The following is a 56,975-nucleotide window of genomic DNA, read 5'->3' on the forward strand; positions in this document are numbered from 1 at the left end:
TCCCCAACCCGCCCCACTCCCAATCTTGCGGGCCCGCGCGGCGGTGGTACCACCGCCGCGCTTCGTGCTCTGCCCACGCTTCTGGGCGCCTGACGGACGGGGGCGTCCACCGGCCGCCGAACGGGCCGTGCTCGGCCGTTTGGCTGCCGACTTCTGCGCCCGCGCCGGGGAAGACGTGCGGGTCGCCATATCGTTCAGGCTACCCCGATCACCCCTCGAGTCCCACGTGTCACACGCCGATCACGCTGCCCCATCCGTAGCGTCACGACACGTGCGTACGCCGCCGCAGCCGCCCCAGGTGCCACAGCACGACGTACCAGGCGAGCGCGGCCAGGCCGCCGGACACGAGCCCGGACAGCACGAGCCGTACGGCGGTCTCCCCGGCGAACTCGCCGTCCACCCGGCCGAGCTCGACGATCGCGCCGGTGACGCCGAAGACCATCAAGGCGGCCAGCACGAGGTAGCGCACCCAATCAGGCACCCCCGGCTCGACAGCGGACGGTGCTGTACGGCGGTACCAGCGGTAGAGCCAGACGGCGAGGACGAGACAGCCACCGACGGTGCTGACGTACTGGAGGATGCGGTTCACGTCCCACGCTCCCGTCAGCTGAGCCCGGAAGAAGCCTGGGAATTCTCGGACGAAGTACCCGTCATAGTGCGTGAACGAGTCCCAGAGCACATGGGTCAGCGCACCCAGGACGGCGGAGACGACCATCCACACCAGATGGGGTCGGGCCGCACCAGGCAGGCGTGCGGCGAGCGCAGTCGGAGCCAGAGCCACCAGGGGTCGCTTGAGCACCACGTTGAAGACAAGAAGCAGCACGAGCGCCAGCAGCGGGTCCAGCCAGAGCGCCGACGTGAACTTGTGGGTGAGGGTCAGCGTGAAGTTGCCGTTGATCTGCGTGGCGATCCGGTAGATCGGCCCGACGTACAGCAGGTCGGGAGCCACCGCGCCGGCCACGAGAGCCGACGCCACCAACGGACGCCGGCACAGCGGAAGGACGGCCGCGGGGTGGGCAAGAGTGAACGGCACGGCGGCAGCCTAGGTGCGTGGCAGGTCGTGTTACGCGCCCGTGGTCCCGTCGAGTTGCTCCCGCAAGAGGTCTGCGTGGCCGCAGTGCCGGCTGTACTCGCCGATGAGGTGGATGTAGATCATCCGCAGCGTCGAATCGATGCCCTTGAACGTGAACCGCTCGTCCAGCGAGTGGCCGGCCGCCGCGTCGTCGGAGAGCTTCCACTCGGCGATCAGGCCTTCGTACGCCGCCTGCGCGTCGGCCGCCTCGATCCGCTCGAAGTCGGCGTCCTTGCCGAGCTCCAGCGGGAACACCGGCTCGGCGGGGACCTCGGCGAAGTGGATGCGGAACCAGATCCGCTCGACCTTGGTGAGGTGCCGGATCAGGCCGAGCAGCGACAGGTTGGAGGGCGGCGACGGCCGTTCGGCCAACTGCTCCGCGGTCAGCCCCGCGCACTTGAACAGCAACGTGCTGCGATAGAACTGCAGATAGCCTTGCAGCAGTTCGCGTTCCGGTGCGGTCAGCGAGCCGTCCGGCCGCTCGACCACAGGCGCTCTCCAGGTCATCGACTTCCTTACGTCATCCCACGATGTGTTCACTCATCTCATCACATGAGATAGTCACTGGCGGCAGCCGTATCCCGTTCGTTACCGTTCTCGGCAGGTCATGAGTGCCAGCGACAAGCCCCGGCTAGCTGGCCGGCAACCCTCCTCCGCGGTGGGGTGCCCCGGGTGAAGACCAGGCCGTGCGGATACCCCGTTCGGCAAGTGCGGACTTCCCTGGGAGCATCGTCATGTCGATCCTGTCCATCCTCGAGCCGGCCAGTACGACGACTTCGCGGCCGACCGTCACGCGTCAGGTCACCGGAAACATCCCCGCCACCGTCGGTTCGGACCTGCTGGTCCCGCTCGCCGACGGCCGGGTCACCGACTACGCGAACTTCGACCACGGCGCGAGCGCCCCGTGTCTGGAGTCCGTCCGGGCCAGTGTCGAGGCGGCCCTGCCGTCGTACGCGTCGGTGCACCGCGGCAACGGCTACGCCTCGCGGATCACCACCCAGTGGTACGAGCGGGCCCGCGCCGAGGTGCACGGCTTCGTCGGCGCCCGCGCGGACGACCAGGTGATCTTCACCCGGCAGACGACCGACGCCCTGAACCTGCTCGCCCACGCGGTGCCGGCCGACGCGACCGTGATCGTCTTCGAGTCCGAGCACCACGCCGCGCTGCTGCCGTGGCCCGCCGAGCGGACCGTCCGCCTCGGGGCCCCGTCCAGCCCGACCGAGGCCGTGACCCGGGTCGCCGACGCGCTCCGTCAGGCGCCCGAAGGTCCTCGCCTCGTCATGGTCACCGGAGCGTCCAACGTCACCGGCGAGATCTTCCCGATCGCCGACATCGCCAAGGTGGCCAAGGCCCACGGCGCGCGGGTCTGCCTCGACGCCGCACAGCTCGCTCCGCACCGCGCGGTCGACATCGCCGCTCTGGATGTCGACTGGGTCGCCCTGTCCGGTCACAAGCTCTACGCGCCGTACGGCGCCGGCGCACTGATCGGCCGCTCCGACTGGCTCGACGCCGCCGACCCGTACCTGTACGGCGGTGGCGCGACCCACGCCGTCACGGGCGACACCGTGGTGTGGACGACCGGACCGGCCCGCCACGAGGGCGGCTCCCCCAACGTCATCGGCGCCATCGCCCTGGCCAGCGCGTGCGCCGCGATCAGCAAGCACCGCGACGCCATCGAGCAGCACGAGCGCAGCCTGCTGGCCCGGCTGCGCACCGGACTCGCCCAGATCGACGGCGTCACGACGTACTCGATCTTCGGCGAGGAGGCCGACCGCGTCGGCACGGTCTGTTTCACGCTCGCCGGCCGGACTTCGACGCTGGTGTCCGCGGCGCTGAGCGCCGAGTACGGCATCGGTGTCAGGGACGGCAAGTTCTGCGCCCACCCGCTGGTCGGCCACCTGCTTGCCGACTCCCTTGAGCACGGTACGGCGGTCCGCGCCAGCCTCGGCCTCGGGGCGACCCGTGAGCACGTGGACCGGCTCGTCAACGCCGTCCGTACGCTGGCCACGACCGGTCCGCGCACGGAGTACACGGAGAGCGCCCACGGCTGTCAGCCGGCGGACGACCCGCGGGACCTTCAGGCCCCGCGGATCTGGTAGCCACAAGCAGCTCTCCTACTGCTCGGGAGGTACGAGACCTACATGGTGAGCAGCGAACGCCAGTAGGTCCGCCCACTCCGCCGCGATCATCGCGGCGGGCTTTCCGAAGCCATGGCCGGTGTTGACCTCGACCCGGGTCAAGACTGGTCGCGGACCGGACTGGGCATGCTGCAGCGCCGCGATGAACTTGTGGCTGTGCAACGGAACCACCCTGTCGTCGTGGTCCCCCGTGACCACCAGCGTGGCCGGGTACGACGTCCCGTCGCTGACGCGATGCAGCGGCGAGTACGCCAGCAGGTCCTCGAACTGCTCCGGATCGTCCGGCGAGCCGTAGTCGGACGCCCAGGCCGCACCAACGGTGAACTTGTGGAAGCGCAGCATGTCCAGGACACCCACACCGGGCAATGCGACCGCGAACAGGTCCGGTCGCTGCGTCATGACGGCACCGACGAGCAGCCCGCCGTTGCTGCGACCGTGAACGGCCAGCTGCGCCGGAGTCGTCACGCCGGTGTCCCGCAGATCCTCGGCAACCGCGATGAAGTCGTCGAAGACGTTCTGCTTGTTCTTGAGCCGCCCTGCGTCGTGCCACTCGGTTCCGTACTCGCCGCCGCCACGCAGGTTGGTGATGACCAGCACGCCACCGGCAGCAAGCCATGCCGGCCAGCCGGGCCGGTAGTCGGCCTGGATCGGGATACGGAACCCGCCGTACCCCCACATGAGCGTCGGGCGCGGCTCGGAGAAGTCCAGGTCCGACCTGGTGATCAAGAAGTAGGGCACCGGTCCGGTCCGGCGTGTCACGGTGACCTGAGGCGGCGTGAAGCCTCCGGAGCCACGAACCAGCTCCGGCAGCACGCGTACGTCGCCTGACCCGGTCGAGACGACGTACGACAGCGTGGGGTCGGTCGTCGTCGACAGGCCGATGAACAGCTCGTCGTACTCCGGCCCGGCGTTGAGCCCGACCACACCGCCACCAGGCACGTCGACGACGCGCTCACCGGAGCCGTCCAGCGCGTAGAGCGTCAGCACCGGCTGCGCGTCGACGAGCGTCAACGTGGCGAGGCCGTCCGCCGTACCGCGGACTGCCTGCAGCGTCGACTCTCCCTCCGGGATCAGGTCGGTAAATGAACCGTCCAGCGTCGACAGCACCACCCGGCCGCGGGACGCGTCCCGGTCGGTGCGCAGGACCAGCTGGTCGCCGGACATCCGCACGAAGGCGATCTCGTCCGCGAACTCGTCGACCACCTTTACCGGCTCGCCCAGGCCGTCGGAGGTGATCGGGTAGATCCAGAGCCGGGTGGCGTGGTCGGTCCCCTCGGTGATGTGGACGACGAGGTACCGGTCGTCGTCGGACACCTCGGGAGTGATGAAGTACCGCTCGTTGTCCGGGAAGCTCAGCAGCAGCTCGTCTTCGGACTGCGGCGTACCGACGCGGTGCAGCATCAGCCGTCCGCCGGACAGGGACGTCGTCTCCGTGCCTTCGCTGCGCCCGCTCGCCGGGTAGTGCAGATACAGGTACGCCGAACTGTCGGGGAGCCACGTCGCCTCGCAGAACTTGGCCTCCGACACCTGGTCGTCGACAGGCCTTCGGTTGGCGATGTCGAGCAGCCGGAACGTCGTCCAGTCGCTGCCGCTCTCGTTGACGCCGTACGCGAAGTACTTGCCGTCAGGGCTCACGGTGAACGAGCCCAGCGAGTCCGTGCCGTCCTCGGACAGCGTGTTCGGGTCGATCAGCACCCGGCCCGCGGACAGCAGCTCGTCGAGCGAGCCGGCGACAAAGATCACGTCCTGAGCCTGGGTGCCGTCGTTGCGGCCGACGAAGTACCAGCCCGACTTCTTCACGGGCACACCGGCCCGCGGCCGCGCGAGGATCGCAGCCATCGTGGCCTGGAACCAGCCACGCTCGGGGTAGTCGGCCAGCTCGGCCTGGGTGAATGCGTTCTGCCGGTCGACCCAGTCCTGGGTATCGCTCGAGTCAGGGTCTTCCAGCCAGCGGTAAGGGTCGGCGATCTGGTGCCCGTGCAACGTCTCGACCACATCGTCGCGGCGGCTCTCGGGATAGACGGTCATGGACACAACCTACTGGCGGACTCAGCGGCCTGCCGTCACACTGCGAGCGTGACCACCACGCGACCGGTCGACGACAACGCGGCCCAGGTGCGGGTCGCCGCCGCCGTGGCCGGCCCGCGGATCCGGCTGGACGTCCTGCAGCGAGTCGCCGGTCTCACCAGCGACGAGTTCGCGGACGCGGTCGACGTACTGATCCGTGGCGGTGCGATCGTCGTGGCACCGGACACGGGCGAGTCGTGGTTCGCCGACGAGTCGGTACGCCGGGACACCGAAGCGCGGCTGGTCCTGAGCCGGCGCGCCGACCTGCACCGCCGTACGGCCGAGGTGCTCGAAGCGGACGCAGGCGCCGACACGGCCGAGATCGCACGGCACTGGGCCGGGGCCGTAGCGGCAACGCCTGATCCGCTCGAACGGGCAGCGCTCCAGCTCCGCCTCGCGACGGCATCCGTCCGCGCCGGTGATCTCGCGACGGCCCACGCTGCCACGCGCAGCGCCGTCGCGATCGCGAGGAGCGCGAAAGCAGCCGAGCTGCTCGCCCAGGCAGCCGTCACGCTCGAGCCGATCGGCCAGTCGGACTGGGACGGCGACATCGACCAGTGGTGTACCGAGGCACTCGCCGCAGCACACAGCTCGCCGAGGACGAGAGTCCGGTTGCTGGCCCGGCAGTCGCAGGCGGCTGTCTACCTCGCGCGGTGGAGTGAGGCGCTCCGAGCCAGCAGTGACGCGCTGGCCCAGGCCGAGGCGCTGCAAGATCCGTCCCTTCTCGTGGAAGCGCTGACCGCGCGCCAGCTCGCGACGAGCGGACCTGACGACGTGGCCGAACTGGCCGCCGCCGCGGACCGGATGATCGAGCTTGGTACGTCGACCATTCGCGCCGAAGTGGAGCTGCGCGGGCGACTCTGGCGCGTCGACACGCTCTGGTACGCCGGTGACCTGGCCGCGATCGGCGGCGAGACCGGCCGGATCGCAAGCTGTGCGGGGCGTGCGGGCGGCCCGCAGGGTCGATGGCACGTCCTGATCACCCGAGCGTCACTGGCCGCCGCCCGCGCCGAGTTCGACGACGCCGAGACGCTGCTCGACGAAGCGCTCACCGTCTTCCGCAGCATCGGTCATCCGGCGGCGCACGGTGCGGAGGTCGCGTTCCGGCTGGTGCTCGGCCATCATCGCGGCCACTCCCCCGAACTGCTGGGCAGTGCCGTCTGGCAGTTCGGAACCGACGCCCGCTGGGATCTCGCCGCCCGGCTGACCCGCGCGTTCGTGCTCGTCGACGCCGGCCGGACGGATGAGGCAGCGGCTCTGTACCAACGCTGCGGCCGGCCCGAGTCGTGGCCGGACTGGCGCGCGGGCGAGCTGCTGCTGAACACCATCGGCGCGCGGGTCGCGGCCGCGATCGGCGCGACCGACGACGTACGACGCTTCCGGGACCGCCTGGAGGCCCGCCGCGGCTGGTACGTCGTGGGCGGCGCGGGCGCGACCAACTTCCTCGGACCGGTCGACCTCGTCCTCGGGGTCTGCGCCGCGGCCCTCGACGAACCGGACGCTGCGGTCGCGGACCTCCGAACGGCCGAAGCGCGCTGCCGCAGCATCGGCGCGCCGGGCTTCGCGGTCGAGTCTGCCTGCCTGCTGGCCGAGACCCATCAGCGGTTCGGCGACGAATCCCGGGCGCGGGCTGTGGCCCGGGACGCGCTCGATCTGGCGCAGGCACTCGGCATGACGCCCTGGGTGGAACGCCTCCGGAGCCTGGCGGTCGCGCCGGACCCGTTGAGCCCACGCGAGCGCGAGGTCGCACGACTCGTCGCGAACGGCCTGAGCAACCGCGAGATCGCCGCCAGGCTCGTCATCTCCGAACGCACCGCGCAGAATCACGTCCAGCACATCCTCGACAAGCTCGGCTTCGCGAACCGCGCCCAGGTCGCGGCCTGGGCGAGCACCGGTCTGAGTACCGACTGAGCAATTCGGACGATGTGACGATGACCCAAGGTGGCGGACGCTCGGACCATGCACAACGATCAGACCGGCGCCGACCGCGACCTGTGGGACCAGGTCACGACGCGCTACTACGCCGACCGCACCGGGGGCACACCCGCCGCCGGGTTCCTCGAGCGCACCGAATCCGCTCGTGCCGCCGAAATCCCCGGCACCACGCCGCGGGTCGACCTGTACGTCGATCCCGTCTGCCCGTACACGTGGGTCGTGGCGTGCTGGCTCCGCGAAGTTGCCCAGCGCCGTACCCTCGATCTCCGGTACCACGTGATGAGCCTGCTGATGCTCAACGAGCACCGCGCCGTCGACGAGACCTACCGCGCGAAACTCGGCGAGATGACCGGTCCGTCAAGGGTCGCGACCGCGGTGGTCGCACACCACGGACCAGAAGCGTTCCGGGCCTGGCACACCGCGTTCGGCGAGCGGATCTTCGACCACTGGCGTTATCCGTCGACCGCCGAGTACCGCGCCGCCTCGACCGAGGCGCTCGTCGCCGCCGGGCTGCCGGTCACGCTCGCCGAGGCGGCCGATTCCGCGACGTACGACGCGGCGCTGCGCCGCAGCCACGACGAAGGCACCATGCCGGTCGGCATCGACGGCGGCACACCCGTCCTGCACCTCGACGGGTCCGCGTTCTTCGGGCCTGTTCTCAACGCGGTCCCCCGCGGCGACGACGCCGTACGCCTGTTCGACGGCATTCGCCTGCTCACCGGCTGCCGCGACTTCTTCGAACTCAAGCGCACCCGCACCAGCCCGCCGGACGTGCGCTACCGGCCCACCGACGGAAAGGCGCGGTCATGAACGACGACGAACTCTGGACCGCGATCGACACGCAAAGAGCCCGTACAGCCGACCTGCTCGCGACACTGACCACCGACGACTGGGCGCACCGCTCGCTGTGTGCGGGCTGGACCGTCCGCGACGTCGCCGGCCACCTGACCCTGCAGCAGATGACGCTCGGCGCCGCCCTCCGCCTCGCACTCAAGCATCCCGGCATTCACAGCCTGAACTGGATCATCCAGGCCTCCGGGCGCGACCAGGCAGCGCTGCCGACCGAGCAGATCATCGGCGAGATCCGCGGCATGATCGGCTCCCGCAGGCACAACTTCGGCGTCACTCCGCGGGAGACGCTCATCGACATCGTCGTTCACGGGCAGGACATCGCGATCCCGATCGGCCGCTCGCTCCCGGTCCCGCCGGACGTCGCCGCGACGGCGGCCACGCGCGTCTGGGAATGCCGCGGCAGCCGGATGTCGAGGGTCTTCAAGTCGCTGCCGTACGACGGGCTCCGTCTGGTTGCCGACGACATCGACTGGAGCGTCGGCGACGGGTCGGAGCTGCGCGGCCCGATGCTCTCGTTGCTCCTGCTGCTCACCGGGCGCCGCGTCGTCCTGCCGCAGCTCGACGGTCCGGGCGCGGAGGTCCTGCACGGCGTGTGACGTCGTACCCGCCGGCCCCGGTGGGCGGCATCCCGCACAAGCGCCGGAGCCGGTGGGTACGACTGGCCTTCTCAGGCCGGGGTGATGTCCTTGATCCAGAGAACCTTGCCGAACAGGTTGCGCAGCGAGACCGTGAACACGCCGGTCCGCGGGTCGATCGACGTGTGACCGAAGAACTGGTTGCCGCCGGCCGGCGACTGGTTCGCGAAGTCGGCCGCCTTCGAGAACACGACCTCCGGCCCGAAGGTGCTGTCCAGGGCGTTCGGACCGAACGTGCCGGCGTTGATCGGACCGGCCACGATCTCCCAGAACGGGTCGAAGTCGGTGAACGCCGCCCGCGACGGGTCGTAGTGGTGCGCCGCGCAGTAGTGCACGTCGGCGGTCAACCAGATCGCGTTGCGGACCTTGCGCTTCTTGAACTGGCTCAGCACCCAGGCGATCTCGTGCTCGCGGCCGCCGGGCGCGCCGGGCAGACCGTTCCCGACCGCCTCGATCAGGTTGCCGTCCGGCACCAGCAGGCCGAGCGGCATGTCGCTGGCGATCACCTTCCAGGCCGCCCGCGACGCCGCCACCTCACGCACCAGCCAGGCGGCCTGCTCGGCACCGAGCATCGCCACCGGCCCGGCGGTCGACGGCACCGGGTTCGCGCCGCGGTACGTACGCATGTCCAGGCAGAACACGTCGAGCAGCGGACCGTAGCTCACCTTGCGGTAGATCCGGTCCCGGCCCGCGGCGTGCTCCATCGGCAAGTACTCGAGGAACGCCTTCTTCGCCCGCGCCGCGAGCACGTCGACGCGCCGCTCGGTGTAGCGGTCGTCGGTGAGGATCTCCCCCGGGTACCAGTTGTTCAGCGTCTCGTGGTCGTCCCACTGCGCGATCAGCGGTACGTCGGCGTACAGCGAGCGCACGTTGCCGTCGAGCAGGTTGTACTTGTACCGGCCGCGGTACTCGGCGAGCGTCTCGGCGACCTTCGCGACCTCCTCGGTCACCACGTTCCGCCAGACGGTGCCGTCGGCAACTTTCAGCTCGGCCTGGATCGGGCCGTCGGCGTAGATGTTGTCGCCGGAGTGCAGGAAGAAGTCCGGCCGGGTGTCGTGCATCGCCTTGTACGCGACCATGCCGCCGAGGTCCGGGTTGATGCCGTACCCCTGCCCCGCGGTGTCGCCGGTGAACACGAACGACACCGGCCGGTTGCGGCCCGGCGTGCCGAACGAGCCGTCGAGCGTCTGCCCGATCCGGCCGTTCTCGTCCTCGAAGCCGATCCGGTAGTCGTAGCGCTGACCGGGGCGCAGGCCACGCAACGGCAGCCGCGCGGTGAAGTCGTCGGCGGCGTCCGTCTTCGGGCCGCGCAGGCAGATCGCCCGGTCGAAACGGCCGTGGCTGGTCAGCTGGACGACCAGCCGGCCCGGGCGGTCGGCGCGCGACCACACGACGGCCGAGTTCGGCGTCACGTCGGCGCTCGCGACGCCCGAGGGCAGCGCGGCGCGGTCACGGCGGACGAGATTCGGTGCCGCGGACGCGACGCCTGGCAGGGCCAACGACGCACTGGCGACGGAAGATGCGGCCAAGAGCTGGCGGCGACTCAGTTTCATGTCCCGAAGGTGCGCTCCACGAGTGACCGCCGGGTGACAGCCTGGCCAACTCCACGGCAAATCACCCACCGGCCGCGATCGCAGGCCCGCGCCCGCAACGACTAGACGGCGCGGATCCGTAGGCTGCAGGCATGTGGTGGGGTCTGCTGTGTGCGCTGGCAGCCGCGGTCGCCTACGGCGTGGCCTCGGTGCTGCAGGCTGCCGCTGCCGGGTCGGACACCTCCGAGAACATCAGCACCCACGGACTGGTCCGGATCGTCGCGCAGTGGCGGTTCCTGGCCGGCATCGCCCTGGACGCCGTCGGCTTCGCCCTGCAGTTGGCTGCACTGCAGGTTCTCCCGCTGTTCCTCGTCCAGTCCGCGCTCGCGGCCAGTCTGGCGGTGACCGCGCTCGCGGCCTGGCCCCTGGGCGTCCGGCTGGGCCGCGTCGAATGGGCCGCCGTCGGGGCGGTCTGTGTCGGGCTGGGATTGCTGGGGATCTCGGCCAGCACCGAGGGCAACGCCACGGTCGGCCGCGGGTTCGAGATTGCACTCGCCGGACTGGTGATGCTGCTCGCCCTCGCCAGGGTCGCGAGCCGACTGGTCCCGCGGCGGCTTCGCGCCGCCGTGCTGGGCCTGATCGCCGGACTGGGCTTCGGCGTCGTCGCCATCTGCGGCCGGATCATTCCCAGCCTGCGCCCGGCGGACCTGCTCACCGAGCCGGCCACGTACATCGCGATCGTCAGCGGTGCGATGGCCATGCTCGGGTACGCCGCCGCGCTGCAGAGCGGCGGGGTGACAACCGCGACCGCGATGCTCGTCGTCGGCGAGACGTTCTTCCCGGCGATCGTCGGGCTGCTCGTGCTGGGCGATCGGCCGCGGCCCGGCTACGAGGCCGTGGCCGCGTGCGGCTTCGTGCTCGCGGTCGCCGCCGCGCTGGTGCTGGCCCGGTTCGGCGAACCCGGGCAGGTGGTCAGCGCGGAGGCGGGATCTCCCCCGAGCCACGGATCGTGAGCTTGACCGGGACACGGACCGTGCGGCCGGGGCGGTGCGGTTCCGGGAGACGCTCGGTCATCAGCTGGATCGCCGTTCGGGCCATCACGTCGGCCGACTGCGCGACCGCCGTCAGGCCGGGGCTGAGCAGGTCGCCGAGCTGCAGGTCGTCGAACGACACCAGCGCCACCTTGTCCCGGCGGCCGGCCAGGCCCCGCAGTACCTCCGCGGTCGTCATGTTGTTGGCCGACAGCAGAGCGGTGGCCGGGTCGGGGCGGTCGAGGACGGCCGACAGCGTGATGCCGATGCCCTCGGTGGTCGGCTCGGACAGGTGGACGAGGTCCTCGTCGACTCCGATCCCGTGCCGGGCCATTGCCGCCCGGTAGGCCACCACCCGCTCCCGCGCGGTGAAGATCCGCTCGTCGTCGCCCAGGTACGCGATCCGCCGGTGGCCCTGCCGGACCAGGTGGTCGATCGCCTGGTCGATACCGCCCGCGTTGTCGGCGAGCACGGCGTCCGCCTCGATGCCGTGCGCGGGCCGGTCGATCGTGACGACCGCCATCCCGGCGTCGACGTGCGGAGCGAGGTAGTCCTGGGTCTCCCCGATCGGCGCCATGATCAGCGCGTCCGGGCGCCGGGCGACGAACTCCAGGCAGACGTCGCGCTCCCGGTCCGGGTCCTCGTCGGTCAGTCCGATCATGACGACCGAGCCGGACGAGCGCGCCCACAGCTCGACCGCGCGGCCGAGCGAGGCGAAGAACGGGTCGCCGATGTCGCGGATCACCACGGCGATCGTGCCGGTCTTGCCGCGGCGCAGCATCCGGGCCGACTCGTTCGGCGTGTAGTTCAGCTCTTTGATCGCCGCCTGGACCTTGGCGGTCAGCTCCGGGCTGACGTTCGGCTCCTCGTTCACCACCCGGGACACGGTCTTCAGTGCGACCCCGGCCCGGGCGGCGACCTCCTTCATCGTGGGCCGGCGCTGGCCCGTCCCGTTCACCCCGCTGACACTCATCGCCGGCCCACCTTCCTCTGCTCGCGGAGCAGGTTACACCGGGTGATCAGCTTTCGACCACGACCGGAATGATCATCGGGCGCCGGCGGTGGGTGTCGCTGACCCATTTGCCGACCACCCGGCGGATCACCTGCTGCAGCTGGTACATGTCGTCGACGCCGCTGCCGATCGCCTTCTCGATCTCGGCCTCGATCTTCGGCTTCAGGTCGTCGAACACGGTGTCGTCCTCGGCGAACCCGCGGGCCTGGATCTCCGGCCCGGCGGTCAGCTTGCCGGTCACCGAGTCCATCACCGCGATCACCGAGATGAAGCCCTCGTCGCCGAGGATCCGGCGGTCCTTGAGCGAGGTCTCGGTGATGTCGCCGACGGTCGAGCCGTCCACGAACACGTACCCGCAGTCGACCTTGCCGGCCACCACGGCCTTGCGGTCGATCAGGTCGACCACCACGCCGTCCTCGACGACGACCACGTTCTCCCGCGGTACGCCGGTCTGCACCGCGAGATCCGCGTTCGCGTGCAGGTGCCGGACCTCGCCGTGCACCGGCATCACGTTGCGCGGCTTCACGATGTTGTAGCAGTACAGCAGCTCGCCCGCGCTCGCGTGCCCGGACACGTGCACCAGCGCGTTGCCCTTGTGGATCACGTTCGCACCGTGCCGGATCAGGCCGTTGATCACCCGGTACACCGAGTTCTCGTTGCCCGGGATCAGCGACGACGCCAGCACGACGGTGTCGCCCGGCTGCAGGTGGACGACGTTGTGGTCGTTGGCGGCGATCCGGGACAGCGCCGACATCGGCTCGCCCTGCGAACCGGTCGACACCAGCACCACCTGCTCCGGCGGGTAGTTGTCCAGGTCGCGCATGTCGATCAGCGTGTCGCCGGGCACCGTCAGGAACCCGAGGTCGCGGGCCACTCCCATGTTGCGGACCATCGAGCGGCCGACGTACGCGACCTTGCGGCGGTGTTTCACGGCGGCGTCCATGACCTGCTGGACGCGGTGCACGTGGGAGGCGAAACAGGCCACGATGATGCGCTGGTTCTTCGCCTTGGTGAAGACCCGGTCCAGCACCGGCGCGATGTCGCGCTCGTGGGTGGTGAAGCCGGGCACCTCGGAGTTCGTGGAGTCGACCATGAACAGGTCGACGCCCTCCTCGCCGAGCCGGGAGAACGCCCGCAGGTCGGTGATCCGGTTGTCGAGCGGCAGCTGGTCCATCTTGAAGTCGCCGGTGTGCAGCACGGTGCCGGCCGGCGTCTTGATCGCGACCGCGAGCGCGTCCGGGATCGAGTGGTTGACCGCGACGAACTCGCAGACGAACGGCCCGATCTGCAGCTTCTCGCCCTCGACCACGGTCTGCTGCGGCACGTTGCGGTGCCGGTGCTCCTTCAGCTTGCCCTCGAGCAGCGCGAGCGTGAGCTGCGACCCCACCACCGGGATGTCGCCCCGCTCACGCAGCAGGTAGGGCAACCCGCCGATGTGGTCCTCGTGGCCGTGCGTCAGGACCACCGCGACGACGTCGTCGAGGCGGTCCCGGATCGGCTCGAAGTCCGGCAGGATCAGGTCCACGCCGGGCTGGTTCTCGTCCGGGAAGAGTACGCCGCAGTCCACGATCAGCAGCTTGCCGTCGTACTCGAACACCGTCATGTTCCGGCCGACCTCGCCGAGGCCGCCGAGCGGGATGACCCGCAAAGCGCCCGGAGCGAGAGGTCCGGGCGCGGCGAGATCTGGATGGGGATGGCTCATGCAATCAGTCCTGCCTGCTTCAAGTCGGTGGTGAGCCGGTCCACTTGCTCGGCGGTCGCCTCAACCAACGGCAACCGGAGGGTCGCGTGCTCGATGACGCCGGCCAGCTTGAGCGCGGCCTTCACCATGATGGCGCCCTGGGTCCTGGTCATGATCGCCTCGACGGCGGGCACCAGCCGTCGCTCGATCTGTTGTGCTGCTCCGAGATCGCCGGCGACCACGGCGTCGATCAGCTGCCGGTACTCCCGGCTTGCCACGTGCGCCACGACACTCGCGATGCCGACCGCGCCGACCGCCATCGTGGCGAGATTCAGCTCGTCGGCACCGCAGTAGTAGAACAGATCGGTGTTCGCCAGCACCTTGGTGGTCCCCGCGAGGTCGCCCTTGGCGTCCTTCACCGCGACGATCCGCGGGTGCTCGGCGAGCGCGATCAGGGTCTCGGTCTTGATCTCGACCCCGGCCCGGGCGGGGATGTCGTACAGCATGTTCGGCAGGCCGGTGGCGTCGGCGACCGCGGTGAAGTGCGCGCGCAGCCCGTCCTGCGGAGGCTTGTTGTAGTACGGCGTGACGACGAGCAGGCCGTCCGCGCCGGCGGCCTCGGCCTGCCGCGCACACGCGATCGTGTGCGCGGTGTCGTTGGTCCCGACGCCGGCCACGAGCTTGATGCCGTCACCGACGGCCTCGCGGACCGCCTGGATGATCCGGACCTTCTCGTCGTCCGAGGTGGTCGGCGCCTCGCCGGTGGTGCCGTTCAGCACCAGGGCGTCGTTGCCGCCGTCCACGAGGTGCCTGGCGACCTTCTGGGCGGCGTCGAGATCGAGTGACCCGTCGGGGCGGAACGGCGTGATCATCGCGGTCGTCAGCCGGCCGAACGGCGGCGTCGACGAGGGCGTGGATTCTGGCGAGGACATGGGCCTCAGATTACCGCTCCCGACCCCTGAAGAAATGGGTAGGCCTGGTGGCTGTCCGCTCGGGGGTCCGGGCAGCCACCAGGCTCACTCGTCCTATCGGGCGCCGCTCGGTAGGCGTTACAGCTTCTGGCAAAAAAGTCCGGAAAAACTTCTGCAAATACTCTCCGTGAGGAAACGTACGCAATGTGTCCGGATTTCGATGCCTTAGTCTCATCCGCGTGTCGACACCTTCTGCTGCCACGCCTGCCGCCCGCCAGAGCCTGACGATGGTCTGCGCGACGATGGCCGGGGCGATCCCGCTGATGACGCTCGTGCTGTGGTTCGTGCTCGCGACCGACGGGATCGGCGAGTTCCCGACCGGCTGGCCGGTGCTGGTGGTGCCGGCCGCCGCCGTCGGCGCGTACTCGATCTGCGAACTGGCCGGCTTCCGTACTCCCCCGCTCGCGCACTCGGCGCGGTCGGCGGCCGAGATCGAGGCGGACTCGTGGCGCCGGTTCACCGCGTCGACGTTCACCCGGTTCGCGGTCTGTGAGGCCGTGTTCCTGATCTCCGTCGCGCTGTCGTTCGTGGCCGAGAGCTTCTGGGTCGTCCTGATCGGCGCCGCCCTGGCGCTGCCGCTGTTCTTCTGGGAGGCGTGGCCGGGCGAGCGCAACCAGCGCCGGTTCGCCGCGGCGCTCGAGTCCGGCGGCATCCCGTCGTACCTGACGGGCCGGCTCCAAGACTGAGGTCAGGAGCGACCGGCGAGCCAGATGCTCGTCGCGTCGAAGAGCCGCTCGACCGCGTGCAGCCCACCCGGCAGCAGCAAGACGGCGCCGATGGTCAGGACCGGCACGATCACGGCGTGCTCGAACCAGTGACCGGTCCGGAACCGCAGCGGCTTCGGGAGACGGAGCTCGTACCAGGTCTCGCCGCGGATCGGGAGCGGCCACAGCCACGGGCAGCCGGAGCGGGTGAGGCTGTCGCCGAGGCAGTGGACGAACATGCCGAGCGCGACCGCGGCGCCGATCCATCCGCCGATCTGCGTCAGGCCCGTTTGCAGGGCATCGGCCGACGCGGTGCCGGGCAGGGCCTCGGCGCCGACGACGGTCCAGCCCGCCGCGGCGAGCACCGCGAAGACGATCCAGTCACCGAGGGCGTCGGCGGCCAGCACGAGGCCGGTCACCGCGACCGCCAGAACGGCCCACTTGCCGCGGTCGCCGAGGCTTGCCGCGAGCATGCCGAGCAGGACCGCGGCGACCAGCGTGTGCGTCGCGTGGCGGTGCTTGCCGGTGCTGTCCTCGTCGCGCGGCCCCTTGGTCACGGCGTAGAGGACGCCCGAGAACGCCCGCACCGCGGCGGAGACGAGCCGGGTCAGCGGACCGAGCAGCCGAGAGGCGCTCGCGCCCGGATGGTCGAGGTCCGGCACCAGGGCGTACCCGGCCGTGGCCGCCGCGAACGGCACCACCTCGGCCACCGTGGTCAGCCCGACCAGCGGCGCCACCGCCAGCCCGGCACACCACCCCGACAACGCATGCGACCGCCCCATCATCCCGCGCCTCACACCCCTCAGCTCGACTTCCATCCTCCCCCACCAGCCCCACTACCCCCATCAGCCACGCAGACCCACCTCGCGCGTGTTTGAGCCCCCACCAACCAGATCCGGCGGCGAAATCCGGTTGGCGGGGACTCAAGGACGGGACCGCTTTGCATAATCATGCAGAGTGATGCATACTTTTCCTGTGTCCAAGGTGCTTACTTCTTTGCCGGTCGGTGAGCGGGTCGGGATTGCCTTCTCGGGTGGTCTCGACACGTCGGTTGCGGTTGCGTGGATGCGGGACAAGGGTGCGATCCCGTGCACGTACACCGCTGATCTCGGGCAGTACGACGAGCCCGACATCGCGTCCGTGCCCGGCCGCGCGACGGCGTACGGCGCGGAGATCACCCAGCTGGTGGACTGCCGCGCGGCGCTCGTCGAGGAAGGTCTCGCGGCGCTCGCCTGCGGCGCGTTCCACATCCGGTCGGGCGGGCGGACCTACTTCAACACCACCCCGATCGGACGGGCGGTGACCGGCACCCTGCTGGTCAAGGCGATGCTCGACGACGACGTCCAGATCTGGGGCGACGGCTCGACGTTCAAGGGCAACGACATCGAGCGGTTCTACCGCTACGGCCTGCTCGCGAACCCGCAGCTGCGGATCTACAAGCCGTGGCTGGACGCGCAGTTCGTGCACGAGCTGGGCGGCCGGAAGGAGATGTCGGAGTGGCTGGTCGCGCACGGCCTGCCCTACCGGGACAGCACCGAGAAGGCCTACTCCACCGACGCGAACATCTGGGGCGCCACCCACGAGGCGAAGACCCTCGAGCACCTCGACACCGGGGTGGAGACGGTGGACCCGATCATGGGCGTCGCGCACTGGGACCCCACGGTGGAGATCCCCGCCGAGGACGTCACGATCGGGTTCGTGCAGGGCCGGCCGGTGACGATCAACGGCAAGGAGTTCGGTTCCGCGGTCGACCTGGTGCTGGAGGCGAACGCGATCGGCGGCCGGCACGGGCTCGGCATGTCGGACCAGATCGAGAACCGGGTCATCGAGGCGAAGAGCCGGGGCATCTACGAGGCGCCCGGGATGGCGCTGCTGCACGCGGCGTACGAGCGGCTGGTGAACGCGATCCACAACGAAGACACGCTGGCCAGCTACCACACCGAGGGCCGCAAGCTCGGCCGGCTGATGTACGAGGGCCGCTGGCTCGACCCGCAGTCGCTGATGATCCGGGAGTCGCTGCAGCGCTGGGTCGGTACGGCGGTCACCGGCGAGGTCACGCTGCGGCTGCGGCGGGGCGAGGACTACTCGATCCTCGACACCACCGGCCCCGCGCTCAGCTACCACCCGGACAAGCTGTCGATGGAGCGGATCGAGGACTCGGCGTTCGGCCCGGTCGACCGGATCGGCCAGCTGACCATGCGGAACCTGGACATCGCGGACTCGCGCTCGAAGCTGGAGCAGTACGCGGGCCTCGGCATGTTCGGCTCCGCGAACCCCGCGCTCGCCTCCTCCACCGAACTGATCGGTGAACTCCCCAGGGGCGGCGCCGAGGCGATCGCGTCCCGCGGCGAGGCCACCGAGGAGGACGAGCTCCTCGACCGGGCCGCGATGGAGTCGGGCACCGACTGAGATCTTCAGTCGCGGGCCGCGGTTAACGGCATCCAGCGAGATGCGACCGCGGCCCTCGAGTGGGCCGGACGGCTCCGGTCAGCCGGAGGCGTCGGCCGGGCGGGGGCCGGTCAGCCGCGCCCGTGGCCGCGCGTGCTCCTGGCCCGATCGGCCGGCCTGGCCGCCGCGCCGTCGCCGGATTCGGAGCGAACTTCGGTGCCGGCGCCTGTTCTGGGCGACGGCGGCGTCATCCCGGCGCCCGCCTGCCGCCGGATCTCCTCCACCTGCAGGAAACGCGCGCGGTTGATCGCGCCACCCAGCACCATGCCCGCCCGGCCGGCCGCCTCCTGCGCCAGCTTCTCGTACTGCCCTCGGAGCACGCGATCGGCTCCCCGCCCGGCGAGGTCACCGAGCCGCCCGTCGGCGGTCCGGACACTCAGCTGCGAGACCGCCTGCGCAGTCACCAGCGCGGCCTGCTGGGCAGCCGCCGACCGCTCCTCCGCCGGGAGCGCATCGAAGTGCGTGCCCGAGTTCATGCGCGCCTCGACGGCCGTCTGCAGACGGTGGCCGGGAGCCGCCGCGGACATCTGTTCCGCGATCTCGGCCGCCGGGCGGTCGGCCGGCCCGAACTCCTCCGCGACCGCGTGCAGAAAGGCCGGACGCAACGAGTTCTCGACGTCCGCGATGTACTGGCGTTCCTCGGCAGTGATCGGACGGGGCGCGGGAAAGGGTTCGGACATGCCGGGGAGTGAACCAGGCCGCGGGGTCAGGCGTCGAAGTCGAGGGTCACCTGGGGTGTGGTCGGGTGGGACTGGCAGGTGAGGACGTAGCCGGCGCGGATCTCGTCGGGCTCCAGCGCCCAGTTGGTGTCCATGCGGACGTTGCCGTCGAGGACCTTGGCACGGCAGGTGCCGCAGACGCCGCCCTTGCAGGCGAACGGGGCGTCGGACCGTACGGCGAGCGTCGCGTCCAGCACCGCCTTGGAGTGCTCCCCCAGCGCGAACGTCGACCGGCGACCGTCCAGGATCACGGTAACCTGCGCTGCGTCCTCGTCGGCGGTCGATTCCTCGACGGGTGCCTTGGGCGCCTCGTCGCCGACGTGGAAGAGCTCGGCGTGGACGTGCTCGCGCGCGACGCCCTCGGCCAGCAGCAGGTCCTGGGCGCCGACGACCATCGCGTACGGGCCGCAGAGGAACCACTCGTCGACGGAGTCCAGCGGGAGGATCGTCGCGAACATCCGCTGCAGCCGCTCGGCGTCGATCCGTCCGCTGAACAGCTCCACCTCGGTCGTCTCGCGCGACAGCACGTGCACGAGGTGGAAGCGCTCGGCGTGCCGGTCCTTCAGGTCGGCCAGCTCGTCGGCGAACATCACCGACCCCGCGGTGCGGTTGCCGTACAGCAGCGTGACGCGGCTCGACGGCTCGATCGAGAGAACCGTCGCGACCAGCGACAGCACGGGCGTGATGCCGCTGCCGGCGGCGACGAACGCGTAGTGCTTGGCGTTCGCGGCGTCGAACGTCGTACCGAACCGGCCGAGCGGGGTCATCACCTCGAGCTCGTCGCCGGCCTTCAGGTCGTTGGCGGCGTACGCCGAGAACTCGCCGCCGGGGATCCGCTTCACGCCGATCCGCAGCACGCCCGATCCCGCGGGCGAGCAGATCGAGTAGCTGCGTCGGACCTCTTCCCCGGTCCGGCGGATCGTCAGGTGCTGACCGGCCGCGAACTCGTACTCGTCCGCGAGCTCGGGCGGCACGGCGAAGGTGATCGCCACCGAGTCGTCGGTGATCGCCTCGATCGCGGCCACCTTGAGCGGATGGAAGGTCGCGCGGCGGCGGGGGGCGACGGTCGTCATCTAGATCGCCTTGAAGTGGTCGAAGGGTTCCTTGCAGCTGTTGCAGCGCCACAGGGACTTGCAGGAGGTGGAGCCGAAGCGGCTCAGCTCCGTCGTGTCCGGCGAGCCGCACAGCGGGCAGCGCACGGTCAGCGCGAGCGCCACCGGCCCGCCGACGGCTCGACGACCGGTCGGCGGGGCGATGCCGTACTCGGTGAGTTTGGCCTTGCCGGTCTCGGTCATCCAGTCGGTGGTCCAGGCCGGCGACAACACGGTCTCGACGCGGCCGTCGACGTTCAGCGAGCGGAGCGTGAGCTCGACCTCATGACGGATCAGGTCCATCGCCGGACAGCCGGAGTACGTGGGGGTGATGGTCACCACGACCTCGTCGCCTTCGTGCCGGATGCCGCGCAGGACGCCGAGGTCGTCGATCGTGAGGACCGGCACCTCCGGATCGGTGACCTCGCCGACCGCTTCGAGGATCGCCTCGTCGGTCACCATGTCGCACCTGGGTGGGATCTCGCGATGTGCTGGAGTTCGGCGAGGAGGTAGCCCATGTGTTCGGTATGGCGACCGTCGCGACCGCCGGTGTGCTGATAGGACGACGACGGTCGCTCACACGTCGACTGGTCGATGACAGCCAGGACTCGATCGGTCCAGGCGTCCCGCAGCGTCGAGGGATCGACGGCTACGTCCAGCCGCTGCACCAGCGCGTCCGACTCGAACATCTCGGGGGTGTACGGCCACAGCGCGTCGAGGGCTGCCTGCATGCGGCGGTGGCTCTCGTCGGTCCCGTCGCCGAGGCGCAGCACCCATTGCGTCGCGTGGTCGACGTGGTACGCGACCTCCTTGACCGCCTTCCCCGCGACACCGGCGAGCGTCTCGTCGGCGCAGGACCGCAGCTCGTCGTACAGGAGCTGCTGGTACGTCGCGAAGTACAGCAGCCGCGCCATCGCGTGCGCGAAGTCGCCGTTCGGCAGCTCGCACAGCTGCAGGTTGCGGAACTCGCGCTCGTCGCGGAAGTACGCCAGCTCGTCCTCGGTGCGGCCGTCGAGCGAACCGGCGTACTGGAGCAGCGACCGCGCCTGCCCCAGCTGGTCCAGCCCGATGTTGCCGAGCGCAACGTCCTCCTCGAGCTGCGGCGCGGCCGCGATCCACTCGGCGGTACGCTGCGCCGCGATCAGCGCGTCGTCGCCGAGGCGGAGCGTATAGACGAACAGGTCGCTCACAGGTGCTCGACACCTTCCGGGACCTCGTAGAACGTCGGGTGCCGGTACACCTTGTCGCCGGCCGGGTCGAAGAACTCGTCCTTCTCGTCCGGGCTGGACGCGGTGATGTCGGACGCCCGCACCACCCAGATCGAGACGCCTTCCTGGCGGCGCGTGTACACGTCCCGCGCGTTCCGCAGCGCCATCGTCGCGTCGGGGGCGTGCAAGCTACCGACATGCGTGTGCGACAGCCCGCGGCGCGACCGCACGAAAACCTCCCACAAGGGCTCGACGCTCATGCCGCGGCCTCCTGACGAGCAGCCTGCTTCGCGGCGTACGCCGCGGCGGCCTCGCGCACCCACGCGCCGTCCTCGTGCGCCTTGACCCGCTTGGCCAGCCGCTGCCGGTTGCACGGACCGTTGCCCTTGACAACTTCGTACAGCTCCGCGTAGTCCGGCTCGGTGAAGCGGTAGTGACCCGACGCCTCGTCGTACGTCAGGCCGTCGTCGGGCACCCGCAGCCCGAGTACGTCGGCCTGCGGGACGGTCATGTCGACGAACCGTTGCCGCAGCTCGTCGTTGCTGTGCCGCTTGATCCCCCACGCCATCGACTGCTCCGAGTGCGTCGACGCGGCGTCCGGCGGGCCGAACATCATCAGCGACGGCCACCACCAGCGGTTCAGGGCGTCCTGCGCCATCGCCTTCTGCGCCTCGGTGCCCTGGGACAGCGTGTGCAGGATCTCGAAGCCCTGCCGCTGGTGGAACGACTCCTCCTTGCAGACCCGCACCATCGCCCGCGCGTACGGACCGTACGAGCAGCGGCACAGCGGCACCTGGTTGACGATCGCGGCGCCGTCCACCAGCCAGCCGATCGCGCCGATGTCGGCCCACGTCAGCGTCGGGTAGTTGAAGATGCTGGAGTACTTCTGCTTGCCGCTGTGCAGCAGGTCGAGCAGGTCGGCGCGGTCGACGCCGAGCGTCTCGGCGGCGGCGTACAGGTAGAGACCGTGGCCGGCCTCGTCCTGCACCTTCGCCATCAGGATCGCCTTGCGGCGCAGCGACGGCGCGCGACTGATCCAGTTGCCCTCCGGCTGCATGCCGATGATCTCGGAGTGCGCGTGCTGCGCGATCTGCCGGATCAGGGTCTTGCGGTACCCGTCCGGCATCGCGTCCCGCGGCTCGATCCGGCCGTCGGCGTCGATGGTCGCCTGGAAGCTGTCGTCCATACCCACAGCATATGTGACACTTTTTCTCGGAATCAACAACAGGTGTCACAAAGGTGGTGCTGGACCTACCCCGGGGAGTGGGTCTGACGCACTGGGGAAGAGCGGTCACGGACGGCGAGGATTCTGTCATCCGTTCAAGGGCTAAACAGTTTCCCGGAGGACCCCGTGACCACCACACTCACCCCGGCAGTAGACCACCGCGGGCCCGTCACCGGCCGCGAGCGAGCCCTCGCGCCGGACCTGATCCGCGGCGCGATGCTGCTGCTGATCGGCCTGGCGAACAGCGCCAACTTCGCGTTCGCCGGCCAGCCCGGCGTGGAGAGCGCGCCCCACGGCTTCGAACGCATGCTGAACTTCCTCAAGCTCACCTTCGTCGACGCCCGGGCGTACCCGGTGTTCGCGGTGATGTTCGGCTACGGCCTGGTGCAGCTCGCCCGCCGGCAGCGGTCCTCGGGGGCCGGCACCGGCGCGGTACGGCGGATCCTGCTGAAGCGCAACGCCTGGCTGATCGCCTTCGGCCTCGCGCACGCGTCGTTGCTGTACTTCGGCGACTTCCTCGGCGCCTACGGCGTCGTCGGCATCGCCAGCACGCTGTTCCTGCTCAACCGCGGCGACAAGTTCCACCGGATCGCCCTCGGCATCTGGGCGCTGATGGCGGTCGAGGTCCTTGTCGTCGGAGCCATGGCTGTGCTCGCGGTCGTCGACAGTTCAGGTCCCGCCCACGCGCTGACCAACTCGCCGAACCCGTCACTGGACGCGTCGTCGTACCTGGGCAGCTTGGTCGACCGGCTGCATGAGTACCCGCTGCACATGGCCAGCGTGCTGCCCTTCATCGTGATCGTCTGGCTCGGTATCTGGGCCGCTCGCAAGCAGCTGCTGGAGAACCCGGGCGCACACAAGACCCTGCTGACGCGCGTCGCCGTCTGCTGCCTCGGCCTGACGTTCGTCGGCGGGCTGCCGCTCGCGCTGGTCGGCGCCGGCTGGCTGCACGTCGACGAGAACGCGGTGGACGCGCTCAGTCTGCTGTCCCACGTGTCCGGCATGTTCGGCGGTCCGGGGTACGTCGCGCTGTTCGGTCTGCTCGTCGCCCGGCTCCGCAGGCAGTCGCGCCCGGTGCGGGCCATGGCCGCGCTCGGCCAGCGTTCGCTGTCCGGTTACCTGTTCCAGTCGGTGTCGTGGATGGTACTGCTGGCACCCTTCACACTGGACCTGGACCTTTTCGGAAGTACGGCGTACACCGCGGCGCTGGTCGCGATCGGCGTCTGGATCGTCTCGGTCGCCGGCGCGTACGCGATGAGCCTGCGTTCGTACCGCGGGCCGGCCGAGACCCTGCTGCGGCGGCTCGTGTACTGACTTGCGAGGATTGCGCACATGAGTGATTTCGGCGTACCGGAACCCGCCAACCTCTCGGATCTGTCCGCCGAGACGCCCGTGGCCGAGACCAGCGTGCGGCTGGCGCTGCCCGCGGAGGCCAACGCGATCGGCGAGATCCAGGTCGCGGCCTGGCGTACGTCGTACGCCGGGCTGCTGCCGGCCGATGTCCTCGCCGAGCTCAACCCGGCCCAGTTCGCGGCCCAGTGGCGGGCCGCGCTGGTCGCCCCGGGCGAGGCACGCAACCGGGTGATGGTCGCGCTGGCCGGCCGCACCCTGGTCGGCTTCGCGGCCATCACGCCGTCCGACGACCCGGACGCCGACCCGCAGCGCGACGCACTGATCGCCGAGCTCGCCGTCGACCCGGAGGCCACGCGCGCCGGCCACGGTTCGCGGCTGCTCAACGCCGTCGTCGACACGATCCGCGCCGACGGCTTCCAGCGGGTCACCGTCTGGGTCAACTCCACCGACGACGTCCTCCGGGCGTTCTACACCGAAGCCGGCTGGGCCCCTGACGGCGCCCACCGCGAACTCGACCTCTACGGCGACGAGTCGGTCCGGATCAAGCAGATCCGCCTCCACACCGACCCCGGAACGGAGTAGCCGCCGATGCAGGTCGAAGTCAACGACGTCGGCGACATGGTCCTCACCGAGGCGGCCGCCCTGCGCGCTCTCGCGCACCCGGTGCGCCTCGCGCTGATGGACCGGCTGACCCGCAGTACGGCGACCGTCGCGGAGCTGGCCGAGCAGGTCGGGGTCGGATCCGCCGAAGCCCAGGGACATGTCGAAGGCCTCGCCGAAGTGGGCCTGCTCGTTGCCGACGGCGATGAGTGGCGGGCGGTCGGGCGCGGCGTGTTCTTCGAGGTGCCGGAGTCCGGGCCCGAGGAAGTCCAGCTGGCCGCGCGCGAGCTGAGCAACGCGATGCTGCTGAACTACGAGCAGGTGCCGCGGGACTGGGTCGAGCAGACCGAGCCGAAGCTCGAGCTCGACTGGGCCCGGGCGGCAGGCCTGTTCAACGCCGGTATGACGGTCACCGCGGACGAGCTGCGAACCATCCAGGAAGACCTGGAGACGATGCTCAAGCCGTACCTGAACCGCACCGAGCAGCCCGAGGGCAGCCGGCGGATCCGGATGCTCGCGTACTTCCTGCCGTCGTCCGGCGCATAGCAGGCCGCCGATCGGCGACGAGCCGGGGGTGGTGCTCGACGGCTGTCAGCGGGCATGACAGATTGTCACGGACCGATCACGCATGGCCATCCGCTGGAGTCCGTATGAAGTACCTTCCCCTGGCCGTCGGCCTAGGGCTGTCCGTTGCCGCTGTTCTCGTCGTGCCGGGGTCGGGAGCGACCGCCTCCATGCAATCGGGGCAAGCGGAGACCGTCGTCGACAGACCGCATCCGGTCGCGAACAAGTACCTCGATCAGAAACCGCACTGGTACCTGTGCGGCGAACCCGAGATGCGGACCTTCTGCGCGAAGATCACCGTCCCGCGCGACTGGGCCAACCAGTACTCCGGCAACGATCTCCAGATCGCGGTCAGCAAGGTCGCGCCTGCCAAGGGCAAGCCGAGCCGTGTGGTGTTCGGCAACCCGGGCGGGCCGGGCGGCGCGGGCCTCGGGATGGCGCCGTACCTCGCGAGCCAGGCGCCGCTCGCCAAGGACCACCTCGCCGTCGGCTTCGATCCGCGCGGCACCGGCGGCAGCTCGAACGTCAGCTGCGACGGGACGCCCGGCTACACGATGGACGCCCGCGACCGCGAACCCGCGAACCGCGACCTGATCGCCGAGGCGTCGGCGATGGCGCACACGTACTGCGACCGCCAGTCCCGCGGCCTGCTCCCGTACATCACGACGGCCCAGACCGTGCAGGACATGGACCTGATCCGGCAGCTGCTCGGCTACGACAAGATCGACTACCTCGGGTACTCCGGCGGCACCTGGCTCGGCGCGTACTACCAGACGTACTTCCCCGAGCACGTCGGCCGCTTCGTGCTGGACTCGAACACCGACTTCACCAAGACGTGGCTCGACACGTTCGTCAGCCAGCCGCAGGCCTTCGAGCGCCGCTTCCGCGAGGACTTCGCGCCCTGGGCCGCCAAGTACGACGACCAGCTGCACCTCGGCTCGTCACCGGGCGCGGTCATCCGGCTGTACGAACGGTTGCGGCGGACGTTGAAGGAACGGCCGGCGACCGAGGAGTTCCTGGACGGCGCGGTGAACGTCACCTATGACGAGAACGTCCTCGACCAGATGGTGTCCGGGGACATGTACTCGAAACTCGACTTCCATTCCCTCGCGGCCGACCTGTTGTTCCTCACCGACCTTTCCGCGGCCCGGGCGAAAGGCGGTCCGCGGGCCGCGCAACGCCACGTCGACGCGCTCTCGCCGGCCCGGCAGCGGCAACTCGTGAAACGCGCCGGCCGGGAAGCCGTCGGCCTGCGGATGCTCGGTGCGGACGACGCCGAGGACGCCACCTTCACCGCGATCACGTGCAACGACACGGTCTGGCCGCAAGGCCGCGAGTACGGCGAGCAACTCGCCGCCCGGCTCGGTCCGCACTTCCCGCTGGTGGGCTGGACGATGACCCAGAACCCCTGCTTCTACTGGGACCGGCCGCACCTGACGATGCCGACGCCCACCGGGAAAGGCCTGCCCACGACGCTGATGGTGCAGTCGGTGCACGACCCGGCGACCAGTTACAGCCTGGCCGCCTCCGCGCACAGCCGGTACGCCGGCTCGCGGCTGCTGACCGTCACGGGCGAGGGCGACCACGGCGTGTACGGCGGCGTGAACCGCTGCGCGGACCGGATCGTCAACACGTTCCTCACCACCGGTGTCGCGCCGGCCAAGGACGTTTCCTGTGCTGGTGAAGGGATTCCGGCCCCCGAGACCGAGGAACCCGTTTTCGACGACGGCAGCGGCGCCCCGCTGCGGAAGATCGCGGGATTCACCAAGGCGATTTCCGGATATCTGCCGTAACGAGCGTTTGACAGCCGCCGGAATTCATCTACGGACCGGCAGTTCGCGGTCACCGTCGGCGAATTCCGGCGGAGGCTTTCGTTGTCAGGACAAATTTGTCAGGGCGATGTCAGGGTTCCGTCCCTGTGCGACACAGCGTGATAACGACAACATTGAGTCAGCGCGGAGGAACCGGGCGTCGACTGGGAGGGCTCGACGACGGTGACCATCGCCGACGTGGCTTCGGCCGGCTGTGAGGTGGGGGGACTGCCTGGGGGGTCAGACAGAGACACAGCCGGTCGGGTCACGTATTCGCGATCCGTGCCACCAGATCCCTCGCGGGGCACCGTCGATCCCCCAGGTCGTGGTGTCTCGCGAGGCACCATCGGTGTCAGAGCGGATCCCGGGTCCGAGCGGCCGATGGAGCCCCGGGCGGCGGGTACCCGTCCGCGACCGCGGCCAACGGCGCCGCGCGGCCGGCCGACCAGGCGGCCCGGAAGGCCCGCCGCTCGAGGGATGCTTCGACGGCGGCTCGCGTCGCCTCACGATCGGCCTTCTCGATCACCGGCACCGGCGCGCCGATGACGTCGCGCACCCCGTCGGCGGCGCCGAGCAGGAAGGCGGCGTACTCGCTGCGTTCGCGTTGCTGGGCGACGGCGGCGAGTTCCTCGAGGACGCTGGCCGAGCGCCACCGGTCGCCCAGGTCACGATGCTCGGCGAGGCTCTCGTCGAGCAGGTGGACGGCGCGTTCGGTCAGGCCGCGCCGGCGCTCGATGATGCCGAGCAGGTTCATCGACCAGGCGACGCCCTCGCGGTAGCCGAGCCGTTGCGACAGCGCGAGGCTCTCCTGCAGCAGGTCCTCCGCCTCGACGAGCTCACCGCCGTACTGCGCGATCGCGCCGAGACTGATCAGCGACCAGGCGAGTCCTTCGCCGTCGCCGACGACCCGGAAGCTGTCGCGGGCTCGCCGGCACCGGCGTTCCCCGATCTCGAGGTCGCCACGCAGCCAGGCCACGAACCCGAGGTGGTTGTGCGCCCAGGCCATGCCGCCGCGGTCGCCGAGACTCTCGTACAGGTCGTAGCTCTCGCAGTGCAGGTCCTCGGCCGCCTCGTAGTCCCCGCGTTCGCGCGCGACTCCGCCGAGGCGCTGCAGCACCAACGCCGTACCGGCCGGGTCGTCGAGCTCCTTGTACTGCCGCAGGGCCGTCTGCAGTCGCGCGGTCGCGGCGTCGTACTCGCACTGGAGGAACGCCAGCGTCCCGGCGCCCAGGTTCGCCTTCGCGCACACCGTCGACAGGTCCGCGATCTGTTCGGGCGGCACCGCGTCGCCGAGTTGCAGAGCGCGCTCGAGCCACTGACTGCCCTCGGCGTAATGGCCGCGCAGGTAGCAGAACAGCCACAGGCCGCCGGCCAGACGCAGTGCCTCGGTGGCCGCGCCGGTCCGCAGAGCCCAGGTCATCGCGGCGCGCAGGTTCGAGAGTTCGCCTTCCAGCCGCTCGAGCCACTCCCCCTGGTCCGGTCCGCGCAGATGGCTCTCGGACTCCTCGGCCAGCTCCACGTAGTACCGCGCGTGCCGCGCGGCAGCCTCGTCCGTCTCGCCGGACGCCCGCAGCTGATCGGCTGCGAACTCCCGGATCACCCCGAGCATGTAGTACCGCGCGATGCCGCCGCGCCGGACCACCCGGATCAGCGACTTGTCCGCCAGCCGGCCGATGAGGTCGAGGGCCTCGACCCGGGTGGCGCCGCCGGGCATGACCGCGGCGGCCGCGCCGAGCGTCCAGCCGCCCGCGAACACCGACAACTGGGCGAACGCGTCCCGCTCGGTCCGGGTGAGCAGCGCGTGACTCCACTCGATCGCGCCGTACATCGACTGCTGGCGCGGTGAAGCGGTCGGCGAGCCGCCGGCCAGGATGCTGAACGACGTCTCGAGCTCGGTCGCCAGCTCCTCGATCGTCATCACGTTCATCCGCGCCGCCGCCAGCTCGATCGCCAGCGGCATGCCCTCCAGGCGGCGTACGACGCGCGCGACCTGGTCGAGCTGGCCGGTCGGGTCGTAGCCACGCGCGGTCGCGCGCTCGACGAAAAGCCGCACGGCCTCCGAGGACGCCAACTGGTCCGCGTCGTGCGGCAGCGACAACGCCGGTACGACGTACACGCTTTCGCCCGGCAGCCGGAGCAGCTCGCGGCTGGACGCGAGGATCGACAGATTCGGGCAGTGCTCGAGCAGGGTCGCGCAGATCCCGCCGACCGTCGCGACCTGGTGCGAACAATTGTCGAACACGAGCAGCATCGTGCTCCTGCCGATCTGCTCGGCGATCTCCTCGACCAGCCGGGTGCTCTCCAGCAGATGCAGGCCGATCGAGGTCGCCGCCGTCGGCGCCACGGCCGCGGAGTCGGTCACCGAGGCGAGCGGGACCCAGCAGACGCCGTCCGGGAAGTTGTCCGCCACCCGGCCGGCGAGCGCCAGCGTGAGCCGCGTCTTGCCGACCCCGCCGGGCCCGGTCAAGGTGAGCAAACGAGTGATTCGCTGCCCCAGCATGCGTGTCGTCGCGGTCAGCTCGGTCGTCCGCCCGATCAGTTCGCTGATCGGCGCCGGCGGTTGCCGCAGCGGCAGCCGTGCGGTGTCGGCCTCCTGGCGCGCGGCCGCGGTCAGCGCCGCGACGTCCGCATCACCGAGCCGCAGCGCGTCCGAGAGCAGGCGCAGCGTGTGCGCCCGCGGCGCACGTCGCCGCCCCCGCTCCAATGCCGCGATCGCGTCGACGCTCAGACCGGCGAGCTCCGCCAGCTTCTCCTGCGACAGCCCGGCCTCCCGCCGATGCCGTCGCAGCAGGCCACCGAACCCTGCCCCCTGCACGTCGTCCGAGCCACGGCGAGACCCGTCTGATGGCACAGGACGGCTCCACCCAGTCTCCGACCCTTTACGTGGCGGCTGCCACGTACCTTCCTGAAAATATCCCGTTCCGCACCCGGTTGTCAGTCATCTCGGGACGTTCACAGCGAACTCCCGGGTAACTCACGAGGTCCGGTCGTGGTGCGCGATCGCCGTCCGCATCGCCTCGCGGGCCCGCCTCCGGTCCCCCGCGGCGTCGTACGCCGTGGACAGCCGGAACCACACACGCCAGTCGTCCGGGGCCGCTTCCGCCTCCGCCTGGTACCGCCCGAATGCCTCGTCCGCGGCCGCCCGGTCGACCCGGCCGGACGGCCGCCGGGGCAGATCGTCGACCGGCAGGCCACCGGCCGCCTCCAACTCGCGCGCCAGCACCTCGGTCCGCCGGCCGAACTGGATCTCGCGCCACACCAGGTACGCGCCGACGAGCGGGATGACCAGCACCGCGAGACCTAGTACGACGGCCACCGGCGTACCGACCTTGACCAGCAGAACGCCACGCCAGCCGATCAGTACGGCGTACGCGACGAACACAACCGCCAGGACGAAGGCGGTCTGCTTCGCTCTCATCTCAGGAGAGGTCGAGGAAGTGCTCGAGGCCGACGGTGAGGCCGGGTGCGCCGCCGATCCGCCGGACGCCGAGGAGCACGCCGGCCATGAACGAGACCCGGGCCATCGAGTCGTGCCGGATCGTCAGCGTCTCGCCCTCGTCGCCGAACAGCACCTCCTGGTGCGCGATCAGGCCGCGCAGCCGGACGCCGTGCACCCGGATCCCGGCGACGTCCGCGCCGCGGGCGCCGTCGAGCGCCGTCGTGGTCGCGTCCGGGATCGGGGCGGAGCCGGCTTCGCGGCGCGCGTCGGCAATCAGCTCCGCCGTCCGGCGCGCCGTGCCGGACGGGGCGTCGACCTTGTCCGGGTGGTGCAGCTCGACGATCTCGACGGACTCGTAGTACGGCGCGGCCTTCGCGGCGAACTGCATCATCAGCACGGCGCCGATCGAGAAGTTCGGCGCGATCAGCACACCGGTCCCCGGCGCCTTCGCGAGCAGCTCGCGCAGGGCGGCGAGCCGCTCGTCGTCGAAGCCGGTGGTGCCGACGACGGCGTGGATGCCGTGCTCGATGCACCAGGCCAGGTTGTCCATCACGACCTCGGGACGGGTGAAGTCGACCACCACCTCGGCGCCGGCCGCGGTCAGCGCGTCGAGCGCGTCGCCCTGGTCGAGCTGCGCGACCAGCTCACAGTCGGCGGCCTCCTCGACCGCGAGGCACGTCTGAGCGCCCATCCTGCCCTTGGCCCCCAGGACACCGACCTTGATCATGCGCACCCTTCCTGTCCGAGACCCTGTCCGATCGTCGGGAACAGGATCTCATCCGGCGGCGCGGCCGCCCCGCTCGGCCTTCGGAATCCACACCTGCAGGCCGATCGTGTCGTGCGCGGGCGCCAGCTGCTCGTACTCGGCCCGGAAGTCCAGCCCGCAGGCGCGCAGGGCGTCGATCTCGACGTCCGAGATCGCCCGGTTCAGGACGACGAGCGGCGCCCTGGACGGACGGTCGGCGCGGCAGACCTCCTCGATGCCGGCGGCGGTGCGGGCGCGTTCCTTCGGCGCGATCCAGGCCTCACCGAGCGGGCGGCCGCCGAGCATCAGGACCAGTCCGGCCATCTTGTCGAAGGCGAGCACCGGCCGCCCGGGCGGATCGGTGTACGGCTTCAGCTCCGTGGCCAGGCGGCTGAAGTTCTCCTCCGCCGCCGGTGACAGGTAGACGCCGTCGAGCGCGGGGATCGTCGAGGCCGCGGTCAGCTGCGAGTGGCCGACCGAGCGGTACGGGTAACGGAACAGGCCTGTGTACGCGATCGTCGAGGTCGCGACGAGCGCGCCGACGAGGACGAGCCCGAGTGTCAGCCGCGCCACGATCGGTGTGGCCCAGATGCCGGTAAGGACCGCGATCATCACCGCGGCCCAGGCGGCGAACGCGTTGAAGCCGATCGTGTAGAGCGGCGTGTTCGTGCCGAACGCCTGCACGAGCGGCAGCAGGACGAGCAGCGCGAGGATCACCCAGGTCCGGGTGTTCTCGCGGCTCAGCAGGGAGCGCGGCGTGACGCCGGCGCGGCCCGCGATCACGGCGCCCGCAGCCGCAACGACCGCCACCAGTACGGCGGCCAGCAGGGTCTCGGCGTACATAGGGATGTGCTGGGAGCCGCCCAATGCGCCATCGGCGACGGCGACGCGTCGTACCGAGAAGATCAAGGCGACCAACGCGAGGACCGCGGCCGCGATCCGGAGCCAACGCCAGCGGGCGATCGTGGCGACCGCGACTGCGATCAGCAGCAGGCCGTGCGCGACGAGTGTCCGGCCGATCAGGGTGATCGTGCTCGACCAGTACAGGTGCAGCAGCTCGGGCGGCGTGTACGACGTACCGGCGATGAACTTGTTGACGTCGAGGATCCCCGGCACAGCGACGTCCAGGCGGACCACGAAGAGCTGGACGACCAGCGCCGCCAGCCCCAGACCGCCGAGCGCGAAAAGGATGCCACGGGCAACGGATCGGCCGCCTTGACCGGCCAGTACGACCACCGCGGTGATCACGATCAGCCCGATCACCACGACCGACGTCCACTTGGCCAGCACCATCACGCCGATCACCAGTCCGGCGACGACGAAGATCCAGAACGGCACCGGCGTGCCGCGATCGACCGCGGTCGCCATCCACAGCACGCACGACACCAGCGTCAGCGCGCCGAGCAGCACGACATCGTTGTACCCGGGCGACTGCGGGATCCAGCTGTAACACATCCCGCCCGCGGCGAGCACAACCGCCGTCCCCGCGGCCTCCCACAGCCGGGTGGGCGGCGCTCCGGGTCGTCGGCCGCGCAGCCAGCGCATGAAGCTGTAGCCGAAGACGAGGTGAACGGTGACCACGGTGAACAGCCGGAAGAAGCGCAGCTTGACGATGTCGTACCCGAACCACTCGAACACCGGGCCGTACACGTACTGCACACCGGTCAGCGCCAGCGGGTTACTGTCCCACCACCGGTACGAGAGCAGGTAGTAGCCCTCGTCGGTGATGTCAAAGCCTTCGTTGGCGGCCCGGCCCGCGGTGAGAATCCACCACGCGGCCAGCCCGCCGGCCACCGCGATCACCCCGGCAAGCAGCACGAACCGTCTGCCTGCCGAGGGAACCGTACTCACGGCCGCCACCCTAGGCCATCACTCCAGACCTATCGCTCACGCGTGTGAGTAGGCGGTCTGCGCTTCCTCCGCGAAGTGGCAGGACACGGTCTGGCCGGATCTGATCTCCCGCAGCTCGGGTACGTCGGTGCTGCACTTGGCCTCGGCCCGCAGGCAGCGGGTGTGGAACCGGCAGCCGGACGGCGGCATGACCGGTGACGGCGGGTCACCGGCCAGCACGATTCGCTTCCGGCCCTGCCGCGCCAGACCGGGCTCCGCCGACAGCAGCGCCTGCGTGTACGGGTGCGCGGGCACGTCGTACACCTGCTGGTGACCGCCCAGCTCCGCGACCTTGCCGAGGTACATCACCGCGACCCGATCGGAGACGTGCCGGACCACGGACAGGTCGTGGGCGACGAAGATGATGCTCAGGCCGAGCTCCCGCTGCAGCCGCATCAACAGGTTCACCACCTGCGCCTGCACGGACAGGTCCAGCGCCGACACCGGCTCGTCGCACAGCAGTACGTCGGGGCTCAGCGCGATGGCCCGCGCGATCCCGATCCGCTGCCGCTGACCGCCGGAGAACTGGTGCGGGAACTTGGTCGCGTCCTCCGGCCGCAGCCCGACCAGCTCGAGCAGCTCGCGGACCCGGCCCCGGAGGTCGACGCCCTTGCCGACGTCAGGGTGCACCTCGAACGGCTCGGCGACGATCTCGCCGACCCGCATCCGTGGGTTCAGGCTGGAGTACGGGTCCTGGAACACCACCTGGACGTTACGCCGCCAGCGCCGCAGCTCGCGGCCGCGGAGCTTGCTCACGTCCACTCCGCCGTACTCGATCCGGCCCGCGGTCGGCTTCTCGAGCGCGGCGAGCAGCCGCACGAGCGTCGACTTCCCGCAGCCGGACTCGCCGACGATGCCCAGTGACTCGCCCTGGCGCAGCGTCAGGTCGACGCCGTCGACGGCACGGACGACGGTCTTGGCGCCGAGGTTCAGCGCCGGGCTGATGTCGTAGTGCTTCACGACATTCGTTGCCACCAGTAACTCGTTCACACGGCCTCCTTGGCGGCGATCGTGGTCCGCCGCAGGCATGCGGCATCCCGCCCCGGCGCCACCGTCAGCAACGGCGGCACCTCGGCGGCGCAGTCGTCGACCGCGATCGGGCACCGGGCCCGGAACGCGCACCCGGACGGCATCGCCCGCAGCGACGGCGGCGTCCCCGGGATCGTCGGCAGCTCGCGGCCCTTCAGGTCGGCCGACGGCATCGAGCCGAGCAGCCCTTCGGTGTACGGGTGCACGGGGTGGTCGAGCGCCTCCGCCGTCGCGGCCCGCTCGACCACGTGGCCGGCGTACATCACCACGACGTTGTCGGCGACGTCCGAGACGACGCCGAGGTCGTGGGTGATCAGCACCACGCCCATGTCCCGCTCGGCCTGCAGCTCCGCGATCAGCTCCAGGATCTGCGCCTGCACGGTGACGTCGAGCGCGGTGGTCGGCTCGTCGGCGATCAGGACGTCGGGATCGAGCGCGAGCGCCATCGCCAGCATCACCCGCTGCCGCATCCCGCCCGAGAACTCGTGCGGGTAGTCCCGCACCCGCTTCGCGGCGGCCGGGATCCGGACCTGGTCGAGCATCTCGGCGGCCCGCTTCATCGCGTCCCGCTTCGACATCCCGCGGTGCACCCGGTAGCACTCGGCGATCTGGGTCCCGACCGACTGCACCGGGTTCAGCGCCGACAGGGAGTCCTGGAACACCATCGTGATCCGGTCGCCGACGATCCGGCGCCGTTCGGCCGTGGTCATCGAGATCAGGTCCACACCGCGGTACTCCGCGGTCCCGGACACGATCCGGCCGGGCGGCATCTCCAGGATCCCGGTCAGCGCCTGGGTCGAGACGCTCTTGCCGGACCCGGACTCGCCGAGGATCGCCAGCGTCTCCCCCGCCCGCACCTGCCAGGACACCCCGTCCACGGCCCGCACCGGACCGCGCGGCGTATCGAACTCCACCGACAGGTTGTCGACCTTGAGCAGTACTTCGCCTGTCGCAGTCATCGGGCCTCCCGGTCTGGACTGAGGAGCGGAGGGAGCGAAGCGACCGGAGCGACGAGGGAAGACCGGGAGTCACAGCCCGATGACTCACCGAGCCGGAGGCGAGGAATATGTACAGTCATCGCATCAACTTCGGGTCGAGGGCGTCCCGGATCGAGTCGCCGATGATCATGAACGAGATCGTCATCGTGGAGATGAACAACGCCGGCCAGATGAACAGGTGCGGGGTGTCGCGGTACGACGCCGCGACGCCGAACTGCGAGCCCCACGAGATCGACGGCGGTTGCAGCCCGACCCCGAGGAACGTCAGCGCGGCCTCGAGCCCGACCATGCCGCCGATGCCGAGCGTGGTCATCGCCAGCAGCGGCGCCATCGCGTTCGGGAACACGTGCTTGCGCAGGATCCGGACCGGCGGCACCCCGATCGAGCGGGCCGCGAGCACGTACTCGCGGTTGCGGACCGAGAACACCGTGGCCCGCATCAGCCGCATCCCGCCCGGCCAGCCGATCAGCAGGATGACGCCGACGATGATCCAGATACTGCGGTCCGCGACCGAGTTCAGGATCACGATCAGCACCACGATGCCCGGGATCGAGAACAGTACGTCGGCGGTCCGCGAGATCAGCCCGTCCACGAAGCCCGGAAAGTACCCGGCCAGCAGGCCGAGCGAGCCGGCCAGCAGGAACACACCGAAACTGGCGCAGATGCTGACCAGCACCGACGGCCGCGCGCCGTAGACGACGTTCGCGAAGTAGTCGCAGCCCTGGATGTCGAACCCGAAGGGGTGCCCAGGGCCGCTGCCCTGGCGACTCTTCCCGAGCTCACAGAACCGGGGATCGACGGAGGTGAACAGCTTCGGCACCGCCGCCATCGCGAAGAACACCACCAGCAGCAGGCTGCACAGGACGAACTGCGGCTTGCGCAGCAGCGCCCGCAGCAACTCGCGGTTGGACAGGGTACGACCGTCGCCGAGCTCCTGGGCTTCGGCGCCGACCACTGCTTGCACATCAGACATTGCGCACCCTCGGATCCAGGACGCCGTACAGGAGGTCGACCAGCAGGTTGATCAGGATGAACGAGATGAACGCGAGCGTGGACAGCAGCACCACGACACCGCCCTCCTTCAGCTTGATCGCCTGGAACATGAACTGGCCGAGCCCGGGCAGGTTGAAGATGCTCTCGGTGATGATCGCGCCGCCGAACATGCCGGCCAGGTCGAGCCCGATGAACGTGACCACCGGCAGCAGCGCGTTCGGCAGGATGTGCCGCCACAGCACCCGCTGCTCGCCGAGGCCCTTGGCCCGCGCGGTCTTTACGAAGTCCGCGTTCACCGTCTCCACGATCGACGTCCGCAGCAACCGGGCCAGCCCGGCGAAGCCGAGCACGCCGATCACCAGCGCGGGCAGCAGGTACGAGCGCGGGAACCCTTCGAGCACACCGGACACCGGGAACCACTTCAGCTCGACGCCGAACAGGTACTGCGCGGCGAAGTAGGCCACCAGCCCGGGCACCGCGAGCAGCACGAGCGTCGTCAGCAGCAACGACCGGTCGATCCAGCCGTTGCGCTTGAAACCGGCGTAGATCCCGAAGAACAGCCCCAGCGTCCACTGGACGGCGTTCGCCAGCAGCGTCAGCTTCAGCGTCACCGGGATCCGCAGCCGGAGCTGGGCGGCGATGTCCGCGCCCGCGAACGTCGTACCGAAGTGGCCGGTGAGGATGTCCTTCATGCTCAGCAGGTACTGGACGATGAACGGGTCGTCCAGGTGGTACTGCGCCCGCTTGGCGGCCAGCACCGCGGCCGGGATCGGCTTGTCGCCGGCCAGTTCCCGCAGGGGGTCCCCGGGCATCGCGAAGACGAGCGCGAAGACCCCCAACGTCACCAGCACACCGATCGGCACGGCCGCCACCGCGCGTCGTAGGACGTAACGAATCATCTGTGTTGCCGCGAACGGCGCCCGTTGGTCAAGGCCCGGAAGAACCGCGGCTTCCTCCCTTCAGGGACAAGGAAATGTCGGCGCTGGCTGATTCGATGAGTGCCATGTCCCGGTTCCGCCTCTACCCATCCCCCGCGCAGCACCACATGTTGCTGAAGCAGTGTGCTCATGCGCGCTACGTCTGGAATCTGGCGCTTGAGCAATGGTCGATGTGGACCCCTGGCAAACCTCGAACACCGGGCTTTGCCGAACAGTGTCGGCAGCTGACCGAAGCTCGAGCCGCGTCGGGCTGGCTGCGCGATGGGTCGCAGACCGTACAACAGCAAGCGCTGCGGGATTTCGGCCAAGCTGTCCAGCGCTTCTACGCCGGCATCCATCGGCGACCGAAGTGGCGCAAGGCTGGACTCGACGAAGGATTCCGGATCGTCGGCGCCCAGGCATCGCGGATCATGAAGGTGAGCAGGAAGTGGGCGCGGGCTCTGATACCTAAGGTTGGCTGGGTGAGGTTCCGGCTGTCCCGCGCCGTACCCGACGCCAAGTCGTACCGCATCAAACGGGACCGCTCTGGTCGCTGGCACATCGCCTTCGCTGTCGTCCCCGACCCGATCCCTCCACCCGGTACAGGCGAGGTTGTTGGCGTGGACCGCGGCGTCGCGGTGTCCGCTGCGTTGAGCACTGGCGAACTGCTGCGGTGCCCGGGGCTGTCGACGACCGAGCAGGGTCGGCTCGAAGACCTGCAACGCCGATTGGCACGCTCTCGCCGCGGCTCCGGCCGACGACAACGAACGCTGGCCGCGATTGCCAAGCTGTGCGCTCGCGGCGCCGATCGCCGCAAGGACTGGGTGGAGAAGACCAGCACCGATCTCGCGCGGCGCTTCGACATCGTTCGAGTCGAAGACCTGCGCCTCATCCAAATGACCAGGCGGCCGAAGCCAAAGCCAGATCCCACGCGACCGGGAAACTACCTCCCGAATCAGCGCCGCCCCAAGGCGCGACTCAGCCGCGGCATTCAGGCCAACGGCTGGGGCGCTCTGGTGCGACGCCTTGAGCACAAAGCTGCCGGGCGGGTCGAGAAAGTCAACCCCGCGTACACCTCGCAGACCTGCAGCGTCTGCGGGCACCGCGCACCGGAGAACCGCAAGAGCCAAGCGGTTTTCCGGTGCGCAGCCTGCGGACACCAGGCCAATGCTGACGTGAATGCGGCCGTCAACATCGCGGCCGGACGGGCCGTCAGCGCACGCCGAGAGACGCCCACACGGGTCCCGCCGAAGCGTGAACCTCAACTCACTACCTCCACGTAGTAGTTGAAATCCCTGACCATCACGGGCGGGGAGGACGTCAATTGAACGTGGCCCAGAGCGCCGAGACGCCGACGTACTTCGAGACCCGCGGCTCGATCTTCGCCGAGTGCAGGTACGCGTTCGACTTGGTGTACAGCGGGATCAGCGGCATGTCCTCGAGCGCGATGTCCTCGGCCTGCTGGTACAGCTTGATCGCCTTGTCCGGGTCCGGCTCGGCGTCGCCCTTGGCCAGCACGGCGTCCAGCGCCGGGTTCGAGTACATGGCGAAGTTCGCGTCACCGTTGGACTTGAACATCGGCGTCAGGTAGTCCTCGATCGACGGGTAGTCGTGGCCCCAGCCGCTGAACCGCAGGCCATCCAGCTTGTGGTTGTTGGCCAGCTCGGTGATCTCCGAGCTCTGCTTGCCGGTGTACTTCACCTCGATGCCGAGGTTCTGCCGGAGCATGTTGCCGATCGCCTCGGCGAAGATCTGGCCGGTCGCCGACGTGGTGCTGTAGTTGATGTTCAGCGGGCCGGTGAATCCGCCCGCCTCCTGCAGCAGCTGCTTGGCCTTGCCGGCGTCGAAAGCGCAGTACTTGCAGGCGTTCGCGCGGTAGCCCGCCATGTCCGGGGCGACCAGGCCCGTGGCCGGCTCGGACAGCCCGACCAGGTCGGCGAACGCCTTGCGGTCGATCGCCTCCGAGATCGCGTGCCGCAGCTTCGGGTTCTTGAACCGCGCGTCCCAGGCCGGGATCACCAGGTAGTTCGCGCCCGAGCTGACGCTGGTCACCCACTGGTCCGGGGCGTCGGTCTTGAAGCTCTTCACCTTGGTCGACGGCACGTCGACGAAGTCGAGGTTGCCGGCCAGGAACTCGTTGTACGCGGTGTCCGCGTTCGGGATGAACCGGTAGGTGATCTCGTCAGCCTGCGGGACCAGGGCGCCCTTGTAGCCGTCCCACTTGGCCAGCTTGAGGTCGTCACCGGGGTTCCAGTCCGCCGCCAGCTTGTACGGGCCGTTGCCGATCGGCTTGCGCTTGTACGCGTCCGGGTTCTTGCGGACCTCTTCGGGCAGCGGCGCGAGGCCTAGGTACTGCAGCGTCAGGCCGAACTGCGAGAACGGCACCTTGAGCTTGACCGAGAACGTCAGGTCGTCGATCTGCTTCAGCCCGCTCATCGTCTTCACCGCGGTCGGCTTCGGCGTCGCGCCGTCGGGCGTCGGCGGGTTCAGCGCGTCGTACCCGTCGACCTTGGAGAAGAACCCGTTGTTCTTCCAGGCGTTCGAGCCCATCGCGGTCATGTTCCAGCTGTCCACGTAGTCCTTCGCGGTCAGCGGCTGGCCGTTCTGGAAGGTGTTGCCGGGCTTCAGCTTGATCGTCCAGGTCTGGCTGGTCTTGTCCGGCGTGACCGAGTCGGCCATCACGTTCTGCAGCTTGCCGGTCTCCGGGTCCGTGGTCACCAGCGGTGCGAAGATCGCCATCGAGACCCCGATCCCCGCGGTGCCGTTGTCGTTCAACGGGTTGATGTACTCCGGCGGGTCGGCAGCGATCGCGATCACCTCGGTCTTGCTGCCGGAGCTGCCGCCGGAGCCGCTGCTCTTCCCGTCACCACACGAGGCGAGCACCAGCGCCAAGCCGAGTGCCACCCCCACTACCCCACTCAGACGTCGCACGGTCGAACCAACTTCCTCGGCGGGAGGGCCGTTTAGGCGGGCGGAACAAGCGCCATGGTGGCTGGTCGAAACTGCGCATGTCAACGTTGTCAGGCGCAAAGCGGCGGCGCGTAACGTAGGCGTTACTTTGCCAAGACCTCAGATGACCAGCGGTCGCTTCCGGAGCGAGCCCTCACTTAATCAGATCAGTCCGCTGGAGTCATCTGATGACAGGTCAGATTTGTGCGAAACTCGTCACTGCGCACAGTTGCGCAGTGTCAGCGGTAACCAGCCGCTTGCAGTCGGTAAAGCTCGGCATACGTACCGCCGTACGCCAACAGCTCCTCGTGCGTCCCGCGTTCGACCACGCGACCGCGCTCCAGGACGACGATGAGATCCGCCGACCGCACCGTGGAGAAGCGATGTGAGATCAGCAGGGTGATGCGCCCGTCGGCACGTCCCGCGCGCGCCTCCGCGGCCAACCGGTCGAATCCCCGAGCGCGGTCGCCGACGCACGCTGCAGGGGGCCCGCGATCCACTGCAGCAGCAGGCATCCGGCACCGACGACGGCCCAGGTCGTCGCTCGGGAACTGTCTGCGTCGGCGACTCCTGCGACGACCTGCCCGATCGCAACCACGCTCCCGATCGGCGCCGCCGCCGACAGCGCGATCATTGCGACCGTCAGCACGAACAGGCCGCGCCCCGACCGCCAGGCCACAGACACGAACCCCCGAAATCCGGTCACCGGCCCCAGTCAACTAGAGTCCGGCGGCCGAAACCACGGCATTTCGGTTCACCGATTGCTCGCGACCTCTCCTTGAGCCGCGAAGAGGCGGGCGAAGCGGCCGTCGGGGTGATTCATCAGGTCGTCGTACGCGCCTTGCTGCACCACGATGCCGGCGTCTATGACGTAGATGCGGTCCATCTCTCGCAGCGTCCAGGCGCGGTGTGACACCACGATCGTGATCCGGCCGGCGCTGGTACGGCGCAGCTCGGCGAAGATGTCGCGTTCCGCCTCGGCGTCGATCGCGGACGTCGGCTCGTCGAGGATCCACACGCCCGCCGCACGCAACCGGATCCGGGCCAGCGCGAGCCGCTGCCATTGGCCGCCGGAGATCCCGGTGCCACCCCACTGCTGCCCGAGTTGCGTGTCCAGCGGCGACTCCGCGGCGAAGGTGCCGGACAGCGCCGCCCGGACATCCCGATCGCTGACGGTGTGCGGCGCGCCGAGGCCGACGGCGTCCCGCAGGGTGAACTCGAAGCGCCCGAACTCCTGTACCAGCAGGCCGAAGTGCGCCAGCCGCTGGTCCTCGGACAGCGCGGCGGCATCCGCCCCGTCGATCAGCACCCGGCCACGATCGGGACGCAACGCACCGACGAGCAGGTTGATCGCCGTCGACTTGCCGGCGCCGTTCACACCGACGAGCGCGACCAGTTCGCCCCGGCGCGCCTCGAGGCAGACGTCGCGAAGCGTCGGCTCGACCGCGCCCGGGTAACCGAAGGTGACGTTGTCCAAGGCAACGGAATCGACCGTCCGGACCACCGCGCGACGCCGCCGGTCCGGAATACTCCGGACGAACCGCCGGTAGATCGCGGCCTGCGGCGCCGCGGTGACGATGCTGCCGAACGCGTACCCGCACTGGCGGATCGCGTTCAGCCCGGTGATCGTCCCGGCCACTGCGGCGGCCGCCGCTCCCCCACTCGCACCACCGACCACCAGCGCGATCAGCGCTCCGCCGAACAGCACGACCGTCGCCAGCGCCGCGGCCAGCTCGAGCAGCATCGCCGTACGGATCATCCCGTCGAGGACCCAGGTCGCCTTCGCGCGGCCGTCGGCGACCAGTTCGGCCACCTTCCAGCCGGAGCCGAGCACGGCCAGCTCGGTCCCCGGGCGCTGCTGGATGAGCTGCTCGGTCGCGTACGCCGCCTTGCGCTCGTACGCACCCACCTGCGGCCAGCCCCTCGACTCCATCCGCGAGATCAGCGTGAATGCGAAGACCGTCGGAAAAAGCGCCGCGAGCACCAGTAGCCCGGACAGCAGGTTGATCGACGAGATTGCCACACACAGCACAACCGATGTCGCCGCCGCGCTGAGCACCTGGACCGGCTTCCCGGCGACATCGCTCATCGGATAGGTCGCCGTGTGACTGGCTTCCAGGTCCTGCACCACCTCGGGCTCGGCCAGCCGAATCGGGCTCAGCCGGGACGCCGCTGTGGTCAGCTCGACCCGCAGAGCCAGCCGCAATCGCAGCATCATCCGCTGCCCGGCGCCGTTCGACACCTGCGTCAGCGGGTACATCGACCCGACCACGACGGTCAGTCCGAGCAACGGCCGCCACGGGTCGTCCGCCTCGATCAGGTCCCGGATCAGTACGACCTGTGCGCCGGGCAGGATCGCCAGGAGCAGCTGGAGAACCGAGTACAGCGCGAGCCATCCAGGAGTGATCCGGACGGCGTCGGCAACCGATTCACGGGCAGTACGGAACGCCTCGAGCACGATGATCCTCTTCCACGCAGAGCAGGCCGGAGCCGCGCCGGTCGGCGCCGCTCACGTCGGCCGTCAAATGCGTGTCATCCCAGCAAGCGAGCCCAGCCCGTGCATCCAGGGATCCAGTGGCAGATCACGTGTGACGTATCGGGTTTCAACCTAACGGGCCGGCAGCAGCTGTGTCACCAGTGCGTCCGCGGTCCACGCCTCCCACCGGGCCGGCTCCCAGCCGCGGCGTGCCGTCAGGAAGTGGTACAGCTCAGGGCTGAGCAACGCGAGCGTGACGTCGATGGCCGTCGCAATGTCCTCCCGTAGCGGAGTCTTGGCGGCCAGCGCGGTGACGAACCGCTCCATGACCACGGCCCGCTGAGCGTTGTTGGTCTCCCACAGCTCGTGGATCTCGGGATCGGCGGTCGCGGCGTGCGCGACGACCTGAAGCACCGGCGCGACCCGTTCGTAGATCTCCCGGGCCAGCCGGGCCTGCTCACGCAACTGAGCCTCCGGGTCCGGCTCGTCGAGCGCAGCCCGCACCCGGGGACGCTCGAGCGTCGGCACCGGCTCGTCGTCGCCGGCGACCGCGACGTCCAGGAGCTCGCTCAGCAATGCCCGCTTGGTGCCGAACGTGAAGTACAGCGACTGCACCGACATCCCTGCCTCGCCGGCGATCGCCTGCATCGACGTCGCGGCGTACCCGCGGCGGGCGAACAGCACCTGAGCCGCCTCCCGCATCCGCTGCCGGTTCGCCTGGGTCTTGTCCGCTCGTCGCGCCATGGAGAGCAGCATAGCAATTGACTAGAGCACAGCTCTAATGGTTCGCTAGTGACTCACTCTAATGAAATGAGGCGTCCATGACCGAGACCCTTCCGGCACCGACCGGCGTGCGCCGCCAGCTGCGCACCACCGCTCGGCTCACCGCATTCGCGGGCGGGCCGATCTTCTGGCTCGGGACAGTGCTCCACCCCGCCCGCGACGGCTGGAGCATCGCGGCGGTCGGCGAGCGCTACGGGCTCACGCACGACATCCAGGCCCTCGGCCTCGGGCTGCAGATCGTCTGCCTCGCAAGCATGATGGCGCTGGGCAACCAGCTGGCCCGGCGCCGGGACCTCCGCGCCTGGTACGCCGCCCTGGCCGGCACCCTGTTCTGGTTCGCGCTGATCATCTTCGACGGCTCGCACAACCCGGTGCGCGCGGAGTACGCGCCGAGCGTGGTGCACCAACCGGCCGATCTCGACACCCCCGCCGCGCTGATCGTGTTCCCAGCGCTCCTCGTCTTCCCGCTGGGCTACGTCTGGCTGGGGCGGATCCTGGCCCGGCACGGTCTGCGGGTGGCGGGTGTATTGCTCGGCGCCGGAGCCACCGCGTACACACTCGGAGGTCTCTTCATCTTCACGTCCGGTCCGCGGTTCGGCCTGATCCAGCTCTTCGAGGTCGCCGGCGCGACGCTGTACGCCGTCGGCTACTTCCTGCTCGGACGGCGGGCATGAGCGCGACCGAGATCCTCCAGGAGCTGCTCTCCCCCGCCGGCCGAGCCGATCCCTTCCCGCTGTACGCCGCGGTGCACCGCCTGGGCCCGGTGCTGCCGGTGACCGACGACGTGTTCCTGGTCGCGGGATACGCCGCGACCGACGAGGTACTGCGGAATCCTGCCTTCGAGATCCCGTCCGAGCCTTCGGACCAGCCCGCGCTGCAGATGATGCAGCGATCGATCCTGCGGGCGAACCCGCCGGATCACGGGCGGATGCGGTCGCTGATCGCGCAGGTCTTCACGCCGCGCCGGGTCGCCACGCTGCGACCGGCGATCGAGGCGGCGGTCGACGGCCTGCTCGACGACCTTCAGGCCGAGGTCGATTTCATGGACCGGTTCGCGTTCCAGCTCCCGGTCACGGTCATCTGCGAGCTGCTCGGCGTACCGCCGGACGACCGGCATCGCTTCCGGCCGCTTGCCTCCGACCTGACGGCCGCGCTGGAGCTCACCGATGCGTCCGACGCCTCCGCCGACGCGGCGGCGCGAGAGCTGGGCGAGTACTTCGCCGGCCGGATCCGCGATCCCAGCGCCGACGGTCTGGTCAGCGCACTGGTCGCTGCCAGGGACGCAGGCGACGGGCGGCTGTCGGACGAGGAACTGCTCGCCAACCTGATCCTGCTGCTGGTGGCAGGCTTCGAGACCACGACGGACCTGCTCGGCAACGGCCTCGCGATCCTGCTCCGGGAGCCGAGCCTCGTACCGGACGAAGCGTTCGTCGAGGAAGTGCTGCGCTACGACTCACCCGTGCAGGTCACGACCCGCACCGCCCGCAACGACGCGGAGATCTCCGGCACCGCCATCCCTGCGGGCGCCGGCCTCGTCCTCCTGCTGGGCGCGGCCAACCGCGACCCCCAGAGATTCCCGCAGCCCGACAGGTTCGACCCGTCGCGCACCGGCAACAAGCCGTTGAGCTTCGGCGCCGGAGCGCACATCTGCCTCGGCAACAGCCTGGCCAGGCTCGAAGCCACGATCGCGTTCAGCCGCCTGCGTGAACGATTCGCAGGCATCACACCGGCCGGCGAACCGGCCCGTCGTGATCGCCTGGTCCTGCGCGGCTACCAGTCCTTGCCGGTGCGCCTGGTCAGAGCGTGAAGGCGGTCGTGTCTTCCTGGAAGGGGCCCATGACGGTCAGGGCGGGAGCGCCCTTGTAGAGGTCGGCGGCGAGTTGGCTGACGTCGTCGAGGGTGACCGAGTCGATCCGGTGCAGGATCTGGTCGACGGTCGGGAGTTCGCCGTAGACCAGTTCGGCCTTGGCGATCCGGGTCATCTTCGCGCCGGTGTCCTCCAGGCCCATCACCACCGAGCCACGCATCTGCCCCTTGCCGCGGAGCAGCTCGTCGGGCGTGATGTTGCCGCGGGCAATCGACTCGAGCTCGCCGCGGATCACGTCCAGGACCTCGGGGGCCTTCTTCGGCAGGCAGCCCGCGTACACGCCGACCATGCCCGAGTCGGCGTACGCCGAACCGAACGAGAACACCGAGTACGCCAGGCCACGCTTCTCCCGCACCTCCTGGAACAGCCGCGACGACATCCCGCCGCCGACGATCCCGTGCAGGACACCGGCGATGTAGCGGCGCTCGTCGCTGCGCACCAGCCCGGGCATCCCGAGCACCAGGTGCGCCTGCTCGACGTCGCGGTGGTGCACCCGCACCCCGCCGTACGTCGGAACGCGCCGGGCGGAACTACGCCGTACGGCGGCGGGCTCGGCCTCGGCGGTCACCCAGTGCCGCTCGAACGCCTTGCGGACCAGGCGGACGACGTCGGCGTGGTCGACGTTGCCGGCCACCGAGACGACGATGTCGGACGGCTTGTAGCGGCGCCGGTACCAGCCCACGACCTGCTGGCGGGACAGCCCGGCGACCGATTCCGGCGTACCGGTGATCGAGCGGCCGAGCGGGGACCTGCCCCACAGCTGCTCGGCGAACAGGTCGTGGATGTGGTCCGACGTCTCGTCGGCGTGCATCGCGATCTCTTCGTCGATGACGTCGCGCTCACTCTCCACGTCCGCGGGCGTCAGCGTCGCGGAAGTGATCATGTCGCAGACCACGTCGACCGCGAGCGGCAGGTCGGAGTCCAGCACCCGCGCGTAGTAGCAGGTGTACTCCTTGCCGGTGAACGCGTTCATCTCGCCGCCGACCGCGTCGATCGCGGCGGAGATCTCCAGCGCGTCGCGGCGCTCGGTGCCCTTGAACAGCAGGTGCTCGAGGAAGTGCGTCGCGCCGGCCAACTGCTCCGGCTCGTCGCGGGAGCCGACCCCGACCCACAGGCCGAAGGTGACCGAGCGGAAGCCCGGCACGGACTGGGACAGCACGCGAAGCCCGGAGGGCAGGACGGTCCGTTTCACGGGACCGCCCGCCTCCGGGCTCAGCAGCGTGCTGGTGATGGCTCGAGTCACTCGGCGGCGGGCTCGGCCTTCTTGTCGCCTTCTTCGCCCTCGATGACCGGGATCAGCGAGAGCTTGCCGCGGTCGTCGATCTCGGCGATCTCGACCTGCAGCTTCTGCCCGACCGACAGCACGTCCTCGACGGCCTCGACGCGCTTGCCACCGGCCAGCGGACGCAGCTTCGAGATGTGCAGCAGGCCGTCCTTGCCCGGCAGCAGGCTGATGAACGCACCGAAGTTGGTCGTCTTCACGACTGTGCCCAGGTAGCGCTCGCCCTTCTCCGGCATGGTCGGGTTCGCGATCGCGTTGATCGCGGCCCGGGCGGCCTCGGCCGACGGGCCGTCGGTCGCGCCGATGTACACGGTGCCGTCGTCCTCGATCGAGATGTCGGCGCCGGTGTCCTCGGTGATCTGGTTGATCATCTTGCCCTTCGGGCCGATGACCTCGCCGATCTTGTCGACCGGGACCTTCACCGAGATGACCCGCGGCGCGAACTCGCTCATCTCACCCGGCGCGTCGATGGCCTTGGCCATCACGTCCAGGATCGTCAGCCGCGCGTCCTTGGCCTGCGTCAGCGCACCCGCGAGGACGCTGGCCGGGATGCCGTCCAGCTTGGTGTCCAGCTGCAGCGCGGTGACGAAGTCCTTGGTGCCGGCGACCTTGAAGTCCATGTCGCCGAACGCGTCCTCGGCGCCGAGGATGTCGGTCAGCGCGACGAACTCCTCCTTGCCGTCGACCTCACCGGAGATCAGGCCCATCGCGATACCGGCGACCGGGGCCTTCAGCGGCACACCGGCGTTCAGCAGCGACAGGGTGGAGGCGCAGACCGAGCCCATCGAGGTGGAACCGTTCGAGCCGAGCGCCTCGGACACCTGACGCAACGCGTACGGGAAGTCCTCGCGCGACGGCAGCACCGGCACCAGGGCCCGCTCGGCCAGCGCGCCGTGACCGATCTCGCGGCGCTTCGGCGAACCCACCCGGCCGGTCTCACCGGTCGAGTACGGCGGGAAGTTGTAGTTGTGCATGTACCGCTTGCGGGTCTCCGGGGACAGCGTGTCCAGCTGCTGCTCCATCCGGAGCATGTTCAGCGTGGTGACACCCATGATCTGGGTCTCGCCGCGCTCGAACAGCGCCGAGCCGTGCACCCGCGGGAGCACGCCGACCTGGGCCTTCAGCGGCCGGATGTCGGTCAGGCCGCGGCCGTCGATGCGGACCTTCTCCTTCAGCACCCGCTGCCGGACCAGCTTCTTGGTCAGCGAGCGGAACGCCGCGGACAGCTCCTTCTCGCGGCCCTCGAAGTCAGCGGCCAGCTTGTCCACCGTGGCGGCCTTGACCGCGTCGGTGGCGTCCTCACGCTCGTGCTTGCCGGCGATCGTCAGCGCCTGCGCCAGCTCCTCGCTCGCGGCCGCCTCGACGGCCGCGAACGCGTCCTCCTGGTAGTCCGGGAAGACCGGGAACTCGCCCGTCGGCTTCGCGGCCCGCGCGGCCAGGTCGGCCTGCGCCTCGACCAGGGTCTTGATGAACCCCTTGGAGGCCTCGAGACCCTCGGCCACGATCTCCTCGGTCGGCGCCTGGGTGCCGGCGGCGACCTTCTCGAAGGTGCCCGGGGTGGACTCGGCCTCGACCATCATGATCGCGACGTCTCCGGACTCGGTCACCCGGCCGGCGACCACCATGTCGAAGACCGCGTCCTCGAGCTCGGTGTGGGTCGGGAACGCCACCCACTGGCCCTCGATCAGCGCGACGCGGACGCCGCCGATCGGGCCGGAGAACGGCAGGCCGGCGAGCTGCGTCGACATCGAGGCCGCGTTGATCGCGAGCACGTCGTACAGCTTGTCCGGGTTCAGCGCCAGGACCGTGATGACGACCTGGATCTCGTTACGCAGGCCGGACACGAACGACGGCCGCAGCGGGCGGTCGATCAGCCGGCAGGTCAGGATGGCCTCTTCCGAGGGCCGGCCCTCGCGGCGGAAGAACGAGCCCGGGATGCGCCCGGCGGCGTACATCCGCTCCTCGACGTCGACCGTCAGCGGGAAGAAGTCGAACTGGTCCTTGGGCTTCTTGCTGGCCGTGGTGGCCGAGAGCACCATCGTGTCGCCGTCGAGGTACGCCGCGGCGGAGCCGGCGGCCTGCTGGGCCAGACGGCCCGTCTCGAAGCGGATGGTGCGAGTGCCGAAGCTGCCGTTGTCCAGCACGGCCTCAGCGAATTCGGCGCCCTCCATGGGCGCGCGTGTGGATCCCGACACGGGATACCCCTCTCTCACAGTGTGACGACTGCGAGGCGCGAGCTTCCGGGGTGCCGGTCTTCGATCGAGGCCCGCGGGTGCCTGTTGTGTGTCACCCGAAAGCCACTACCGAGGACCGGTCGTCCTCCCGCCACGCGCTTCGCGTCGCCTCGTACGTCTTGCTGTTCGGTATTCAGTTGTGCCACGCCGGGGCGTGGATACGCCAGGAGCGGCCACCCAGGTTTCGGGGGGCCGCTCCTCGCGACGTCATCGGCGAAGGCCGAGCCGCTCGATCAGGGACCGGTAGCGGTTGATGTCCTTCTTCGCCAGGTAGTTCAGCAGCCGGCGGCGCTGACCGACGAGCAGCAACAGGCCACGACGGCTGTGGTGGTCGTGCTTGTGCTCCTTCAGGTGCTCGGTCAGGTGGCTGATCCGGTGCGTCAGCAGCGCGACCTGGACCTCGGGGGAACCGGTGTCACCCTCGGTCAGGGCGTACTCACCCATGATCTTCTTCTTCGTAGCAGCGTCAACAGCTGACACAGGCATCCTCTCGATTTCCGTTGCGCGGCGCACCGGGGCATTCTCCACCCGAGCACTCTCGATCCGCGGCCGTTCAGACGGCAGCAGCCAGCGTATCAGTCCGTGGACTGCTCCCCTAATCAGCCCGGATCGGTGCTGAGCAGGCGGCGCGCGCCGTCGACGTCGGCCTTCATCTGGACGAGCAGCTCGTCGATGCTGTCGAAACGGATCTGGGTGCCGCGCAGCCGGGCGACGAAATCGATCGCGACTGCTGCGCCGTACAGCTCCAGGTCGTCGCGGTCGAGCACGTACGACTCCACCCGCCGGTCGACGCCGTCGAAGGTCGGGTTGCTGCCGACGCTGATCGCCGCGGGCAGCGGATCCGGGTACGCCGGGGCGCCCGGCGCCGGCGTGAGCACGGTCAGCCACCCGGCGTACACGCCGTCCTGCGGGACCGCGGCGCCCGGGTCGGCCGGGATGTTCGCGGTCGGGTAGCCGAGTTCACGGCCGCGCTTGTCGCCCTCGACCACGACGCCGGTGACCCGCAGCGGGCGGCCGAGCGCCTCGGCGGCGGCCTCCACGTCGCCGTCGGCGAGCTTCTGCCGCACATACGTCGACGACCACGGTTGCTGGACGCCCGCGAGGCTCAGCCCCTCGACCTGGAAGCCGTACTGCGCTCCTGCCTGGAGGAGCGTGTCGACGTGACCGGCCGCCTTGTGCCCGAACCGGAAGTTCTCACCGACCACGATCGCCTTGGCGCGCAGCGCGGTCACCAGCGTGCGCTCGATGAACTCCTCCGGCGTCCAGTGCGAGACCTCCTTGGTGAACGGGAGGATCAGCACCGCGTCCGCGCCCGCCTCGCCGAGCAGCTCGGCGCGCCGGGCCGGATCGGTGAGCATCAGCGGCGCGCGGTCGGGCCGGAGCACCTGCATCGGGTGCGGGTCGAAGGTCATCGCGACCACCGGCAGGCCGCCCAGCTCGGCCGCCCGCGCGCGGGCGTGCGCGAGCACCTCCTGGTGACCCCGGTGCACGCCGTCGAAGTTGCCGATGGTGACGACCGACGGCCCGAAGTCCGGGCTCACCTCGTCCAATCCGTGCCAGACACGCATGAGAGCAGGATTCCATGCCCCGGGAGGATCGCTTTCATCAGGTCCACGATCACCCCTTGTAATCGGGCAGTGACTCAACTTAGGGTGGGCGGCGCACTGGTGGGCCCTGCTGGGGAGGTCTCGTGAAGCTACGCCGTCTGGTCGCCGCCTGCGCGGCACTCACGCTGGTCGTCGGCCTGCCCGCGGCCGGCGCCACCCAGGCCGCCGCGACGCCGCGGTTCACGAAGTACGTCGCGCTCGGCGACTCGTACACGTCGGCCCCGTTCGTCCCGCTGGCCGACCTGCTGTCGCTCGGCTGCGCCCGCTCGTACAGCAACTACCCGAAGATGCTCGCGGCGGCGCTCGGCGTGTGGCGGTTCACCGACGTGAGCTGCGGCGGCGCCGACACCACGAACATGACCCAGCCGCAGAGCACGGTCCTCGGCACCGCGGCGCCCCAGTTCGACGCGCTGACGCCGGACACCGACCTGGTGACGCTCGGGATCGGCGGCAACGACTTCGGCGTCTTCGGCGACATCATCGGCACCTGCCCCGGGCTGCGGGCCTCGGACCCGGCCGGCGCTCCCTGCAAGGCGCACTTCACGGTCGACGGGGTCGACACGCTGCGGGCGAAGATCACCCAGACGCAGACCCGGATCGCGATCGTCGTCCAGGGCATCCGGGCCCGGGCGCCGCAGGCGACGATCGTGCTGATCGGGTACCCGAAGATCGCGCCGGAGCACGGCACCTGCCCGTCGATCCTGCCGTTCGCCGACGGCGACTACGCCTACCTGTACTCGATCGAGCAGGCGCTGAACGCGGCTGTCGCCGGTGCCGCCGCGGCCGGCGGAGCGACGTACGTCGACACCTTCACGCCGTCCACCGGGCACGACGCGTGCGCGCCGGACGGGCAGGCCTGGATCCAGGGCAAGGACATCAACCTGCTGCGGGCGCTGAACTACCACCCGCGCTACGAAGGCGAGGCCGGGATGGCCTCCCTCACCTACAAGACGCTGACCGGCCAGGCGCCGGTCGTGACCGCAGCCGAGCAGTCCGCCTGGGCGGCCAAGGCCCGTGCCCTGGCGAAGCAGGCCGCTGCCTCCCCTCAGGCCCTCGAGGCCTCCACGAACCGCGTACGGACCAGCGCGCAACGCTGACCCTTTCCAATCCGTACCGCGGACCACGGGCCGGGCCACCTCACGCGTGGCTCGGCCCGGTGGTTTCCTCCAGCAGGTCCCCCAGTGCCCTCCCGAGCGGCAGGTTCACCCTGCAGGTCGCGTATGGGTCGCCGCGGGTCAGGCCCTGGTTGATGATGAGCACCGGCGTACCCGACTTGGCGGCGTGCCGGACGAAGCGGAACCCGGACATCACCGTGAGCGAGGAACCGAGAACCAGGACGGCGTTCGCGTCGTCGATCAGCCGGTAGCAGCGCTCGACGCGGCTCTTCGGGACGTTCTCGCCGAAGAAGACCACGTCGGGTTTCACGGTGCCGCCGCACACCGTGCACGGGACGACGCTGAACGTGCGGACGACGTCCTCGGGCAGCTCGACGTCGCCGTCGGGGTTGATCCGGGTCGCCTCCGCCGTGAACGCCTGGTTGGCCGCCCGGAGGCGGCGGTCGAGGACCTCGCGCGCCGACGTCGTACCGCAGTCCAGGCAGATCACGCGGTCGAGGTTGCCGTGCAGCTCGACGACGTCGCGGGCGCCGGCCGCCTGGTGCAGGCCGTCGACGTTCTGGGTGATGATGCCGCTCAGGTACCCGCGGGCCTGGAGGGCGGCGACGGCGCGGTGCCCGTCGTTCGGCGCGGCGCGGGCGATGGTGCGCCAGCCGAGGTGGCTGCGCGCCCAGTACCGCTGCCGGGCGGCCTCGGTCGCGGTGAAGTCGCCGTACGTCATCGGGGTGTGCGTGCGCAGGCTCCCGGTCTCGCCCCGGTAGTCCGGTATCCCCGACTCGGTCGAGATCCCGGCGCCGCTCAGGACGACGACCCGCCCGGCGGCCACGATGTCCGCGACCGGGCCGACATCCGTCCGGCCCGGCTCCAACGCCAGCACTTCCGGGCCCGGGGCCCACTCCAACGTCGGACGAGAACGCACCTCTCCAGCGTACGGTGCGGAGTCAGTCGACGCGGGGCGGACCGGCCCGGAGCCGGCGCTCGGCGGCCGCGCGGACCTCGGCCGGGTCCATCGACGACCAGTCCGCGTCGATCCACCAGGTCGCACCCGCCTCGGCCCACGGGCGGACCGTGGCGGCCGGATCCGGGTCGTCGGCGGAGGTGGAGCCTTCGGCAACGATCTCGTACCCGTCCATGCCCAGGCCGTGACCGGCACGCTCGCGGCGGATCCACTCGACGCCTTCCCCCAGGAGCGCCGGTGTCCACTCGCCGCGCTCCTGGCCCGGCGCCACGACGTAGTTGGGCAGCCAGCCGTCCTGGAGCGCGGCCCGGCGCATCGACTTCGGCCGCGGCCAAGCCCCGACCACCCAGGTCGGGATCCGCGGCTGCTGGACCGGCGGCGGCGGTGCGGGCGGCATCAGCTCGGCGACCTTCTCCGAGCGGTAGTGCCGGCCGGTGAACTCGAACGGCTGGTCACGCCACAGGTGCTGCAGCATCTCCAGCGACTCGTCCAGCAGCTCCGCCCGGACCTTGCGCCCCGGGTCGTCCTCGAACAGCCAGAACCGCTCGTCGCCGGACACGCCCAACCCGACGGCGAGGATCACCCGGCCGCCGCTCAGGTTGTCGACCGTCGACGTCTGTCCCGCCACGTCCCACGGCTTGCGGCGCGGCAGCGGCGTGAGCATCGTCCCCAGCCTGATCCGCTCCGTCGTCATCGCCGCGGCGCCGAGCATCACCCAGGCGTCGATGCCCCAGATCGACTCCCACACGAAGAACCCGTCCCAGCCGTGCTCCTCGGCAAGCACCGCCAGCTCGGCCGCATCCCGCGCATCGCCGTACGCCATCACGAACCCGTATTTCATGCCACTGCACGCTAACCTGCCGCAACGACAGATTTCGTCGCATGCAGCAGACAGGTGGTGACCTGGCGGGTGGTGAGCAGGTGAGACAGCTTGCGGCCCTGCTCCTCGGACTCGCGCCAGGCCCGGTCGCTCCGGTGCTGCTTCCGCAGCATCTCGTCCACCTGGTCCGCCTTCAGGACCCACTCGGTGGGCGTCGTTCCGTTCGGCGCCTCGGTCAGCGCCCGCAGGGTCAACCCGGCCCCGGCGATCAGGTCCCGCAGGTCGTCCGCCTCCGGGAACTCGTTCCCCTTCGGTACGGCGCTGTGCAACGCGGGATCCGCCACCAGCACCGTCATCCCGAGCGAGCCGCCCGGCCGCAGCACCCGCGCGATCTCGTGCAGCAACGCCCGCTTCTCGTGCACTGTGCAGAGCACCCCGACGCACCAGGCCACGTCGAACTGCCCGTCGCCGAACGGCAGCGCCTCGCCGCGTGCCCGGACCGCGTCCCACCCGAACATCCGCCGCGCCGCGCGGCAGGCCGCCTCCATCGGCTCGACCAGCGCCGCCCGGGCGCCGTACGTCTCCGCGAGCCAGGCGGCCGCTCCGCCCACCCCCGCGCCGACATCGACCAGCGCAGTCTCGGGAGCCACGCCACAGGCCTGAGCCAGCCAGTCGAGCACCGCCGGGTCGCCGCTCCCCCGGCAGCCCGCGACGATCGCGTACTCCGGCCCGAGCTCGTCAACGACGTCAGCGGTCCACTCGGCCACCACGCCGAACTCGGCCGTCAACTCCTCGCCGCTCATACCTCCCGGTACCCAGGAGGATCAGCTGACGAAGACCGCCGTCGGCTTGGCGAGCGGGCCGTGCGGCTCGTACAGGGCGAGGAACGTGCCGTCGGGGGCGAACATCGCGGTCTGACCGGCCTCCAGGTCCAGGCCCGGCAGCGGGCGGCCGGTGCGGATCGCGGCCGACTGTGCCTCGTCCGCGTCGAACCGCGGGAAGGTGCCAGCGGCAACGTCCGCGATCGGCAACCAGTCGAACGACTTCGCCAGCGACTCCAGCGAATGCGCGGCGGCCAGGCCGAACGAGCCGACCCGGGTACGCCGCAGCGCGGTCAGGTGACCGCCGACGCCGAGGTCCGCGCCCAGGTCCCGCGCGAGCGCACGGATGTACGTCCCGCTGGAACAGTCCACCGACACGTCGACGTCGATCCCGTCCGGGCCGACCCGCACGTCCAGCACGTCGTACAGCGAGATGGTCACGGCGCGCGCCTTGAGCGCGACCTCCTCGCCCGCGCGCACCCGCTCGTACGCCCGCTTCCCGTCGACCTTGATCGCGGACACCTTCGACGGCACCTGCGAGATCTCGCCGCGGTACGCCGCGACGGCCGTCGAGATCGCCTCGGCCGTCACGCCGTCGACCGCGGCGGTGGTGAGGATCTCGCCCTCGGCGTCGTCGGTCGTCGTGGTGGCGCCGAGCCGGATCGTCGCGTCGTACGACTTGTCGGCGAGCTGCAGGTGGCCGAGCAGCCGGGTCGCGCGGTTCAGGCCGACGACCAGGACGCCGGTCGCCATCGGGTCCAGCGTGCCGGCGTGACCGACCTTCCGGGTGCCCGCCAGCCGGCGGATCCGGGCGACGACGGTGTGCGAGGTCATCCCGGCCGGCTTGTCGACGACCACGATCCCGTCCGACGCCGCCGTGAACTCAGAGCTCAACGCCGGCCTCAGTCCTGCTCGTCCTCGTCGTCGTCCTTGTGCTTGTACGGGTCGGCGTCACCGGCCGGCTTCGCGCCCGCGGCGGCCTTGGCCACCTCGGCGTCGGCCATCCGGGCCTTCTCGAGCAGCTCCTCGATGTGCCCCGCGGTCTCCGGGACGGCGTCCAGGAAGAACGCCACGCTCGGCGTGTGCCGCAGCCCGAGCGCCTTGCCGACCTCGCTGCGGATCAGGCCGCGCGCCGACTCCAGCGCGGCCGCGGTGTCCGCCCGCGCCTGCTCGTCGCCGTAGACCGTGTAGAAGACGCTGGCCTCGCGCAGGTCGCCGGTCAGCCGGGCGTCCGTCACCGTGACGAATCCCAGCCGCGGGTCCTTGACCCGGCGCTCGAGCAGCTCCGCGACGAGCACCTGGATCCGGTCGGCCAGCTGCTTCGCCCTTGCTTCACCCATCAGGGCTCACTCCCTCATTCATGAACAACGTCCGGAGAGACCGTGGTCTCTCCGGACGCTACTCCTAGGTGACCCAGGGCTGGGTCACCGCCTGCTGTCAGCTGCGCGGCTTCTCGCGGAGCTCGAACGCCTCGACGACGTCACCGATCTTGATGTCGTTGAAGTTGTTGATGGTCAGACCGCACTCGAAGCCCTCACGGACCTCGGACGCGTCGTCCTTGAACCTCTTCAGCGACGACAGCTCGGTGTTGTCGAGGACGACCGAGCCGTCCCGGATCAACCGGACCTTCGCGTTGCGCTTGATCAGGCCGCTGGTCACCCAGCAACCGGCGATGTTGCCCACCTTCGAGGAGCGGAAGATCTCGCGGATCTCCGCCTGGCCGAGGGTGACCTCCTCGTAGATCGGCTTCAGCATGCCCTTCAGCGCGGCCTCGATGTCGTCGATCGCCGAGTAGATGACCGAGTAGTACCGGACATCCACGCCCTCGCGCTCGGCCAGGTCACCGGCCTTGCCGGCCGGCCGCACGTTGAAGCCGATGATGACGGCGTTCGACGCGATGGCCAGGTTGACGTCGTTCTCGTTGATCGCACCGACACCGCGGTCGATGATCCGCAGGTTGACCTCGTCGCCGACCTCGATCCGGACCAGGGCGTCTTCGAGCGCCTCGACCGAACCGGACACGTCGCCCTTGAGGATCAGCAACAGCTCCTGGGCCTCGCCCTTCTCCATCGAGGCCATGAAGTCCTCGAGGGTACGACGGACGCGACGCTTGGCGTTCGCGGCCGCACGGGCACGGGCTTCACGCCGCTCGGCGATCTGCCGGGCCCGGCGGTCGTCGTCGACCACCAGGAACTTGTCACCCGCACCTGGCACGGCGGTCAGACCGAGCACCAGGACCGGACGCGACGGAGTCGCCTCCTCGACGGTGTTGCCGTGCTCGTCGAGCATGGCCCGGACCCGGCCGTACGCCGGACCGACCACCATCGAGTCGCCGACCCGGAGCGTGCCGCGCTGCACCAGCACGGTCGCCACCGGACCACGGCCCTTGTCGAGGTTCGCCTCGATCGCGATGCCCTCGGCGTGCATGTGCGGGTTGGCCCGCAGGTCCAGCGCCGCGTCCGCGGTCAGCACGACGCCCTCGAGCAGGCCGTCGATGTTGATCCGGGACTTGGCCGAGACGTCGACGAACATCGTGTCGCCGCCGTACTCCTCGGGAACCAGGCCGTACTCGGTCAGCTGACCACGCACCTTGGTCGGGTCCGCCGCCGGGACGTCGATCTTGTTCACCGCGACCACGATCGGGACACCCGCCGCACGGGCGTGGTTCAGCGCCTCGATCGTCTGCGGCATCACGCCGTCGTCGGCCGCGACCACCAGGATGACGATGTCGGTGGCCTGCGCACCACGGGCACGCATGGCGGTGAACGCCTCGTGACCCGGGGTGTCGACGAAAGTGATCGCCCGCTCCTGGCCGTCGACCTCGGTGGTCACCTGGTACGCACCGATGTGCTGGGTGATACCGCCGGCCTCGTCGGCCACGACGTTCGCCATCCGGATCGCGTCCAGCAGCTTGGTCTTACCGTGGTCGACGTGACCCATCACGGTCACCACCGGCGGCCGCGGAGCCAGGTCGCCCTCGTCGCCCTCGTCGTTGCCGAACTCGATGTCGAAGGACTGCAGCAGCTCGCGGTCCTCGTCCTCCGGCGACACGATCTGGACGTCGTAGTTCAGCTCGGTGCCGAGCAGCTCGAGCGTCTCCTCGTTCACCGACTGGGTCGCGGTCACCATCTCACCGAGGTGGAACAGCACCTGGACCAGCGACGCCGGGTCGACGCCGACCTTCTCGGCGAAGTCCGTCAGGGACGCGCCGCGAGGCAGCTTCACGACCTCGCCGTCACCGTGCTTGACGCGCACGCCGCCGACGGCCGGAGCCTGCATGTTGTCGAATTCCTGGCGCTTGGCCCGCTTCGACTTGCGGCCACGCCGCGCCGGACCGCCCGGACGCCCGAAGGCACCCTGCGTCCCGCCACGGCCGCGGTTGCCCGGACCCGGACGGCCACCG

The 56,975-nt window shown here is 70.0% G+C and carries 52 protein-coding genes and 1 riboswitch (1 of these 53 running past the window's edge); of the genes, 15 read left to right on the forward strand and 37 right to left on the reverse strand.

Going from position 1 to position 56,975, the window contains the following annotated elements:
• Window positions 1-262: 262 nt before the first annotated feature.
• Window positions 263-1,033, reverse strand: coding sequence for a DUF4184 family protein (locus ACWEOO_RS39685; RefSeq protein WP_452147447.1), 771 nt, complete (start codon window positions 1,031-1,033; stop codon window positions 263-265).
• Window positions 1,034-1,063: 30 nt separating this feature from the next.
• Complete coding sequence (locus ACWEOO_RS39690) at window positions 1,064-1,579, reverse strand: DinB family protein (protein WP_452147448.1); 516 nt, start codon at window positions 1,577-1,579, stop codon at window positions 1,064-1,066.
• Window positions 1,580-1,675: 96 nt separating this feature from the next.
• A riboswitch (SAM riboswitch) is annotated at window positions 1,676-1,789 on the forward strand.
• A 17-nt stretch (window positions 1,790-1,806) separates the two neighbouring features.
• On the opposite strand from ACWEOO_RS39690, the gene ACWEOO_RS39695 reads away from it, so the two are divergent.
• The gene (locus ACWEOO_RS39695) at window positions 1,807-3,171 is read left to right on the forward strand and encodes an aminotransferase class V-fold PLP-dependent enzyme (RefSeq protein ID WP_452147449.1); all 1,365 of its coding nucleotides are present in this window, start codon (window positions 1,807-1,809) and stop codon (window positions 3,169-3,171) included.
• A 15-nt stretch (window positions 3,172-3,186) separates the two neighbouring features.
• On the opposite strand, the gene ACWEOO_RS39700 is transcribed toward ACWEOO_RS39695, so the two are convergent.
• Window positions 3,187-5,238, reverse strand: coding sequence for a prolyl oligopeptidase family serine peptidase (locus ACWEOO_RS39700; RefSeq protein WP_452147450.1), 2,052 nt, complete (start codon window positions 5,236-5,238; stop codon window positions 3,187-3,189).
• A gap of 48 nt (window positions 5,239-5,286) precedes the next feature.
• Here ACWEOO_RS39700 and ACWEOO_RS39705 point away from each other — a divergent pair, with 48 nt between their 5' ends.
• From ACWEOO_RS39705 to ACWEOO_RS39715, 3 genes are read left to right on the forward strand one after another with little or no spacing between them, the layout of a single operon-like run.
• Entirely contained in the window at window positions 5,287-7,188 is a 1,902-nt protein-coding gene (locus tag ACWEOO_RS39705) for a LuxR C-terminal-related transcriptional regulator (RefSeq protein WP_452147451.1), read from the forward strand.
• 48 nt (window positions 7,189-7,236) lie between these two features.
• Window positions 7,237-8,022: a mycothiol-dependent nitroreductase Rv2466c family protein gene (locus ACWEOO_RS39710; protein WP_452147452.1), complete on the forward strand. Its 786-nt coding sequence runs from the start codon at window positions 7,237-7,239 to the stop codon at window positions 8,020-8,022.
• Window positions 8,019-8,660 (forward strand): maleylpyruvate isomerase family mycothiol-dependent enzyme, encoded by a 642-nt coding sequence (locus tag ACWEOO_RS39715; RefSeq protein WP_452147453.1) that lies wholly within the window; start codon window positions 8,019-8,021, stop codon window positions 8,658-8,660. The genes ACWEOO_RS39710 and ACWEOO_RS39715 overlap by 4 nt, the downstream gene beginning before the upstream one ends.
• A gap of 71 nt (window positions 8,661-8,731) precedes the next feature.
• Here the strand turns inward: ACWEOO_RS39715 and ACWEOO_RS39720 are convergent, their stop codons facing one another.
• Window positions 8,732-10,252, reverse strand: coding sequence for an alkaline phosphatase D family protein (locus ACWEOO_RS39720; protein ID WP_452147454.1), 1,521 nt, complete (start codon window positions 10,250-10,252; stop codon window positions 8,732-8,734).
• Between the two features lie 131 nt (window positions 10,253-10,383).
• Here ACWEOO_RS39720 and ACWEOO_RS39725 point away from each other — a divergent pair, with 131 nt between their 5' ends.
• Window positions 10,384-11,244 carry a hypothetical protein gene (locus ACWEOO_RS39725; RefSeq protein ID WP_452147455.1) on the forward strand — a complete coding sequence of 287 codons (861 nt, stop codon included), beginning with the start codon at window positions 10,384-10,386 and terminating at the stop codon, window positions 11,242-11,244.
• Here the strand turns inward: ACWEOO_RS39725 and ACWEOO_RS39730 are convergent.
• From ACWEOO_RS39730 to dapA, 3 genes are read right to left on the reverse strand one after another with little or no spacing between them, the layout of a single operon-like run.
• Complete coding sequence (locus tag ACWEOO_RS39730) at window positions 11,204-12,235, reverse strand: LacI family DNA-binding transcriptional regulator (protein WP_452147456.1); 1,032 nt, start codon at window positions 12,233-12,235, stop codon at window positions 11,204-11,206. The two genes, ACWEOO_RS39725 and ACWEOO_RS39730, sit on opposite strands and share 41 nt — an antisense overlap.
• 46 nt (window positions 12,236-12,281) lie before the next feature.
• Complete coding sequence (locus ACWEOO_RS39735) at window positions 12,282-13,976, reverse strand: ribonuclease J (protein ID WP_452147457.1); 1,695 nt, start codon at window positions 13,974-13,976, stop codon at window positions 12,282-12,284.
• Window positions 13,973-14,887, reverse strand: coding sequence for a 4-hydroxy-tetrahydrodipicolinate synthase (dapA, locus tag ACWEOO_RS39740; protein ID WP_452147458.1), 915 nt, complete (start codon window positions 14,885-14,887; stop codon window positions 13,973-13,975). The genes ACWEOO_RS39735 and dapA overlap by 4 nt, the downstream gene beginning before the upstream one ends.
• A gap of 218 nt (window positions 14,888-15,105) precedes the next feature.
• Here dapA and ACWEOO_RS39745 point away from each other — a divergent pair, with 218 nt between their 5' ends.
• A complete protein-coding gene (locus ACWEOO_RS39745) occupies window positions 15,106-15,612 on the forward strand; it encodes a hypothetical protein (RefSeq protein WP_452147459.1) in 507 nt (168 codons plus the stop codon).
• Between the two features lie 2 nt (window positions 15,613-15,614).
• On the opposite strand, the gene ACWEOO_RS39750 is transcribed toward ACWEOO_RS39745, so the two are convergent.
• Window positions 15,615-16,427 (reverse strand): metal-dependent hydrolase, encoded by an 813-nt coding sequence (locus ACWEOO_RS39750; protein ID WP_452147460.1) that lies wholly within the window; start codon window positions 16,425-16,427, stop codon window positions 15,615-15,617.
• A gap of 178 nt (window positions 16,428-16,605) precedes the next feature.
• On the opposite strand from ACWEOO_RS39750, the gene argG reads away from it, so the two are divergent.
• Complete coding sequence (argG, locus tag ACWEOO_RS39755) at window positions 16,606-18,039, forward strand: argininosuccinate synthase (RefSeq protein WP_355690058.1); 1,434 nt, start codon at window positions 16,606-16,608, stop codon at window positions 18,037-18,039.
• A gap of 110 nt (window positions 18,040-18,149) precedes the next feature.
• Here the strand turns inward: argG and ACWEOO_RS39760 are convergent, their stop codons facing one another.
• From ACWEOO_RS39760 to paaA, 6 genes are read right to left on the reverse strand one after another with little or no spacing between them, the layout of a single operon-like run.
• A complete protein-coding gene (locus ACWEOO_RS39760; RefSeq protein ID WP_452147461.1) occupies window positions 18,150-18,758 on the reverse strand; it encodes a hypothetical protein in 609 nt (202 codons plus the stop codon).
• Between the two features lie 26 nt (window positions 18,759-18,784).
• Window positions 18,785-19,870 carry a 1,2-phenylacetyl-CoA epoxidase subunit PaaE gene (gene paaE / locus ACWEOO_RS39765; protein WP_452147462.1) on the reverse strand — a complete coding sequence of 362 codons (1,086 nt, stop codon included), beginning with the start codon at window positions 19,868-19,870 and terminating at the stop codon, window positions 18,785-18,787.
• Window positions 19,871-20,350 carry a 1,2-phenylacetyl-CoA epoxidase subunit PaaD gene (paaD, locus tag ACWEOO_RS39770; RefSeq protein ID WP_452147463.1) on the reverse strand — a complete coding sequence of 160 codons (480 nt, stop codon included), beginning with the start codon at window positions 20,348-20,350 and terminating at the stop codon, window positions 19,871-19,873.
• Window positions 20,344-21,078: a 1,2-phenylacetyl-CoA epoxidase subunit PaaC gene (gene paaC / locus ACWEOO_RS39775; RefSeq protein ID WP_452147464.1), complete on the reverse strand. Its 735-nt coding sequence runs from the start codon at window positions 21,076-21,078 to the stop codon at window positions 20,344-20,346. The genes paaD and paaC overlap by 7 nt, the downstream gene beginning before the upstream one ends.
• Window positions 21,075-21,356 carry a 1,2-phenylacetyl-CoA epoxidase subunit PaaB gene (gene paaB / locus ACWEOO_RS39780; protein WP_355690052.1) on the reverse strand — a complete coding sequence of 94 codons (282 nt, stop codon included), beginning with the start codon at window positions 21,354-21,356 and terminating at the stop codon, window positions 21,075-21,077. The genes paaC and paaB overlap by 4 nt, the downstream gene beginning before the upstream one ends.
• Window positions 21,353-22,282 (reverse strand): 1,2-phenylacetyl-CoA epoxidase subunit PaaA, encoded by a 930-nt coding sequence (paaA, locus tag ACWEOO_RS39785; RefSeq protein WP_452147465.1) that lies wholly within the window; start codon window positions 22,280-22,282, stop codon window positions 21,353-21,355. The genes paaB and paaA overlap by 4 nt, the downstream gene beginning before the upstream one ends.
• Window positions 22,283-22,447: 165 nt before the next feature.
• Between paaA and ACWEOO_RS39790 the strand changes: the two genes are divergently transcribed.
• The 4 genes from ACWEOO_RS39790 to ACWEOO_RS39805 all read left to right on the forward strand — a co-directional run bounded on the left by ACWEOO_RS39790 (window position 22,448) and on the right by ACWEOO_RS39805 (window position 26,631).
• Window positions 22,448-23,635, forward strand: coding sequence for a DUF418 domain-containing protein (locus tag ACWEOO_RS39790; RefSeq protein ID WP_452147466.1), 1,188 nt, complete (start codon window positions 22,448-22,450; stop codon window positions 23,633-23,635).
• Between the two features lie 18 nt (window positions 23,636-23,653).
• Window positions 23,654-24,256, forward strand: a complete 603-nt coding sequence (locus tag ACWEOO_RS39795) for a GNAT family N-acetyltransferase (protein ID WP_359933560.1) — start codon at window positions 23,654-23,656, stop codon at window positions 24,254-24,256.
• A gap of 6 nt (window positions 24,257-24,262) precedes the next feature.
• Window positions 24,263-24,820, forward strand: a complete 558-nt coding sequence (locus ACWEOO_RS39800) for an ArsR/SmtB family transcription factor (RefSeq protein ID WP_452147467.1) — start codon at window positions 24,263-24,265, stop codon at window positions 24,818-24,820.
• A gap of 104 nt (window positions 24,821-24,924) precedes the next feature.
• Window positions 24,925-26,631 (forward strand): alpha/beta hydrolase, encoded by a 1,707-nt coding sequence (locus tag ACWEOO_RS39805; protein ID WP_452147468.1) that lies wholly within the window; start codon window positions 24,925-24,927, stop codon window positions 26,629-26,631.
• A 370-nt stretch (window positions 26,632-27,001) separates the two neighbouring features.
• On the opposite strand, the gene ACWEOO_RS39810 is transcribed toward ACWEOO_RS39805, so the two are convergent.
• From ACWEOO_RS39810 to ACWEOO_RS39845, 8 genes are all read right to left on the reverse strand, one after another.
• Window positions 27,002-29,500, reverse strand: coding sequence for an ATP-binding protein (locus ACWEOO_RS39810; protein WP_452147469.1), 2,499 nt, complete (start codon window positions 29,498-29,500; stop codon window positions 27,002-27,004).
• A gap of 123 nt (window positions 29,501-29,623) precedes the next feature.
• Window positions 29,624-30,067 (reverse strand): hypothetical protein, encoded by a 444-nt coding sequence (locus ACWEOO_RS39815; RefSeq protein ID WP_452147470.1) that lies wholly within the window; start codon window positions 30,065-30,067, stop codon window positions 29,624-29,626.
• Window position 30,068: 1 nt separating this feature from the next.
• Window positions 30,069-30,815 (reverse strand): 4-hydroxy-tetrahydrodipicolinate reductase, encoded by a 747-nt coding sequence (gene dapB, locus ACWEOO_RS39820; RefSeq protein ID WP_452147471.1) that lies wholly within the window; start codon window positions 30,813-30,815, stop codon window positions 30,069-30,071.
• Window positions 30,816-30,863: 48 nt separating this feature from the next.
• Window positions 30,864-32,684: a hypothetical protein gene (locus tag ACWEOO_RS39825; protein ID WP_452147472.1), complete on the reverse strand. Its 1,821-nt coding sequence runs from the start codon at window positions 32,682-32,684 to the stop codon at window positions 30,864-30,866.
• A 36-nt stretch (window positions 32,685-32,720) separates the two neighbouring features.
• Entirely contained in the window at window positions 32,721-33,608 is an 888-nt protein-coding gene (locus tag ACWEOO_RS39830) for an ABC transporter ATP-binding protein (RefSeq protein ID WP_452147490.1), read from the reverse strand.
• Between the two features lie 101 nt (window positions 33,609-33,709).
• Window positions 33,710-34,711, reverse strand: coding sequence for an ABC transporter ATP-binding protein (locus ACWEOO_RS39835; RefSeq protein ID WP_363710678.1), 1,002 nt, complete (start codon window positions 34,709-34,711; stop codon window positions 33,710-33,712).
• Window positions 34,712-34,826: 115 nt separating this feature from the next.
• Entirely contained in the window at window positions 34,827-35,723 is an 897-nt protein-coding gene (locus tag ACWEOO_RS39840) for an ABC transporter permease (protein ID WP_363710677.1), read from the reverse strand.
• Complete coding sequence (locus ACWEOO_RS39845) at window positions 35,716-36,642, reverse strand: ABC transporter permease (RefSeq protein WP_363710676.1); 927 nt, start codon at window positions 36,640-36,642, stop codon at window positions 35,716-35,718. The genes ACWEOO_RS39840 and ACWEOO_RS39845 overlap by 8 nt, the downstream gene beginning before the upstream one ends.
• Before the next feature lie 74 nt (window positions 36,643-36,716).
• Between ACWEOO_RS39845 and ACWEOO_RS39850 the strand changes: the two genes are divergently transcribed.
• Window positions 36,717-37,943, forward strand: coding sequence for an RNA-guided endonuclease InsQ/TnpB family protein (locus tag ACWEOO_RS39850; protein WP_452147473.1), 1,227 nt, complete (start codon window positions 36,717-36,719; stop codon window positions 37,941-37,943).
• Between the two features lie 37 nt (window positions 37,944-37,980).
• On the opposite strand, the gene ACWEOO_RS39855 is transcribed toward ACWEOO_RS39850, so the two are convergent.
• The 5 genes from ACWEOO_RS39855 to ACWEOO_RS39875 all read right to left on the reverse strand — a co-directional run bounded on the left by ACWEOO_RS39855 (window position 37,981) and on the right by ACWEOO_RS39875 (window position 42,829).
• Complete coding sequence (locus ACWEOO_RS39855; RefSeq protein ID WP_452147474.1) at window positions 37,981-39,564, reverse strand: peptide ABC transporter substrate-binding protein; 1,584 nt, start codon at window positions 39,562-39,564, stop codon at window positions 37,981-37,983.
• Between the two features lie 284 nt (window positions 39,565-39,848).
• Window positions 39,849-39,980, reverse strand: coding sequence for a hypothetical protein (locus ACWEOO_RS39860; RefSeq protein WP_452147475.1), 132 nt, complete (start codon window positions 39,978-39,980; stop codon window positions 39,849-39,851).
• Between the two features lie 20 nt (window positions 39,981-40,000).
• Window positions 40,001-40,315, reverse strand: a complete 315-nt coding sequence (locus ACWEOO_RS39865) for a hypothetical protein (protein WP_452147476.1) — start codon at window positions 40,313-40,315, stop codon at window positions 40,001-40,003.
• Between the two features lie 48 nt (window positions 40,316-40,363).
• Window positions 40,364-42,067: an ATP-binding cassette domain-containing protein gene (locus tag ACWEOO_RS39870; protein WP_452147477.1), complete on the reverse strand. Its 1,704-nt coding sequence runs from the start codon at window positions 42,065-42,067 to the stop codon at window positions 40,364-40,366.
• Between the two features lie 150 nt (window positions 42,068-42,217).
• The gene (locus ACWEOO_RS39875; protein WP_452147478.1) at window positions 42,218-42,829 is read right to left on the reverse strand and encodes a TetR/AcrR family transcriptional regulator; all 612 of its coding nucleotides are present in this window, start codon (window positions 42,827-42,829) and stop codon (window positions 42,218-42,220) included.
• 77 nt (window positions 42,830-42,906) lie between these two features.
• On the opposite strand from ACWEOO_RS39875, the gene ACWEOO_RS39880 reads away from it, so the two are divergent.
• Both ACWEOO_RS39880 and ACWEOO_RS39885 read left to right on the forward strand, forming a co-directional pair.
• Complete coding sequence (locus tag ACWEOO_RS39880) at window positions 42,907-43,542, forward strand: hypothetical protein (RefSeq protein ID WP_452147479.1); 636 nt, start codon at window positions 42,907-42,909, stop codon at window positions 43,540-43,542.
• Entirely contained in the window at window positions 43,539-44,675 is a 1,137-nt protein-coding gene (locus tag ACWEOO_RS39885; protein ID WP_452147480.1) for a cytochrome P450, read from the forward strand. The genes ACWEOO_RS39880 and ACWEOO_RS39885 overlap by 4 nt, the downstream gene beginning before the upstream one ends.
• Here ACWEOO_RS39885 and ACWEOO_RS39890 read toward each other — a convergent pair.
• From ACWEOO_RS39890 to ACWEOO_RS39905, 4 genes are all read right to left on the reverse strand, one after another.
• Window positions 44,665-45,978: a M16 family metallopeptidase gene (locus ACWEOO_RS39890; protein WP_452147481.1), complete on the reverse strand. Its 1,314-nt coding sequence runs from the start codon at window positions 45,976-45,978 to the stop codon at window positions 44,665-44,667. The genes ACWEOO_RS39885 and ACWEOO_RS39890 overlap by 11 nt on opposite strands.
• Window positions 45,975-48,188, reverse strand: a complete 2,214-nt coding sequence (locus tag ACWEOO_RS39895) for a polyribonucleotide nucleotidyltransferase (RefSeq protein WP_452147482.1) — start codon at window positions 48,186-48,188, stop codon at window positions 45,975-45,977. Before ACWEOO_RS39895 ends, ACWEOO_RS39890 begins: the two co-directional genes overlap by 4 nt.
• A 270-nt stretch (window positions 48,189-48,458) precedes the next feature.
• Window positions 48,459-48,737: a 30S ribosomal protein S15 gene (gene rpsO / locus ACWEOO_RS39900; protein WP_344200893.1), complete on the reverse strand. Its 279-nt coding sequence runs from the start codon at window positions 48,735-48,737 to the stop codon at window positions 48,459-48,461.
• A gap of 113 nt (window positions 48,738-48,850) precedes the next feature.
• Window positions 48,851-49,819 (reverse strand): bifunctional riboflavin kinase/FAD synthetase, encoded by a 969-nt coding sequence (locus ACWEOO_RS39905; protein ID WP_452147483.1) that lies wholly within the window; start codon window positions 49,817-49,819, stop codon window positions 48,851-48,853.
• Window positions 49,820-49,941: 122 nt separating this feature from the next.
• Here ACWEOO_RS39905 and ACWEOO_RS39910 point away from each other — a divergent pair, with 122 nt between their 5' ends.
• Window positions 49,942-50,955 (forward strand): SGNH/GDSL hydrolase family protein, encoded by a 1,014-nt coding sequence (locus ACWEOO_RS39910; protein WP_452147484.1) that lies wholly within the window; start codon window positions 49,942-49,944, stop codon window positions 50,953-50,955.
• A 40-nt stretch (window positions 50,956-50,995) separates the two neighbouring features.
• On the opposite strand, the gene ACWEOO_RS39915 is transcribed toward ACWEOO_RS39910, so the two are convergent.
• The 6 genes from ACWEOO_RS39915 to infB all read right to left on the reverse strand — a co-directional run.
• Complete coding sequence (locus ACWEOO_RS39915; protein ID WP_363710665.1) at window positions 50,996-51,892, reverse strand: NAD-dependent protein deacetylase; 897 nt, start codon at window positions 51,890-51,892, stop codon at window positions 50,996-50,998.
• A gap of 22 nt (window positions 51,893-51,914) precedes the next feature.
• Window positions 51,915-52,772 carry an LLM class flavin-dependent oxidoreductase gene (locus ACWEOO_RS39920; protein ID WP_452147485.1) on the reverse strand — a complete coding sequence of 286 codons (858 nt, stop codon included), beginning with the start codon at window positions 52,770-52,772 and terminating at the stop codon, window positions 51,915-51,917.
• Window positions 52,773-52,783: 11 nt separating this feature from the next.
• A complete protein-coding gene (locus tag ACWEOO_RS39925) occupies window positions 52,784-53,554 on the reverse strand; it encodes a class I SAM-dependent methyltransferase (protein ID WP_452147486.1) in 771 nt (256 codons plus the stop codon).
• A 21-nt stretch (window positions 53,555-53,575) separates the two neighbouring features.
• Window positions 53,576-54,466: a tRNA pseudouridine(55) synthase TruB gene (truB, locus tag ACWEOO_RS39930; protein WP_452147487.1), complete on the reverse strand. Its 891-nt coding sequence runs from the start codon at window positions 54,464-54,466 to the stop codon at window positions 53,576-53,578.
• Window positions 54,467-54,474: 8 nt separating this feature from the next.
• Window positions 54,475-54,912: a 30S ribosome-binding factor RbfA gene (rbfA, locus tag ACWEOO_RS39935; protein WP_452147488.1), complete on the reverse strand. Its 438-nt coding sequence runs from the start codon at window positions 54,910-54,912 to the stop codon at window positions 54,475-54,477.
• Between the two features lie 97 nt (window positions 54,913-55,009).
• Window positions 55,010-56,975 carry part of the coding region annotated (gene infB, locus ACWEOO_RS39940; protein WP_452147489.1) for a translation initiation factor IF-2 on the reverse strand (this coding region is incomplete at its 5' end). 550 nt of the annotated region lie beyond the right edge of the window, so 1,966 of the 2,516 annotated nt are shown.

The organism is Kribbella sp. NPDC004138 (assembly GCF_053603655.1).

Excerpts from the sequence above, each read along its gene's own strand:
- ACWEOO_RS39805 (WP_452147468.1), top strand. The coding sequence starts at position 24,925 with ATGAAGTACCTTCCCCTGGCCGTCGGCCTAGGGCTGTCCGTTGCCGCT.
- ACWEOO_RS39875 (WP_452147478.1), bottom strand. The coding sequence starts at position 42,829 with ATGGCGCGACGAGCGGACAAGACCCAGGCGAACCGGCAGCGGATGCGG.
- rbfA (WP_452147488.1), bottom strand. The coding sequence starts at position 54,912 with ATGGGTGAAGCAAGGGCGAAGCAGCTGGCCGACCGGATCCAGGTGCTC.
- ACWEOO_RS39905 (WP_452147483.1), bottom strand. The coding sequence starts at position 49,819 with ATGCGTGTCTGGCACGGATTGGACGAGGTGAGCCCGGACTTCGGGCCG.
- ACWEOO_RS39730 (WP_452147456.1), bottom strand. The coding sequence starts at position 12,235 with ATGAGTGTCAGCGGGGTGAACGGGACGGGCCAGCGCCGGCCCACGATG.
- ACWEOO_RS39760 (WP_452147461.1), bottom strand. The coding sequence starts at position 18,758 with ATGTCCGAACCCTTTCCCGCGCCCCGTCCGATCACTGCCGAGGAACGC.
- ACWEOO_RS39880 (WP_452147479.1), top strand. The coding sequence starts at position 42,907 with ATGACCGAGACCCTTCCGGCACCGACCGGCGTGCGCCGCCAGCTGCGC.
- ACWEOO_RS39725 (WP_452147455.1), top strand. The coding sequence starts at position 10,384 with ATGTGGTGGGGTCTGCTGTGTGCGCTGGCAGCCGCGGTCGCCTACGGC.
- rpsO (WP_344200893.1), bottom strand. The coding sequence starts at position 48,737 with ATGCCTGTGTCAGCTGTTGACGCTGCTACGAAGAAGAAGATCATGGGT.
- ACWEOO_RS39815 (WP_452147470.1), bottom strand. The coding sequence starts at position 30,067 with ATGAGAGCGAAGCAGACCGCCTTCGTCCTGGCGGTTGTGTTCGTCGCG.
- ACWEOO_RS39850 (WP_452147473.1), top strand. The coding sequence starts at position 36,717 with ATGTCGGCGCTGGCTGATTCGATGAGTGCCATGTCCCGGTTCCGCCTC.
- paaD (WP_452147463.1), bottom strand. The coding sequence starts at position 20,350 with ATGGTGACCGACGAGGCGATCCTCGAAGCGGTCGGCGAGGTCACCGAT.
- dapA (WP_452147458.1), bottom strand. The coding sequence starts at position 14,887 with ATGTCCTCGCCAGAATCCACGCCCTCGTCGACGCCGCCGTTCGGCCGG.
- ACWEOO_RS39925 (WP_452147486.1), bottom strand. The coding sequence starts at position 53,554 with ATGAGCGGCGAGGAGTTGACGGCCGAGTTCGGCGTGGTGGCCGAGTGG.
- ACWEOO_RS39710 (WP_452147452.1), top strand. The coding sequence starts at position 7,237 with ATGCACAACGATCAGACCGGCGCCGACCGCGACCTGTGGGACCAGGTC.
- ACWEOO_RS39690 (WP_452147448.1), bottom strand. The coding sequence starts at position 1,579 with ATGACCTGGAGAGCGCCTGTGGTCGAGCGGCCGGACGGCTCGCTGACC.
- ACWEOO_RS39840 (WP_363710677.1), bottom strand. The coding sequence starts at position 35,723 with ATGTCTGATGTGCAAGCAGTGGTCGGCGCCGAAGCCCAGGAGCTCGGC.
- paaB (WP_355690052.1), bottom strand. The coding sequence starts at position 21,356 with ATGAGCGTCGAGCCCTTGTGGGAGGTTTTCGTGCGGTCGCGCCGCGGG.
- ACWEOO_RS39845 (WP_363710676.1), bottom strand. The coding sequence starts at position 36,642 with ATGATTCGTTACGTCCTACGACGCGCGGTGGCGGCCGTGCCGATCGGT.
- ACWEOO_RS39700 (WP_452147450.1), bottom strand. The coding sequence starts at position 5,238 with ATGACCGTCTATCCCGAGAGCCGCCGCGACGATGTGGTCGAGACGTTG.
- dapB (WP_452147471.1), bottom strand. The coding sequence starts at position 30,815 with ATGATCAAGGTCGGTGTCCTGGGGGCCAAGGGCAGGATGGGCGCTCAG.
- ACWEOO_RS39895 (WP_452147482.1), bottom strand. The coding sequence starts at position 48,188 with ATGGAGGGCGCCGAATTCGCTGAGGCCGTGCTGGACAACGGCAGCTTC.
- ACWEOO_RS39885 (WP_452147480.1), top strand. The coding sequence starts at position 43,539 with ATGAGCGCGACCGAGATCCTCCAGGAGCTGCTCTCCCCCGCCGGCCGA.
- ACWEOO_RS39720 (WP_452147454.1), bottom strand. The coding sequence starts at position 10,252 with ATGAAACTGAGTCGCCGCCAGCTCTTGGCCGCATCTTCCGTCGCCAGT.
- ACWEOO_RS39795 (WP_359933560.1), top strand. The coding sequence starts at position 23,654 with ATGAGTGATTTCGGCGTACCGGAACCCGCCAACCTCTCGGATCTGTCC.
- ACWEOO_RS39695 (WP_452147449.1), top strand. The coding sequence starts at position 1,807 with ATGTCGATCCTGTCCATCCTCGAGCCGGCCAGTACGACGACTTCGCGG.
- ACWEOO_RS39920 (WP_452147485.1), bottom strand. The coding sequence starts at position 52,772 with ATGAAATACGGGTTCGTGATGGCGTACGGCGATGCGCGGGATGCGGCC.
- ACWEOO_RS39835 (WP_363710678.1), bottom strand. The coding sequence starts at position 34,711 with ATGACTGCGACAGGCGAAGTACTGCTCAAGGTCGACAACCTGTCGGTG.
- paaE (WP_452147462.1), bottom strand. The coding sequence starts at position 19,870 with ATGACGACCGTCGCCCCCCGCCGCCGCGCGACCTTCCATCCGCTCAAG.
- paaA (WP_452147465.1), bottom strand. The coding sequence starts at position 22,282 with ATGGACGACAGCTTCCAGGCGACCATCGACGCCGACGGCCGGATCGAG.
- ACWEOO_RS39735 (WP_452147457.1), bottom strand. The coding sequence starts at position 13,976 with ATGAGCCATCCCCATCCAGATCTCGCCGCGCCCGGACCTCTCGCTCCG.
- ACWEOO_RS39715 (WP_452147453.1), top strand. The coding sequence starts at position 8,019 with ATGAACGACGACGAACTCTGGACCGCGATCGACACGCAAAGAGCCCGT.
- ACWEOO_RS39800 (WP_452147467.1), top strand. The coding sequence starts at position 24,263 with ATGCAGGTCGAAGTCAACGACGTCGGCGACATGGTCCTCACCGAGGCG.